The following is a 56,562-nucleotide window of genomic DNA, read 5'->3' as shown; positions in this document are numbered from 1 at the left end:
CAGGTACTGCTGGTTGCAGAACTGGCAGTCGATCTCGATTTTTCCACCGTGTTCAATCACCAGGTTCTGCGCGTCTTCCATACCCAGACTGACCAGGGCATTGGCCGAACGTTCGCGCGAACAGCTGCAACGGAAGCGCAGTCTCTGCACATCGAACAGACGCACCTGCTCTTCATGGTAGAGGCGATGCAGCACGGTTTCGTTGTCCAGACTCAGCAGTTCATCGGCGGTCAGGGTGGTGGCCAGCGCGGTGAGGTGCTGCCAGCTGGCGGCGCGTTCCTCTTCGTCCTTCAAACGGTCGGCGGGCAACTGTTGCAGCAACAGGCCACGCGCGTGGCGGCCATCGGCGCACAGCTTGATGCGGGTGCCAATCTGCTGCGACATGACGAAGTAGTTGGTGAAGCAGTCGGACAACGTTTCGCCATCCAGATCGACGACGCCCTGATAGCGCTGGCCCTGGTTAGGGTCAATGGTCAGGGTCAGCGAGCCATCCGGCATCAAGTCGGCCAGGGTTGCGTCGGGGGCAATCCGGTCCGCCTCGTAACGCGCCAGGCCACGAATGTCGCGCTCACTGGAGCACTCGATCATCAGCAGCGGGATCGGACCTTCGGAACGGGCTTGAAGGATCAGCAACCCATCGAACTTCAATGTGCCGACCAGCAACGCCGCAGCCGCCATCAGCTCGCCGAGCAGTTGCGCGACCGGCTCCGGATAGGCGTGTTTGGCCAAGACTTCAGCGTAGCTGAGCTCTAGCGAAACCATCTCGCCACGGGTGTCGCTGTCATCGAAGATGAAGCGTTGGGTGAAGTCGTTATCCGGTAAGTCGGTCATAAGTCTGGTATCTGAAGTGGTGACAAAAAAGTAGTGGCAGAATTCGAGGTTACGCCCTGGCTATAGCGTATTGCAGCCTGGTATTGGGTTAGAGGGCGCTGTGCGCTTTACGACCAATGGCTCATGTACGGTAGGCCAATTACCTCATATGGCTACACGCAGGCGCAAATACAAGTCTTGGCCTGATTGATGTGATCGGTGGCTTCGGTCAATCAATCGTTGCTGCTGCCACGAAACTTGAACAGATCACGCCGTTGTTTCTTGCTCGGCTTGCCATCAGTACTCACCCCCAAAGCCCCCGCCTTGCGCTGCGCCGCCGCGTTTTCGCGCTTGGCGATACTGGCCTCGGTTTCGGCGTACAGCGTCTGTGCCTCCGGCGCGCCACGGCGCACGATCGACAGCGCCTGGACCACCACGGTGCGCTCCTCGAAACCGGTACGAATCACAAATTCATCGCCAATGCGCGGTTCCTTGCCCGGTTTGCAACGCTCACCCCGGCAATGCACCTTGCCGCTTTCAATCGCGGCCTTGGCCAAGGCACGCGTCTTGTAAAAACGCGCGGCCCATAACCATTTATCGAGGCGGACTTTGTCGTCCTCTTCGTTTTTTTGTGCCATGGGATTTCCTCATACTGAAATATTGGTGAACTGTACTACCGTTTCTGTCGTACCAAGAATTACCTCGTCTCGGATTACAATGCAGGCATTCCAGAACCTCCCTGAAGGGCTGGAAATCCGGGCCGTAGATATCTGTCGCCTTTTAATCATTATTCTGCGTGAATACCGCGAATCGGGCCGTGTGCGGCCCAGCGGTTACTACCGGTTGAGCACCTTTGAAGACATTTGACCATTTGACCGTCGTCGGTCTGCGCGAGTGGGTGGCGCTCCCGGATTTGGGAGTCGCGGGCCTTCGGGCAAAAATCGACACCGGCGCCAGCACCTCCAGCCTGCATGCCACCGACATCGAGACCTTCGAGCGCGACGGTGAGCAGTGGGTGCGTTTCACGGCGCACCTGGGCACGGTGGTGCAATTGCGTCACCGTCGTTGCGAAGCGCCGCTGGTGACGATGAAAACCATTAAAAGCTCTAACGGTCACGCGCAGGTGCGATACGTGATCAGCACCACCCTGGCGCTCGGTGATCGGGTCTGGCGAGTCCAGTTCACGCTCGCTTGTCGCAAATCCATGCGTTATCGCCTGTTACTCGGTTCCAAAGCCCTGATCGATGGCCAGTTGGTGGTCAATCCGGGCATTAAATATGTACAAGACAAGCCGGTGTTCCCGGTATCTACCTCCTCCACAGGTGTTGCATGAAGATCGCTGTGCTGTCGCGGAACCCGCGTCTGTATTCCACCCGCCGCCTGGTCGAAGCCGGTACCGAACGCGGCCATGAAATGGTGGTAGTCGACACCCTGCGCGCCTACATGAACATTGCCAGCCACAAACCGCAGATCCACTACCGCGGCAAACCGCTGGAAGGTTTCGATGCCGTGATCCCTCGCATTGGTGCGTCGGTCACGTTTTACGGTTGCGCAGTGTTGCGCCAGTTCGAAATGATGGGGGTTTTTCCGCTTAACGAATCGGTGGCCATCGCCCGCTCGCGGGACAAACTGCGTTCTCTGCAATTGCTGTCGCGCCGGGGCATCGGTTTGCCGGTGACCGGGTTTGCCCACTCGCCGGACGATATTCCCGACCTGATCGCGATGGTCAACGGCGCACCGCTGGTGATCAAGGTACTGGAAGGCACCCAGGGCATCGGCGTGGTGTTGTGCGAAACCGCCACGGCGGCAGAGTCGGTGATCGAGGCGTTCATGGGCCTCAAGCAAAACATCATGGTTCAGGAATACATCAAGGAGGCCGGCGGCGCCGACATTCGCTGCTTCGTGGTGGGCGACAAGGTGATTGCCGCCATGAAGCGCCAGGCCAAGCCGGGTGAGTTTCGCTCCAACCTGCATCGCGGCGGCAGCGCCAGCCTCATCAAGATCACGCCGGAAGAACGCATGACGGCGTTGCGGGCGGCCAAGGTCATGGGACTGGCGGTGGCGGGTGTGGATATCCTGCGCTCCAATCACGGGCCGCTGGTGATGGAAGTGAACTCATCGCCGGGCCTGGAAGGCATCGAGACCACCACCGGCAAGAACGTGGCGGGGATCATCATCGAGCATCTGGAGAAGAATGGCGGGCCGAATATGACGCGGACCAAAGGGAAAGGCTGATCCTGGAGGCTTGTGGCGGCTGGCAAGCCGCCATAAGCCCCACCGAAGAAATCAGCGCTTAAACCGCATCCCGCGGCAGCATCAACCCCAGCGGCAAGCGCACCCGCGCTTCCAGCCCTCCGCCGGAACGGTTGCGCAATTCAACATTGCCACCATGCATCGAAGCAATCCGCTTCACGATCGCCAATCCCAAACCGGTGCCCTTCCCGCCCCGTGCACGATCGCCACGGGTGAACGGGTTGAAGATCGCTTCCAGTTCCGCAGGATCGATTCCAGCACCACGATCCATCACGCTCAGCACCACATAAGGCGCGGCGGTGTCCCCGGATACGTATGCCGCCACTTCCACGCCGCTGCCGGCGTGATGCAGCGCGTTGCCAATCAGGTTGTTCAGCAGTCGCTTCATTGACACCCGACGCAGCGGGAATGGCTGGATCGGTTCCAGACGCAAGCGCACTTTTTCCTCGGTCTGGTTGTACGGCGCGGCGACTTCGCGGACCAGGTCGCTCAGGTCCACCTCTTCCACCGACTCATCGCGACCATCGCGAATGAACGCCAGGAACTGATCGAGAATCGCGTCCATGTCTTCGATGTCGCGAACCATGTCGTCGGTCAGGTCGCTGCGGTCGCCCATCAACTCCAGGGACAAGCGCAAACGGGTCAGTGGCGTACGCAGGTCGTGGGACACCCCGGCCAGCATCAGCTCGCGCTCGCGACCGGCCTGCTCGACATCTTCGGCCATCTGGTTGAAGGCGCGATACACCTCGGTCATTTCACTGGGCGTATCGCTGATCGGCAGACGCACGCTGCGACCCTGGCCAAGCTGGCGTGCGGCATAGACGAGGCGCTTCAGAGGCTGATTGAGCTGGCTGACAAAAATCCACGCCGCTGCAGTGGACAGCAAGCCAATGGCGAGAAACCAGCCCAGGACGTTCCAGATTTTCTGGCCGCGCAGCGGATGCGGGTACAGCGGTACTTTCAACCAGCCTTCGCCCAGGCTTGGCGCCCGGACCCACAACGCCGGCGGTGAATGCATGCGCAATCGCACCTCGGTGTCCGCCCCCAGTTCGGCCTGCATCTGCCGCTGGTAGATCTCGCTGTAGGGCCAGTGTTGCTCACCTTCCGGCACGCCGGCACCTACCACCCGTATCAGGGGCACGGCATCGGCGATCTTGTCGCGGTTGTTTTCATCGGCGGCCCAATAGGCGCGCAGTGTCAGGGCGACACCGTGGCTGTACTGACGGTCCACCAGCACGTCTTCGTTCATCAACAGATAAACCAGGGTCAGCGCCTTGGAAAACAGGACGACGATGAGCACCAGCCAAAGGGTGCGGGAGAAGAAGCTCTGGGGGAACCAAACCGGGGTTTTCATGGATAACCGCTACATACTTGCAGGAGCGAGCCATGCTCGCATATTGCGGATCGCGAGTCTGCGGGCGGGATCATATGATCCATCGCCCGTACGACCCGCTCCTACAAATCACCGATCACTTGGTGGCGGTGCCATCCGGAACGAACACGTAGCCTACACCCCAGACCGTCTGGATATAACGCGGCTTGGATGGATCCGGCTCGATCATCCGGCGCAGACGGGAGATCTGCACGTCGATGGAACGCTCCAGGGCATCCCATTCGCGGCCACGGGCCAGGTTCATCAGCTTGTCACGGGTCAGCGGCTGACGGGCATTCATCACCAGGGCCTTGAGTACCGCAAACTCACCGGTGGTGAGCATGTGCACTTCTTCACCACGCTTGAGCTCGCGGGTGGCCAGGGACAGTTCGTAGTCGCCGAAGGTCACGCTTTCGTCTTCGCTGCCCGGTGCGCCCGGCACCGGGGCCGATTGACGACGCAATACAGCCTTGACGCGCGCCATCAGCTCGTCCGGGTTGAACGGCTTGGCCAGGTAATCGTCGGCGCCCAGTTCCAGGCCCTTGATACGGCTCAGCTCATCGCCCTTGGCGGTCAGCATGATGATCGGAATCTGATTGTTCGCGCCGCGCAGGCGGCGGCAGGCGGTCAGGCCGTCTTCGCCGGGCAGCATCAGGTCGAGGACGACCAGGTTGAACACTTCGCGCGCCAGCAGGCGATCCATTTGCTCGGTGTTCGGGACGGCACGGGCGCGGTAGCCCTTGCTGACGAAAAAACGCTCCAGCAGGCTGCTGAGGCCCGGATCGTCGTCAACAATAAGAATTTTCTCGCCTTCAGCAATGTTTGCAGTGCTGCTCATTGGATGCTCCTTTGATCTCGGCGCGCATTATGGCGTAGCTGCCGTTATACGCACCGTGTGCATTGTTAGCAGATTTTTCCTCTACCGCCAGAAAACCGGCCGTTACACCTGCACCCCGCGATGCCCCCTAACGGCAGAACGCTGGTTATAATGCGCGGCCATTTGTGTCAGGCAACATCGGACCGGTACTACAGACAGACGCTATTTATTTTCGTAGCGTTGGCAGTATTTGTTCGATTTCACGGGTCAACGGAGTGCCTGTTGACTCAGGTAGCGGCGCAGGCCAGGCCGCTCAACCAGACTCGCCAAGCCCCTATTTCTGCGCCTGCGAGCCTGCTTTCACAATTTGTCAGGTGGTTTTATGGACAGCATCAACAGCCGCATCGCCGAGGAACTCGGCGTACGCCCACAACAGGTCGAAGCGGCCGTCGCGCTACTCGATGAAGGCTCCACGGTTCCCTTCATCGCCCGTTACCGGAAAGAAGTGACCGGCAGCCTCGATGACACCCAGTTGCGTCATCTGGAAGAGCGTCTGCGCTACCTGCGAGAACTCGACGAACGGCGCATCAGCATCCTGGCCAGTATCCAGGAGCAAGGCAAGCTGACCCCGCAACTCGAGCGTGACATCAAGCTCGCCGACACCAAGACCCGCCTCGAAGACTTGTACCTGCCGTACAAGCAGAAGCGCCGCACCAAGGGCCAGATCGCCCTCGAAGCCGGCCTCGGCGACCTGGCCGACGGCCTGTTCAACGACCCGACCCTGACGCCGGATGCCGAAGCCGCCCGCTTCGTCGATGCCGAAAAAGGCGTGGCCGACGTGAAAGCTGCCCTCGAAGGCGCCAAATACATCCTCATGGAGCGCTTCGCCGAGGACGCCGGCCTGCTGGACAAGCTGCGCAATTACCTCAAGCAGGAAGCCACCCTCAGTGCCCGCGTGATCGCCGGCAAGGAAGAGGAAGGCGCCAAGTTCCGCGACTACTTCGAACACGACGAACCGCTCAAAAGCATGCCATCGCACCGCGCGCTGGCGATTTTCCGTGGCCGCAACGAAGGCATTCTCAGCTCCGCGCTGAAAGTCGGCGACGAATTGCCCGGCACCATGCACCCGTGCGAAGGCATGATCGGCCAGCACGTCGGCATCCAGAACCAGAACCGCGCCGCCGATAAATGGCTGGGCGAAGTGGTGCGCTGGACCTGGAAGGTCAAGCTCTACACCCACCTGGAAACCGACCTGCTGGGCGAACTGCGCGATAGCGCGGAAACCGAAGCGATCAACGTGTTCGCCCACAACCTGCACGACCTTCTGCTGTCGGCCCCGGCCGGCCCGCGCGCCACCCTGGGCCTCGACCCGGGCCTGCGCACCGGTTGCAAGGTCGCCGTGGTCGATTCCACCGGCAAGCTGCTGGATCACGCCACGGTTTATCCGCACGTGCCGCACAACAAATGGGACCAGACCATCGCCGTGCTGGCCGCCCTGTGCGCCAAACATTCTGTCGATCTGATCGCCATCGGCAACGGCACCGCCAGCCGTGAAACCGACAAGCTGGCCGCTGAACTGATCAAAAAATACCCGGCCATGAAGATGACCAAAGTCATGGTCTCCGAAGCCGGTGCATCGGTTTACTCGGCGTCGGAACTGGCGTCCAAGGAATTTCCGGACCTGGACGTGTCGATCCGTGGCGCCGTGTCGATTGCCCGCCGCCTGCAAGACCCGCTGGCCGAGCTGGTGAAGATCGATCCGAAATCCATCGGTGTCGGTCAGTACCAGCACGACGTGTCGCAGCTGAAACTGGCGCGCGGCCTGGATGCGGTGGTCGAGGACTGCGTGAACGCCGTGGGTGTGGACGTGAACACCGCTTCCGTGGCGCTGCTGGCGCGCATTTCCGGCCTCAACGCGACCCTGGCGCAGAATATCGTCAGCCACCGCGACGAGCACGGTGCTTTCAAAACCCGCGCCGCGCTGAAGAAAGTCGCGCGCCTGGGCGAAAAAACCTTCGAACAGGCCGCCGGTTTCCTGCGCGTCATGAACGGCGAGAACCCGCTGGATTCGTCCGCCGTGCACCCGGAAGCCTATCCACTGGTGCAGCGTATCGCGGCTGAAACCGACCGCGACATTCGCTCGCTGATTGGCGATGCCGCGTTCCTCAAGCGCCTCGACCCAAAGAAATACACCGACGAAACCTTCGGCCTGCCGACCGTGACCGACATTCTCCAGGAGCTGGAAAAACCGGGGCGCGATCCACGTCCGGAGTTCAAGACCGCCGAATTCCAGGAAGGCGTCGAAGACCTCAAGGACTTGCAACTGGGCATGATCCTCGAAGGCGTGGTGACCAACGTGACCAACTTCGGCGCATTCGTCGACATCGGCGTGCATCAGGACGGTTTGGTGCATATCTCCGCACTATCGGAGAAGTTCATCAAAGATCCGCGGGAAGCGGTGAAAGCCGGTGATGTGGTGAAAGTGAAGGTCATGGAAGTCGACATCCCGCGTAAACGCGTGGGCCTGTCGATGCGCATGAGCGACACCCCGGGCGAGAAAATCGACGGTGCCCGTGGTGCACGTCCGGGATCGGCCCCGCGCCAATCCCAGAACACCGCGCCACGCAAGGAAACCACGGCGGCGGCACCGGCCAACAACGCCATGGCTTCGCTGTTCGCCAACGCCAAGCAGTTGAAGAAACGCTGATGGACATCCCGGCCGGGCTGACCGAAAGCGCGTTTTTCAAGCTGCTGGGCTGTCGCTTGCACAGCCTGGAAACCGGGGTGGCGCAAGTCGCCCTGGCGCTGGAACCACAGTTGCGCAATCGCGGTGGCAAGCTGCACGGTGGGGCCTTGTTCAGTCTGGTGGACATTGCCATGGGGCTGGCCTGTTCCAGCACCCACGGCTTTGACCAGCAGAGCGCGACCATCGAATGCAAGATCAACTACATCCGCGCCGTCGCTGACGGTGAGGTGATGTGCACGGCGCGGGTGATCCACCCGGGCCGGCGCACACTGGTGGTCGAGGCCGATGTGATGCAAGGCGACAAACTCGTCGCAAAAGCACAAGGCACGTTCGCAGTCCTGTAGCTACGCATCACCGATTTGAGTTAATTTCGGCGCAATGAAACCTGTGGGAGCGAGCAACCTCGCTCCCACAGGAATTGTGCGGTTATTGACTGACCGGCATATGGCCTGAGCGGCTCCAAAAACCAGGCGAAAACGCCAGTTTTAACTTCACCCTTGTAGACCGTCTTGCCCACCCCCATATTGGGGCGACTGACGCGTGAAGGAATCCAACTTGAGCGAACTTCTCAACCGCCGCCTGGCCCTGCTCGGCGAGCGCGCTAACCTCTCTCTGCTCGAACAGTGTCTTCACGGCATCGAACGTGAATGCCTGCGCGTGACCGATGAAGGTCGCCTGGCGCAAACGCCGCACCCGGAAGCATTGGGTTCCGCGCTAACCAACGAACAGATCACCACCGATTATTCCGAATCGCTGCTGGAGTTCATCACCCCGGCCCTGCCCGACCCGGCGGACACGCTGGCGAGCCTGGACAAGATTCACCGCTTTGCCTACAGCAAGCTCGGCAACGAGTACTTGTGGAGTCCATCGATGCCGTGCCCGCTGCCGGCCGAGGAAGATATCCCGATCGCCTATTACGGCACGTCCAACATCGGTCAGCTCAAGTACGTCTACCGCAAGGGCCTGGCCCTGCGTTACGGCAAGACCATGCAGTGCATCGCCGGGATTCACTACAACTTTTCCCTGCCGGAGAAACTCTGGCCCCTGCTCAAGCAGGCCGAAGGTTTCGTCGGCACCGACCGCGACTATCAGTCGTCGGCCTACATCGCCCTGATCCGCAACTTCCGCCGCTACAGCTGGCTGCTGATGTACCTGTTCGGCGCATCGCCAGCACTGGACGCCGGCTTCCTGCGCGGTCGCTCGCATCAGTTGGAACAGCTGGATCCGGACACCCTGTACCTGCCTTATGCCACCAGCCTGCGCATGAGTGACCTGGGTTACCAGAGCAACGCCCAGGCCGGCCTGACGCCGTGCTACAACGACCTGAGCAGCTACATCGACAGCCTGCGCAAAGCGGTGGCCACACCCTATGCGCCGTACGTCGAAGTCGGCACCCACAAGGACGGTGAGTGGGTTCAACTCAACACCAACATCCTGCAGATTGAAAACGAGTACTACTCCAACATCCGCCCCAAACGCGTGACCTACACCGGCGAACGGCCGATCCAGGCGCTGATGGCCCGCGGCATCCAGTACGTTGAAGTTCGCTGCCTGGACATCAACCCGTTCCTGCCGACGGGTATCGATCTCACCGAATCGCGCTTCCTCGACGCTTTCCTGCTGTACTGCGCCCTGAACGACAGCCCGCTGCTGACCAACACCAGTTGCGGCAATGCGACCTCGAACTTCCTCAGCGTGGTCAAGGAAGGTCGCCGTCCGGGCCTGCAACTGCAACGCGACGGTCACCCCGTTGACCTGAAAGAGTGGGCCGCACAATTGCTGGAAAACATCGCGCCACTGGCGGCGATGCTCGATCAGAGCCACGGCGGCGATGCTCACAGCAAGGCGCTGGATGCGCAGTTGGCCAAGGTTCAGGACCCCTCCCTGACGCCATCGGCCCAGGTCCTGGCGACCATGGCCGAGCACAAGGAAAGCTTTGCCCAGTTCTCCCTGCGCCAGAGCCGCGCCCACGCCGAGTTTTTCCGCAGCGAACCATTGCCGGCTGAAGAACAGGCCCGGTTTGAAGAACTGGCGCGTACGTCGCTGGCTCAACAAGCGGAGCTGGAACAGAACGAAGTCGGCGATTTCGACGTGTTTGTCGGGTCGTATCAGGCGAGCATCCTGGCGATCAGCAACTGACATCAGAAGGTTCTTCGGACCTTATCGCGAGCAGGCTCGCTCCCACAGTGGACTTTCAGTGTTGCCACAACTGTGTGCACACCCTGTTAGCACTGTGTGAGTGAGCCTGCTCGCGATTGAGCACGCAGCGGCCACGTTTAGGTTTTTCCGCTAATAAGCTAATTCGAAAAAGTTATTTATTTTTGAATTCTTATATCATTTAGTCTCCTTTTCACGCCGACTCTCGGTCGCCTGACAAGGAGCTTCTCGATGAAACTGCATTTCCCTCTTCGCCTGCTGGCGGCCGCTTCTTTGGCGGCAGCGAGCTTCTTTGCCCAGGCGGCTGACGTGACTGTCGCCTACCAGACCACCGTTGACCCGGCGAAAGTCGCCCAGGCCGACGGCGCCTATGAAAAAGCCACCAAGGCCGACATCAGCTGGCGCAAATTCGATAACGGTGCCGACATCATCGCCGCCATCGCCTCCGGCGACGTGCAGATCGGCTACCTCGGTTCCAGCCCCCTGACGGCGGCCATTACCCGCAAAGTCCCGGTGGAAACCTTCCTCATCGCCACCCAGATCGGCGCCGCCGAAGCGCTGGTGGCCCGTGATGGTTCCGGGATCAAGACCCCACAAGACCTGATCGGCAAGAAAATCGCCGTGCCATTCGTTTCCACCGGCCACTACAGCCTGCTGGCCGCGCTGAAGCACTGGAACATCGATCCGTCGAAAGTCACCGTCCTCAACCTCGCGCCGCCAGCCATCATCGCCGCATGGAAACGCGGTGACATCGATGCCACCTACGTGTGGGACCCGGCCCTGGGCGTCGCCAAGGAAAACGGCAAAGTGCTGATCACCTCCGGCGAACTGGCCAAGTTTGGCGCGCCGACCTTCGATGCCTGGATCGTGCGTAAAGACTTCGCCGAGAAGCACCCGGAAATCGTCACCGCATTCGCCAAGGTGACCCTGGACGCCTACGCCGACTACCGCAAAGACCCGAAAGCCTGGCTGGCCAATCAAGGCAACGTCGACAAACTTGTAAAACTGTCTGGCGCCAAGGCCAGCGATATTCCGCTGCTGCTGCAAGGCAACGTTTATCCGCTGGCGGCTGATCAGGTCATCACCCTCGGCGCACCGACCACCAAGGCCATCACCGACACCGCCGCGTTCCTCAAGGAACAAGGCAAGGTCGAGGCTGTGCTGCCTGACTACGCGCCGTACGTCAGCGCCAAGTTCATTACCCACTGATCGGGAGTTCATCGCCATGGCCTTGCTACAGCTGGAGCGTATCAGCGCACAGTACCCAGGCAGCCCGGAACCGGTGCTGTCGGATATTTCCCTGACCCTGGGGCCCCAGCAATTGCTGGTCGCCCTCGGCCCGTCCGGCAGTGGCAAGACCTCGCTGTTGAACCTGATTGCCGGTTTCGTCGAACCCAGCGCCGGGCGCATCACCCTCGATGGCGTCCCGGTCAAAGGCCCGAGCGCCGAACGCGGCGTGGTGTTCCAGGATGACGCCCTGCTGCCCTGGCAGGACGTGCTGGCCAACGTCGGCTTCGGTCTGGAACTGGCCGGCATCTCTCGGGACAAACGCGAAATCCGCGCCCGGGAAATGCTGGCACTAGTGGACCTTTCCGGCTTTGAAAACCGCCGCATCTGGCAACTGTCCGGTGGGCAGAAGCAGCGCGTCGGCCTGGCCCGCGCCCTCGCTGCCGACCCACGCGTTCTATTGATGGACGAACCCTTTGGCGCCCTCGATGCGTTCACCCGCGAGCAGATGCAGGAACTGCTGCTGCAAGTCTGGCGGCGCACGGCCAAACCGGTGTTCCTGATTACCCATGACATCGAGGAAGCGGTGTTCCTCGCCACCGACCTGATTCTGCTGGCGCCCAATCCGGGGCAAATCGTCGAGCGCCTGAGCCTGGACTTCGGTCAGCGTTACGCGGCCGGCGAGTCGGCACGGGCGATCAAATCCGACCCGCGCTTTATCGAAACCCGCGAACACGTGCTCGCCAGAGTCTTCTCCCAACGCAGCGCCGCCCAGCGGCAGGAGCGCGCATGAGCAGCTATGAAATCCCGGCCGTAGCGGTGAAACCTGGCGCTTCGGTGATTCCGGTTCGTCGCACTTTGAGCACTCGCTGGATCAGCGTGCTGACGCTGATTGCCCTGGTGGTGATCTGGTGGGCCGTGACGGCGACCGGTTTGATTGAACCCTTGTTCCTGCCGCCACCGTCCGCTGTCCTTCAAAAAGGCTGGTTGCTGGCCACCAGCGGCTACATGGATTCGACCTTGTGGCAGCACCTGGGCGCGAGCCTCAGCCGCATCGGCCTGGGCCTGGGCTTCGCGGTGCTGACCGCCGTACCCGTTGGCATCGCCATCGGCCACAACCGCATTGCTCGCGGCGTTCTCGATCCGCTGATCGAGTTCTACCGCCCGATTCCACCGCTGGCCTACCTGCCACTGATCGTGATCTGGTGCGGCATCGGCGAGCTGTCGAAAGTGCTGCTGATCTACCTGGCCATTTTCGCCCCGATCGCCATCGCCACCGCCACTGGCGTGCGCACCGTCGACCCGGCGAAATTGCGCGCCGCGCAGTCGTTGGGCGCGACCCGTGCGCAGTTGATTCGCCATGTGATTCTGCCCAGCGCGTTGCCGGACATTTTGACCGGCGTGCGCATTGGCCTGGGTGTGGGCTGGTCGACACTGGTCGCCGCCGAATTGATCGCCGCCACCAGTGGCCTGGGCTTCATGGTGCAGTCGGCCGCGCAGTTCCTGGTCACCGATGTGGTGGTCCTGGGGATTCTGGTGATCGCGCTGATTGCCTTTGCCATGGAGATGGGCCTGCGCGCCCTGCAACGCAAACTGGTGCCATGGCACGGCCAGGCTCACTAAAAATTGCCACGTGAAATACCTGTGGAGCGGGCTTGCTCGCCCCCACAGGAGTCAACACTCAGAATTGAAGAGAACCCTCATGAGCCACCTGACCATCGTCCCCTTAAGCTCCGCCCTCGGCGCACAGATCAGCGGCGTCGACATCAGCCAGCCGCTGAACCTGGAACAGCGTGACGCCATCGAGCAAGCGCTGCTCAAGCATCAGGTGCTGTTCTTCCGCGACCAACCGATCACGCCACAGCAGCAAGCGCGTTTCGCGGCCAATTTCGGTGACCTGCACATTCACCCGATCTACCCGAACGTGCCGGAACAACCAGAAGTTCTGATCCTCGACACCGCCGTCACCGACGTTCGGGATAACGCGATCTGGCACACCGACGTGACCTTCCTGCCCACCCCGGCGATGGGCGCGGTGCTCAGCGCCAAGCTGTTGCCGGAGTTCGGCGGCGACACCCTGTGGGCCAGTGGCATCGCCGCGTACGAGGCCTTGTCCGTGCCGATGAAAACCTTGCTCGAAGGGCTGACCGCCACCCACGACTTCACCCGTTCGTTCCCGATGGAACGCTATGGCAACACACCGCAGACGCTGGTGCAGTGGGAAGAAGCACGACGCAAGAATCCGCCGCTGTCGCATCCGGTGATCCGCACCCACCCGGTGAGCGGACGCCGCTCGCTGTTCGTCAACGAAGGCTTCACGTCGAAGATCAACGAGCTGGCGGAAACCGAGAGCGAAGCGATTTTGAAGTTCCTGTTCGCCCACGCCACCCGGCCGGAATTCACCATTCGCTGGCGCTGGCAGAAAGACGACATCGCGTTCTGGGATAACCGCGTGACACAACATTACGCGGTGGACGATTACCGGCCGGCGCGGCGGGTGATGCAGCGCGCGACGGTGTTGGGGGATGTGCCGTTCTTTAGGTGAGCCCTGATTTTTTCACTGATGTTAATGGCCTCATCGCGGGCAAGCCCGCGATGAGGCCAGAACAGGCACCGAAAAACCTGGCGCCCGAACACTTACTCAGCCGTCGAAGGCTTCTCCCACAAATTGATCCCGCCCTCCTGGGCAAAGCGGTCGATCTCTGCCAGTTCCTGCTCACTGAAACTCAGGTTCTTCAAGGCCCCAACGTTCTCGATAATCTGCTCCGGCCGGCTCGCACCGATCAGCGCCGAGGTCACGCGCGGGTCGCGCAGGGTCCAGGCCAGGGCCAGTTGCGCCAGACTTTGACCGCGACGCTTGGCGATCTCGTTGAGCGCACGCACATGGGCAATGTTGGCTTCCGACAAGTGCGAAGCCTGCAACGAACCACCGCCCGGACGGTTGACCCGCGCATCCTCCGGTACGCCGTTGAGGTACTTGTCGGTCAGCAAACCCTGGGCCAGCGGCGTGAACGCAATCACCCCCGTGCCGAGTTCGTCGGTGGTATCGAGCAGGTCTTTTTCCACCCAGCGATTGAGCAGGTTGTACGCCGGCTGATGGATCAGCAGCGGCACTTTCCACTCTTTGAGCAACGCCGCCATTTCGCGGGTCTTCACCCCGGAATAGGACGAGATGCCGATGTACAGCGCCTTGCCCTGTTGCACCGCGGTGGCGAGCGCACTGGCGGTTTCTTCCAGCGGGGTGTCCGGGTCGAAACGGTGGGAATAGAAAATGTCCACGTAGTCCACGCCCAGGCGTTGCAGGCTCTGGTCGAGGCTGGCCAGCACGTACTTGCGCGAACCGCCGCCCTGGCCGTAAGGCCCCGGCCACATGTCCCAACCGGCCTTGCTGGAGATGATCAACTCATCGCGGTATTGCTTGAAGTCTTCACGCAGCAAACGCCCGAAGTTGATCTCGGCGCTGCCGTAGGGCGGGCCATAGTTGTTGGCCAGGTCGAAATGGTTAATGCCCAGGTCGAACGCGGTGCGCAACAACGCACGCTGGGTATCGATCGGCGTGCTGTCGCCGAAGTTGTGCCACAGGCCCAGGGACAGCGCCGGCAGCACCAGCCCGCTGCGGCCCACGCGGCGGTAAGGAATGGAGTCGTAGCGGTTTTCGGCAGCGGTGTAAGTCATCGAATCCTCTCTTGTCTGTCTTGAAATCTGGTATCGACTGCTTCGCCAGTCGCACAGCATACGCTCAGACAAACGCCAAAAAACTCAAGATTCGATTAACTGCTGAAACGTTTCAAATTTCTTTCGTCGAACCTTATGCCGACAATTCGCGCAATGCTGCCGCCGCCAAAAAACCGGAACGCGAACTGTAGCGTTGGTCGCGCCTGACAGTCTGATCAATACGCTCAAGCAATTGCTCGGGCAGCGTTGCATTGAAACGCACCGACTTTCCGAAATAAGGCGTGATATCGAACTCCACCACCGCCCACACCCCACCGGCGTACTCTGGGTTATCAAGGTGAGCGTCGATCTCGCGAACCTGCGGCAATGGATCACCATCGGCAACCAGTCCTTCGTAATGCAGAGAAAGCGCCTCTTTCACGCTCTCGAGCGCTTGCGCCACCGTGCTACCGGCCGAGAAACAACCCGGCACATCCGGGACAATCACTCCGTAGTCCGAGTCGGCATCCTTGTGCAGAACAACCGGGAATTTCATCTTGATGAGTCCTTCATATGATGTGTCCCAGCAGGGACTTTCGTATCCAGTGACGGGCATCATTTCAGCCCCGCCTGTTTCAATATGCTGTTGATCGTTCCTTTCGGAAGATCCGAATCAGGATGTTTGACCGTCACTCTTCCGGCCTTGCAGGGATGCTTGTACTGATGATGGCTGCCCCTTACCGCAACCAGATACCAACCATCGCCCTCGATCATCCTGATCATTTCCCGACTTCGCATTTCCTTCGCCTTTTTCGACAGCAATCGCTGCGTACTTTAGGCAGAGTGAAACGATAACAATACACACAATACACACTCTGAAAGATAATAGTCAGTCCGACGGAGTCGACTTTGCTCTCGGACCGGCGGCTATCCCGCCCCCGCAAACACCTCCCCCAACCAATCCACAAACACACGAACCCGTGGCGACATGTGGCGGTTGTGGGGATAAAGCACTGACACCGGCATCGGCGGCGGTGGTGTCTCGGTGAGGACTTCCTTCACCAGGCCCTGGGCGATTTGCGTTTCCATCCGGTAGTGCGGGCACTGGATAAGCCCCAGCCCCGCAATCGCCGAGGCGGCGTAGATTTCTGCGCCAAACACCGAAATGGCGCCCTCGATGGCCACTTCCTTGAGCTCGCCCTCGACCATGAATTCGAACGGGAACAACTTGGCGGTGCTGCGGGAAACGTAGTTCACCGCCCGATGGTTTTTCAGGTCATCGAGGCTCTGCGGTTCGCCGTATTGGCGCAGGTAGGCCGGGCTGGCACAGGTGATCTGGCGCAGGCTGGCGACGCGTTTGCCGATCAGGGTCGAGTCGCTCAACGAGCCGGCGCGCAGCACGCAGTCGACGCCTTCGGCGATCAGGTCGACAAAACGGTCGGCCTCGCTGATCGACAGTTCGATGTCCGGGTATCGCGCCATGAATGGCGGCAGGGCCGGGATCACGAAGTGCCTGGCCAAAGTGCCGTGCAGGTCGACCCGCAAGCGGCCTTTCGGCGCCACGCCACGAAACGCCAGCTCAGCCTCTTCCAGCTCCGCCAGCAACTGCACGCAACGCGGGTAGTAGGCCTCGCCATCCAGCGTCGGCCGCACCTTGCGCGTGCTGCGCTCCAGCAAACGCGTGCCCAACCAGGCTTCGAATTGGTTCAGCGTGTGGGTCAGGGTTGCGCGCGGCAGGTTCAGGTCATCCGCCGCCAGGGTGAAGCTGCTGCGCTCATAAATACGCACGAACACCTTCATCGCTTTGACTTGATCCACACTGAACTCCTGACGCTCGATTGTTGGCGATTATTGAACAGTCAAGGCAACTCTCGTGCATTTATCGGCCTGAGTAAACATGTGAAATTGGCGCCACTCCCCCATCAACAGGAACCCTCGCCATGACTACCCAGACTTCGAAAGTTGCCATCGTGACCGGCGCCTCCCGCGGCATCGGCGCGGTCATCGCCAAACAGCTGGCCGGTGAGGGTTTTGCCGTCGCCATTAACTACGCCAACAGCGCCACCGAAGCGTCAAAACGGGTGGTGGAATTGCGTCAGGCCGGCCATCAGGCCATCGCGATCAAGGCGGATGTCGCCAACGCCGAGGACGTGCGCCGGATGTTCGATGAAACCGAAGCACAGCTGGGCAAGGTTGATGTGCTGGTCAACAACGCCGGCATTCTCAAGGTCATGCCGTTGGCGCAACACAGTGATGAACTGTTCGAGCAGACCTTCAACATCCACGCGCGCGGCACCTTCAACACCCTGCGTGAGGCGGCCACGCGCCTGAACGACGGCGGGCGGATCATCAACTTCTCCAGCAGTACCGTCGGCCTGAACCTGCCGGGTTACGCCGTGTACATCGCCAGCAAAGCGGCGGTGGAATCCCTGACCCAGGTGTTCGCCAAGGAAATGCGCGGTCGCAACATCACCGTCAATGCGGTGGCACCGGGCCCGGTGGCGACTGACCTGTTCCTGCACGGCAAGAGCGAAGAGCAGATCCAGACCTTCGCCAAAATGGCGCCACTGGAGCGCCTGGGTCAGCCGGAAGACATTGCCCGAGTGGTGTCGTTTCTGGTCGGGCCGGATTCGTCTTGGGTCAATGGGCAGATACTGCGGGTCAATGGTGGGTTGGTTTAAGCTGCTGTGGAGGCAGGCTAGACGCCTTCGCTGGCAAGCCAGCGAAGGCGGCCTCAAAAGCAGCACACCACTGGAGGAAACACCCGATGCACACCACCATCATCATCACCTTCGGCCTGATCCTCCTGGCGCTGATGCTGTTCATCGGCGAGAAAATCGGCTTCACCCGCCAGACCCTGGCCTACGGCTTTGTCGCGCTGTGGCTGGCGCTCACACTGATCAATTCCGCGGTCGGCATGGTTCACGCCGGCCAGCCATTGAGCACCGAAGTGGTGGTCGGCACCGTGGTATTCAGCGTCCCGGTGGCGGCGCTGGTGTTGTTCATGGTGCTGAGCAGCGAACCCTGAGCCCCCGATCAACGCACCAGATGCAGGAACTGCATGTGCCGTTCGTACTGATCAAGGATGTCGTTGATGATCTGCTCCTTGGTGTAGCCCACCAGATCGTAGTTCTGACTGCCCTCGCTCAAATGCACTTCGGCCCGGTAATAACGACGGTTGTTGAGCTCCTTGGAGCCCATGCCGCCCCGGGCAAATGACGGCGTGAAGTAGCCACGCATCTGCACCTGATAGATAAAGGGATGCTCGTCACCGTGACCGATTTCCAGGCTGACGTTGTCATTGGCCGGGTCCGGCTGCGTGACGACCTTCAGGCCCTTTTCGACGAACACCGCCGAGACTTCTTCAATGGCCGGGCGCACCGTCGAATCGAGGAAGCGATAGACCTCGTCCCGTGACGGGAAATGCACCGCCTGGCTCAAGCGCTGACGCCAGCCGCCACGCCGCGAGCCGGACACTGGCGCCAGGGAATGCAACTGTGCGATCTGCTTTTGCGATTCGAGATAAAACGCTTTGTGCAGCCCCCACATCATCAACAGCAAAATCAGCGAGAACGGCAGCGAAGTCAGCACCACCGCCGACTTCAGCGCATCGATGCTGCCGGAGAACAGCAGCGCACTGGTCACCAGCGCGGTCATCGCGCCCCAAAACACCCGCAGCCATTTCGGCCCGTCTTCGTCCGGGTTACCGCCCTTGGCGGAGAGCGTCGACAACACCACCGTGCCGGAGTCAGCGGAAGTCACGAAGAACACGAAGCTGATGAACACCGTGACCGCAATCACGGTTTTGCTCCACGGGTAGGTTTCCAGCAGCAGGTAAAGGGTCATCGACGGGTTATCGATGGCTGACATGCCCAGCGCACTCATGCCGTGGTTGAGCACCTGATCGATGGCGCTGTTGCCGAAGATCGACATCCACGCTAGGGTAAAACCGAGCGGGATCAACAGTACACCGAAGACGAATTCGCGGATGGTGCGGCCACGGGAAATCCGCGCGATGAACAAGCCCACGAATGGCGACCACGCAATCCACCAGGCCCAATAGAACACCGTCCAGCCGCCGAGCCAGTCACTGGGTTTGTCGTAGGCGTACAGATCGAAACTCTTCATCGGCAACGCGCCGAGGTAGTCGCCGATATTCTGGATCAAGGTATTGAGCAGGTGCTGCGTCGGGCCGGCGAACAACACGAACAGCAGCAACGCGCAGGCCAGCAGCATGTTGATGTCGGACATGACCCGCACGCCCTTGTCGACGCCGGAGACGGCAACGATGATCGCCGCCCCCATCATCAGGGTGATCAGGCCGACCTGAATCCACTGGGTGTGGGCGATGCCGAACAGGTAGTCCAGGCCCGAGTTGAGGTGCAGTACCCCAAAGCCCATGTCCGCACCGAGCCCGAACACCGTGGCGATGATGCCGAAGCCATCCACCGCGTAGCCGATCGGCCCGTTGATGCGCTTGCCAATCAGCGGATACAGCGCCGAACGCAGCGCCAGCGGCAGGTTATGGCGGTAGGCGAAATAGGCCAGCGCCATGCCGACGAAAGCGAACACACCCCAGCCGTGCAGGCCCCAGTGCAGGAACAGAATCTGCATCGCCTGACGCGCCGCATCCGCCGTGCCGGCCTCGCCTTGGGGTGGCTGCAGCATGTGGGTCAGCGGTTCGGACACACAGAAGAAAAACAGGGTGATGCTGATGCCGGCGGCGAACAACATGCCGGCCCAGGACAGGTAGCTGAACTCGGGCTCGTCGTGGTCGGCACCGAGCTTGATCTTGCCGTAGCCGGACAAGGCGGTGACCACCACGAAGACCAGATACAGCGTCATCGCCAGCATGTAGTACCAGCCGACCGTATTGGCCGCCCAGTTTTGCGCCGCCAGCAACCAGGCACCGGCCTGTTCAGGCAGGGCAATGACCACGACGCCGAACAGCAGAATGAAACTCGCCGCGAAGTAGAACACCGGCGGATTCATGCGGACCAGGCCGCTTGGAGGGAGGGACGATGCACTCATGAACGGTGCACCTCGAGGGGGTAAAACGTGGCTGTAGAAATCGGACTCAGCAAAGGCAAGCCTCCTGTTGTGAGCGGGCGGCGAACCACCGGTTTAACTTGAATGAGCGTTCAATTTAAACATGGATAGGGTGCTAAGGACTAATCACAGGGCTCGGCGGTCGTTTTCCTGTGCCCGTTCAAGGGAGGGTTTGAGGCAGGATTAAATCAAAGCCGTTAGCTCGATTTGGCATGAAATCCAATCGCGAACCAGCTCGCTTCCACCGTGGATATTCAGTGAACACCATGACCGTGAACACCCGAGAATCCTGTGGGAGCGAGCTGGCTCGCGATGAGGGCCTGTCAGTCAGCCAGGCTTTCTGGAATTACTTCTGCGCCCCATCGTCATGCTGCAGATTCGCCTGAGTCACGTTGCTGCCCGCCGGCACGCTGCGGGTCAGCCAGACGTTGCCGCCAATGGTCGACCCCTTGCCGATGGTGATCCGCCCCAGAATCGTCGCGCCGGCATAGATCACCACGTCATCCTCGACAATCGGGTGACGCGGCTGGCCCTTCTGCAACTGACCGTCTTCGTCCGCCGGGAAGCGCTTGGCGCCCAGGGTCACGGCCTGATAAATCCGCACGCGCTCGCCAATGATGGCGGTCTCGCCGATGACTACGCCTGTCCCGTGGTCGATGAAAAAACTGCGACCGATTTGCGCGCCGGGGTGAATGTCGATGCCGGTGGCCGAGTGGGCGATTTCCGCACTGATCCGCGCCAGCAACGGCAACCCGGCGCGATACAAATGGTGGGCCAGGCGATGGTGAATCACCGCCAGAATCCCCGGATAGCACAGCAATACTTCATCGACGCTGCGCGCCGCCGGGTCACCGTGATAGGCGGCCAGAACGTCGGTGTCCAGCAGGCTGCGCAACCCCGGCAATGCGAGGGCGAAGTCCTGGATGATCTGGAGGGTCCTGGCCTCGACCTCGGTGTCGACCTGGGCGCTGTGGCGCGCGGCATAGCGCAATTCGAGCCGTGCCTGAGCCAGCAAGGCGTTCAAGGCGACGTCGAGGGTATGGCCGACGTAGAAGTCTTCACTTTCCTCGCGCAGGTCCACCGGCCCCAGGCGCATCGGAAACAGCGCGCCGCACAGGGCTTCGAGAATCTCCGCCATGGCGGCGCGGGACGGCAACTCGCGCCCTCCCTGCTCGGTGCTGGCACGGCCGTTTTGCGCGCGCCACTGCTCACGTGCCGTGCGCAGCTGGCTGACGATGCTCTGCAATTGCCAATGGCTGGAACGCTCACTCACGGTAAAAACTCCTCTCGGGCGGCCGGACAGTCTGGCCGCGTCACCGGCAATTACTGTAAGGCAAGGTCTGCGAGCCAAATTAAGAACCAATTGTGCTGTGTTAAGCACTGTTGGCTATAAGCGATTGGAGGCTGGCGGTTGCCCCTTCAAATAGGCGTGCCTATAGTCCACACATCTCCCACCGCCAGTACGGAACCATGTTCAATCAAGAGCCGTTCAATCAAGCGCCGATCAAACAACAGCTTGCTCGCTTTAACCGTCTCGACCTGCTCGGTCAGCCCACCGCCCTGGAAAAACTCGAACGCCTGTCGACCTGGCTAGGGCGCGACGTCTATGTCAAACGCGATGACCTGACACCCCTGGCCATGGGCGGCAACAAGCTGCGCAAACTCGAGTACCTGGCCGCCGATGCCCTGGCGCAAGGTGCCGACACCTTGATCACCGCAGGCGCGATTCAGTCCAACCATGTGCGCCAGACCGCCGCCATTGCCGCCAAACTGGGCCTGGGCTGTGTAGCGCTGTTGGAAAATCCCCTCGGCACCGACGACGCCAACTACCTCGGCAATGGCAATCGGCTGTTGCTGGACCTGTTCGATGCCAAGGTCGAGCTGGTGGAAAACCTCGACAATGCCGACGAGCAATTGCACGCCCTGGCCGCTCGCTTGCGCAGCAATGGCAAAAAACCGTATCTGGTGCCGATTGGCGGCTCCAATGCGCTGGGTGCCCTGGGTTATGTGCGTGCCGGGTTGGAACTGGCGGAACAGATCAAGGACACCGGCCTGAATTTCGCCGCCGTCGTCCTGGCCTCCGGCAGCGCCGGAACCCACAGCGGCCTGGCATTGGCCCTGAGTGAAGCACTGCCGGATTTGCCAGTTATTGGCGTCACGGTCTCCCGTAGCGATGAGGACCAGCGACCGAAGGTACAGGGCCTGGCCGAGCGCACCGCCGAGTTGCTCGGCGTGAGCCTGCCGAAGAGCTTCAAGGTCGAGTTGTGGGACGAGTATTTCGCGCCGCGCTACGGCGAACCGAATGCCGGGACACTGGCCGCAGTGAAGCTGGTGGCGAGTCAGGAAGGCCTGCTGCTCGACCCGGTCTATACCGGAAAAGCCATGGCCGGGTTACTGGATGGCATCGGTCGTCAACGCTTCGATGAAGGCCCGATCATCTTCCTGCACACCGGTGGGGCGCCGGCGTTGTTTGCCTATAAGGACTTTCTGTAACCGTGAAGAGCAAAAGATTGCAGCCGCAGGCTGTGATCTTTTTCACGACGCGCAAATATTCCTTTAGGGAATAACAAAAATATTATTGATTATTTTCTAATCTAATAACGCCATCATATAGTCATACCCCAGGCGAATTTGCAGCAAGACGCATACGCTGCTTTAGGGCAGGATATCGCAGTCGTTCAAATCCCGAATTCGCCAACTTTCCTGAAGCGTCTTCCATAAGAAACCATAGGGGCTTGTCATGAATTTTTCCGCACTACGTCGAAATCTGCTGGTGGGTTCACTGGGCCTGGCGCTGGGCGTCGGCCTGCTGGGACAAGCGGTTGCCGGTGAGCAACTGCAAAAAATCAAGGACGCTGGCGTGATCAACGTCGGTCTGGAAGGCACCTACCCGCCGTTCAGTTTCGTCGACGCCGACGGCAAATTGACCGGCTTCGAAGTCGAGTTCTCCGAAGCCCTGGCCAAAGAGCTGGGCGTCAAGGTCAAACTGCAACCGACCAAATGGGACGGCATCCTCGCGGCGCTGGAATCCAAGCGTCTGGACGCCGTGATCAACCAGGTGACCATCTCCGAAGAACGCAAGAAGAAGTATGACTTCTCCGAGCCTTACACCGTTTCCGGGATTCAGGCGCTGACCCTGACCAAGAACAAGGACACCATCAAGACCGCCGCCGACCTGGCCGGCAAGAAAGTCGGCGTAGGCCTGGGCACCAACTACGAAGCGTGGGTGAAAGAGAATGTGCCCAAGGCTGACGTCCGTACCTACGAAGATGACCCGACCAAGTTCCAGGACCTGCGTGTCGGCCGTATCGACGCCATCCTGATCGACCGCCTCGCCGCGCTGGAATACGCCAAGAAAGCCAAGGACACTTCTGCCGCCGGCGAAGCCTTCTCCCGCCAGGAAGCCGGCATTGCCCTGCGCAAAGGCGAGCCTGAACTGTTGGCCGCCGTGAACAAAGCCATCGACAAGCTGCGCGCCGACGGTACGCTGAAAAAGCTTTCGGAAAAATACTTCAGCGCTGACGTCACTCAATAATGGAAGAAGCTTTTCAACTCGCACTGGACTCCCTGCCCTTCCTGCTCAAGGGGGCCTACTACACGGTCGTCTTGAGCCTGGGCGGGATGTTCTTCGGCCTGGTGATGGGCTTCGGCCTGGCACTGATGCGCCTGTCGCGCTTCAAACTGGTGAGCTGGATCGCCCGCATCTACGTGTCGTTCTTTCGCGGCACGCCGTTGCTGGTGCAACTGTTCGTGATCTATTACGGCTTGCCGCAATTGGGCATGGAACTCGATCCGCTGCCGGCGGCCATGATCGGCTTCTCGCTGAACATGGCCGCCTACGCCTGTGAAATCCTGCGTGCCGCGATCAGCTCCATCGAGCGCGGCCAGTGGGAAGCGGCTGCCAGTATCGGCATGACCCGTGCGCAGACCCTGCGCCGGGCCATCCTGCCGCAGGCGATGCGCACCGCATTGCCGCCGCTGGGCAACAGCTTCATTTCACTGGTCAAGGACACCGCCCTGGCAGCCACCATTCAGGTGCCGGAGCTGTTCCGTCAGGCGCAACTGATCACCGCCCGTACCTTCGAAGTGTTCACCATGTATCTGGCCGCCGCGCTGATCTACTGGATTCTGGCCACGGTGCTGTCGCACCTGCAGAACCAGCTGGAAGCCCGGGTCAATCGGCACGACCAGGAGTCCTGACCCCATGATTGTCGTGGAAAAACTGACAAAGCAGTTCAAGGGTCAAGTCGTGCTCAACGGCATCGATTTGCAAGTGAAGGAAGGTGAGGTCGTGGCGATCATCGGGCCGAGCGGCTCGGGCAAGACCACGTTCCTGCGTTGCCTGAACTTCCTGGAAGAACCCACCAGCGGCCGGATCAAGGTCGGCGATATCGAGATCGATACCAGCCGCCCGTTGAACCAGCAACAAGGCCTGGTGCGCCGTCTGCGCCAGCATGTGGGCTTCGTGTTCCAGAACTTCAACCTGTTCCCCCATCGCACCGCCCTGGAAAACGTCATCGAAGGCCCGATCATCGTCAAGAAGGTCCCGCACGCCGACGCCGTGGCCCTGGGTAAAAAGCTGTTGGCCAGGGTCGGCCTGGCGGGCAAGGAAGACGCCTACCCGCGCCGCCTTTCGGGCGGTCAGCAACAGCGCGTGGCGATTGCCCGTGCGCTGGCGATGGAACCTGAAGTGATCCTGTTCGACGAACCGACCTCGGCGCTCGACCCGGAGCTGGTAGGCGAAGTGCTCTCGACCATTCGCAGCCTGGCCGAGGAAAAACGCACCATGGTCATCGTCACCCACGAAATGGGCTTCGCCCGCGACGTGGCCAATCGCGTGGTGTTTTTCGACAAGGGCGTGATCGTCGAACAAGGCGAAGCAAAGGCGCTGTTTGCCCACCCTAAAGAAGAACGCACGAAACAATTTCTCAGCAAGTTTCTGAATAACTCACACAACTAAAAATCCTCGCAACAATCGCCAACTTCCAAGGAAGGAAGTTGCACCCCTCAATCAGCACCCCATTCACACACAAATAAACCGCACAAACAATAGACCGATTTTTGTCAGCGCGCGGGGTACATATATATATCCCGAAACAGACTCAATACGTCTGCAACCCAGGAACGACCAGGCCACCAACCACCTTACCCCCATGGCCTTAAGCCGCGTAAACTCTGGCCTTCATAGTCAATTTCGACGCACCAATAGCGTTTATTAACTGCACTGCGTAGGAACTTTCTGAATAACAGATGATTTTGTATTTAACCAACTAACTCTATTGACACTTATTCAAGCGAACTCGTATCTAGTCTCCCACCGGCGTCACTCATCACGCTCACTCATTATTTCAACTCAAAAGTAATGAACGGTTTTGCTGTTCGAAATTCACTTTCCCGATTTTTAAGAAATGGACTTCGCTGCAAGACTTCAAGGAGACTTAAATGGCAACTACCTCGAACACAACCGAGCTGGCGGCACCGACCCTGGCGCAATCCCACAAGACCGGCATCAACATCACCTCGGCCGCGCATCTGCTGATCCAGGTGCCGTCCTACACCGCAATGGACGAAGGCGACCTGATCGAACTGTTCTGGAATCACTGCTACGTCACTTCCCGGGTGCTGACATCCGCCGATATCGGCCACCCCGTTCAGCTGCGCGTGCCCGAGAGCTTCATCGCCAATGGCAGTTCGGGCATCCACTACCGGGTCATGCAGGTGGGCCGAAGTCCGGTCATGTCGGCCACCCGCCACGTGCAGATCAAACTCGACTGCCCCGGTGGCCAGCCCTGCGCCTTGTATGGCGACGAAATACAGAGCCTGGCACCCGTGAGCATTCCCGAGACGATTCGCCGTCAGGGGGTCAATCCTAGCCAGGTCAAACGGGGTGTACCGCTCACCATCGAGCCGTACATGAACATGGCGGTCGACGACGAAATCACCCTGCGCTGGGGCGATGTACGCATGGACCTGCCCCGGCTGAAAGCCAGCGACGTGGGTCAACCGATCCAGGTCTGGGTGCCGCCGGCGATCATCCTCGAAGCCGGCGAAGACCTGCGCCTGGAAGTGACGTACTGCATCCTCGACCGCGTGGGCAACAACTCGCGCTGGGCGCCGGCGCGAACGCTGAAGATTGGTTGCGCCAACCCTTACCTCAAAGTCCCGAAGAAAGAACCCCTCAAAGCAGCCGAACCCCGCAGGCGATGAGCAATTTGCTCCTTGCGCGGCGCTTTTCTGTAGAAGCAAGGCTTGCCCGCGATAGCGATCTGGCGGGCGCTATCGCGGGCAAGCCTTGCGCCTGGAAAAAGCCAAATTCAGCCTTGAACTGTTGCCCCAGAAACAACTGTTGCCCCATGAACAGTGCGTGATGACACACTTCTATATATATTCCTAAAAGTTAGTTCAAAACTTATTTATAAACGCTTAGGGTATATACACCGGACCACCGGACATTCTTGTTTTCGTTCGCCGCACACCGCGGCGTTTCCATGAGATGCGAGGTAGGTATGGTCCGGAACACAATCACCCCAGTGCAGATCGCCAGGGCATTGCGTGCAGCCAAGGAGTGGCGCTGATGTCCAGTCTGGCAGATGCAATTGTCCAGAGTGATCTGGACGTCGCCCCCCGTTTGTTGCCCGCGCAGGTGTTGCACAACGACGCACAAGCGATCGAGGCCGCCCATGAGTTGGCGCAAGTCGCCCGCCTGCAGGCCGCCAAACGCGACCAGCAGCGCAAGCTGCCATGGTCGGAAATCGAACAGTTCACCCGCAGCGGCCTGGGCAGCATTGCCATCCCGCGCGAGTACGGTGGCCCGCAGGTTTCGTTCGTCACATTAGCCGAGGTGTTCGCGATCATTTCCGCGGCAGACCCGGCCCTCGGACAGATTCCGCAGAACCAGTTCGGCATCCTCAACCTGGTGTTGGGCAGCGCCACCGAAGCGCAGAAAAAACAGATCTTCAAAAGCGTGCTCGACGGCTCGCGCATCGGCAATGCCGGCCCTGAACGCGGCAGCAAAAACACCCTGGAACTCAAGGCGCGCATCACCGCCGACGGCGATGGTTATGTCCTCAACGGGCAGAAGTTTTACTCCACCGGCGCGCTGTTCGCGCATTGGGTCGCGGTCAAGGCGCTCAATGACGACGGCAAGCAAGTGCTGGCCTTCGTGCGTCGCGGCACACCGGGGCTGCGCATCGTCGATGACTGGTCCGGTTTCGGCCAGCGCACCACCGCCAGCGGCACCATTTTGCTCAACAACATGCGGGTCGATGCCGAGCAGGTGGTGGACAACTGGAAGATCAATGAAAAGCCCAATACCCAGGGCGCCGTCTCGCAGCTGATTCAAGCCGCCATCGACGCCGGTATCGCCCGTGGCGCCCTCGACGACGCCATCGAATTCGTGAAAACCCGTGCCCGGCCATGGATCGACGCCCAGGTCGACCGGGCCAGCGATGACCTGTACGTGATCGCCGACATCGGCAAACTGAAAATCGAACTGCACGCCGCCGAAGCCCTGCTGCGCAAGGCCGGGCAGGTGCTCGATCAGGTCAGCGCCGCGCCGCTCACCGCCGAGTCCGCCGCCCGCGCCTCGATCGCCGTGGCCGAAGCCAAAGTGCTGACCACCGAAATTTCGCTGCAGGCCAGCGAAAAGCTGTTCGAACTGGCCGGCAGCCGCGCCACCCTCGCCGAGTTCAACCTCGACCGCCACTGGCGCAACGCCCGGGTGCACACGCTGCATGACCCGGTGCGCTGGAAATACCACGCCGTTGGCAGCTACCACCTGAACGGCACCTTGCCGGCTCGCCATTCCTGGATTTAACGACCAGACATCTGGAGAAACACATGACCCTTTCTCAACACGTCGCGGTCATCACCAGCGATGAGCAAGCCCTGATTGTCGCCAGCGACCTGGCCGAAGACTTCAAACGCGACAGCGCCCTGCGTGATCGTGAACGCCGTTTGCCACACCCGGAACTGGAAGTATTTTCCCGCTCGGGCCTGTGGGGCATCAGCGTGCCCAAAGAATACGGCGGCGCCGGGGTTTCCAACGTCACCCTGGCCAAAGTCATCGCCCTGATCGCCCAAGCGGACAGCTCGCTGGGGCAGATCCCGCAGAACCATTTCTACGCCCTCGAAGTGCTGCGTGTGAACGGCAGCCCCGAGCAGAAAAAACGCCTGTACGCCGAAGTGCTGGCCGGTCAGCGCTTCGGCAATGCCCTCGCCGAACTGGGCACCAAAACCGCCCACGACCGCGTCACCCGCCTGACCCCTGATTTACAGGGAGAGCGCGACGGCTATCGCATCAACGGCCGCAAGTTCTACGCCACCGGGGCCATCTACGCACAACGCATTCCGACGTCCGTTGTGGATGAAAACGGCGTGCAACAACTGGCGTTCGTCCCGCGCAACAGCAAAGGCCTGACCGTGATCGACGACTGGAGCGGCTTCGGTCAGCGCACCACCGGCAGCGGCTCGGTGGTGTTCGAAGACGTGTTTGTCGCCGCCGAAGACGTGATCCCGTTCCAGAGCGCTTTCGAGCGCCCGACCCCGGTCGGCCCGCTGGCGCAGATTCTCCACGCCGCCATCGACACGGGCATCGCCCGCGCGGCCTATGAAGATGCGCTGCACTTCGTGCGCACCAAAACCCGGCCGTGGATCGACGCCACCCACGAAAAAGCCACCGACGACCCGCTGACGATCAAAAGCTTCGGCCACTTGAGCATTCGTCTGCACGCCGCCGAAGCCCTGCTGGAACGTGCCGGTGAATTTCTCGACCAGGCCCAGGCCGACACCCACGCCGAGACCGTCGCTGCCGCGTCGATTGCCGTCGCCGAAGCCCGCGCCCTCAGCACCGAAATTTCCCTGGCCGCTGGCAGCACCCTGTTCGAACTGGCCGGCAGCCAGGCAACCCTGGCCGAACACGGTCTGGATCGCCACTGGCGCAACGCGCGCGTGCACACCCTGCACGACCCGGTGCGCTGGAAGTACCACGCGGTGGGCAACTACTACCTCAACGATGAAAACCCGCCGCTACGGGGGACCATCTGATGGCCAGGAAAAAGATCCTGCTCAACGCGTTCAACATGAATTGCATCGGGCACATCAACCACGGTTTGTGGACCCATCCGCGGGACACCTCGACCCAATACAAAACCATCGAATACTGGACCGAACTGGCGCAGTTGCTGGAACGCGGGCTCTTCGACGGCTTGTTCATCGCCGACATCGTCGGCGTCTACGACGTCTACCAGCAGTCAGTGGACGTCACGCTCAAAGAGTCGATCCAGTTGCCGGTCAACGACCCGTTGCTGCTCGTCTCGGCCATGGCCGCCGTGACCAGAAACCTCGGCTTCGGCCTCACCGCCAACCTCACCTACGAACCGCCGTACCTGTTCGCCCGGCGCATGTCGACCCTGGATCACCTGAGCCGTGGCCGGGTGGGCTGGAACATCGTCACCGGCTACCTCGACAGCGCCGCCAAGGCCATGGGCCTGAGCGAACAGGTCGAACATGACCGCCGCTACGACCAGGCCGACGAATACCTGGAGGTGCTCTACAAACTCTGGGAAGGCAGCTGGGAAAACGGCGCCGTACTCAACGATCCCCGGCAACGGATCTACGCGCAGCCCGAGAAAGTGCACAAGGTCGAGCACAAGGGCGAGTTCTATCAGGTCGAGGGTTACCACCTCTGCGAGCCGTCGCCGCAACGCACGCCGGTGCTGTTCCAGGCGGGCAGTTCCGATCGCGGCTTGCTGTTCGCCGGGCGCCATGCCGAGTGCGTGTTCATCAGCGGCCAGAACAAACCGTCGACCAAAGTGCAGGTGGACAAAGTCCGCGCCAGCGCCGTCGAAGCCGGGCGCAACCCCGAGGACATCAAGGTGTTCATGGGGTTGAACGTGATTGTCGGCGAAACCGAAGAACTGGCCTGGAACAAGCACGCCGAGTACCTGAGCTACGCCAGCGCCGAAGCGGGCGTGGCGCATTTTTCCGCGTCCACCGGGATCGATTTTTCCGAGTACGCCATCGACGAACCGATCCAGTACGTGAAAAGCAACGCGATCCAGTCGGCCACCAAAAACCTGCAAAACAACGACTGGACCCGACGCAAATTGCTCGAACAACACGCCCTCGGCGGCCGCTACATCACCGTGGTCGGTTCACCGCAGCAAGTGGCCGATGAGCTGGAATCGTGGATCGCCGAAACGGGGCTGGACGGCTTCAACCTGACGCGGATCGTCACGCCGGAAAGCTACGTGGACTTCATCGATCTGGTGATCCCCGAGCTGCAACGCCGAGGCTCGTACAAGACCGCCTACGACAACGGCAGCCTGCGCGAAAAGCTGTTTCACGCAGAGGCGCATTTGCCTGAGCAGCACACGGGCTCAGCCTACCGACGCTAAAAGCATCGCTGGCAAGCCAGCTCCCACAGGGTTTTGTGAACGCCACAGACCCACTGTGGGAGCTGGCTTGCCAGCGATGAGGCCCGACCAAACACCAAAAATTCATGCACTGACTGGAAAAACCATCATGACCAAGAACCACCTCTCTAACCCAGTCAAAGCACTGGCCCTGGCCCTCGGCCTGTTCAGCTGCGCGGTATTCGCCGCCGACGCACCGCTGAAAATCGGCACCACCGCCGCCTTCGCCATTCCCCTGGAAGCCGCCGTGGAAGAAGCCGGCAAACAAGGCCTGAAAGTCGAGCTGGTGGAATTCACCGACTGGATCGCCCCCAACGTCAGCCTCGCCGCCGGCGACATCGACGTGAACTACTTCCAGCACATCCCGTTCCTGGAAAACGCCAAGGCCGCCTCCGGTTTTGACCTGGTGCCTTTCGCGCCGGGAATCATCAACAACGTCGGCCTGTACTCGAAAAAATACAAAAGCTTCGATGAGCTGCCCGAAGGCGCCAGCGTGGCCATCGCCAACGACCCGATCAACAGCGGTCGTGGCTTGCAGCTGCTGGCCAAGGCCGGATTGATCACCCTCAAGCCGGGTGTCGGCTACAAGGCCACCGAAGAAGACATCATCGCCAACCCGAAGAAAATCAAGATCCTACAAGTCGAAGCCGTGCAACTGGTGCGCGCCTATGACGACGCCGACCTGGTCCAGGGCTATCCGGCCTACATTCGCCTGGCGAAGACCTTTGATGCCGGCTCTGCCCTGTTGTTCGACGGCCTCGATCACAAGGAATACGTGATCCAGTTCGTGATCCAGCCTAAAAGCAAAACCGATCCGCGCCTGATCAAGTTCGTCGACATTTACCAGCACTCGCCAGCCGTGCGCGCCGCCCTGGATAAGGCCCACGGCAAGCTCTACCAAGCCGGTTGGGAGAGCTGAGCATGACGGCAGCGACCCAACGGCGACTGGAGATTCCAGAGCCCCGCCCTCTACAAGAACAGGCACAACAGACCGAGCTGCACCCGCAGCTCAATCGTGCCCACGTGCGCTTTGTCGGCCTGGGCAAAACCTACGAAGGCAAGCAAGGCCCGGTGGCCGCCCTGCAAGGCATCGACCTGGCGATCCAGCGCGGTGAAGTGTTCGGCATCATCGGCCGCAGCGGCGCCGGCAAGTCGTCGCTGATCCGCACCATCAACCGCCTCGAACAACCGACGTCGGGGCGTGTATTGATCGATCAGGTAGACATTGGCGAGTTCGATGAAGACCGCCTGGTGGCCCTGCGTCGGCGCATCGGCATGATCTTCCAGCACTTCAACCTGATGTCGGCCAAGACCGTTTGGCAGAACGTCGAGCTGCCGCTGAAAGTCGCCGGGGTGCCCAAGGAACAACGCGATCAAAAGGTCCGCGAACTCCTGGAACTGGTGGGCCTGCAAGCCAAACACAAGGCGTACCCGGCGCAGCTGTCCGGTGGCCAGAAACAGCGCGTCGGCATCGCCCGCGCCCTGGTGCACGACCCGGCCATTTTGCTCTGCGACGAGGCCACCTCGGCGCTCGACCCGGAGACCACCCAATCGATCCTCGGCCTGCTGCGCGAGATCAATCAGCGCCTGGGCCTGACCATCATTTTGATCACCCACGAAATGGCGGTGATCCGCGAGATTTGTGATCGCGTGGTCGTGCTCGAACACGGGCGCATCGTTGAGCAGGGGCCGGTGTGGGAAGTGTTCGGCAACCCGCAGCACGAGGTCAGCAAGACCTTGCTCGCGCCGTTGCAACATGCGCTGCCGGCAGAACTGCAAAGCCGTTTGCAGGCGCAACCACAGGCTTCGGATGACGCGGTCGTTCTGCGTCTGCAATTCACCGGCACGGCCCAGGACGAACCGGACATCGCCGCCCTGTTCGCGGCCCTCGGCGGGCGCGTGCGCTTGCTGCAAGGTGGCGTGGAGCGGATTCAGGGCCATGCCCTGGGGCAATTGCTGCTGGCCGTGACCGGTTCGGCATTCGGTGCCGAGGAACTGCGCCAGCGTGCGAGCCAGTGGGCGCAACAGGTTGAGGTATTGGGCTATGTGGTTTGATCGATTGCTGCAAGGCTTCATCGACACGTTTTTGATGGTCGGCGTGTCGTCCTTGATCGCACTGCTGGCGGGCATTCCGCTGGCGGTGATCCTGGTCACCAGTTCCAAGGGCGGCATCTACGAGGCACCGGGCATCAACCGTGCGCTGGGCGCGTTCGTGAACCTGTTCCGCTCAATTCCGTTCCTGATTTTGATGGTCGCGCTGATCCCGTTCACCCGCTTGATCGTCGGCACCACCTACGGCGTATGGGCGGCGGTAGTGCCGTTGACCATCGCCGCGACGCCGTTCTTTGCGCGCATCGCCGAAGTCAGCCTGCGCGAGGTCGATCACGGTTTAATCGAAGCGGCGCAAGCCATGGGCTGCCGGCGCGGGCACATCGTTTGGCACGTGCTGTTGCCCGAGGCACTGCCGGGCATCGTCGGGGGCTTCACCATTACGTTGGTGACCATGATCAACTCCTCGGCCATGGCCGGCGCGATTGGCGCAGGTGGCTTGGGGGACATCGCCTATCGATACGGGTATCAGCGCTTTGACAGCCAGATCATGCTGACGGTGATTGTGTTGCTGGTGGCGTTGGTGGCGGTGATTCAGCTGGGCGGGGATCGCTTGGCGCGGGGTCTCAACAAACGCTGAAGGGGCCCGGCTGACGCTCGGCCTCAACACACATTAAAGGAGCCCTTTGTAGGAGCGAGCCTGCTCGCGATGAGCGCAAGAGCGCCGCGTTCATCCAGGCAGCCCTCGTTATCGTTGACGTCCATCGCGAGCAGGCTCGCGCCTACAAAAAGCGGATTTTTCCTACAGGAATAACAGGCCTCCTACAGCCCCATTCCCTTTCCTTTGCAGGACATTTCCTAGATTATTCCGCTCGCTTGCGCCTGCCAATTTGGGTGACTAGTCTCGGCCCGTCACTGCTCATCAGTGACCGGGTTTAGTAGCCCGGAACAATAGGCGCATAGCGATTCCATGCTCATGTTCGGCACTTTTTGCCGCATGCAGAATATGGTGGCTGTGCGCGGGGCATCTTCGGATGCACGGTTTTCCTATTGACCGGCCTACTAACCTGCGTACAGCCGCCACCCAATCGTTTAGTAGGCGAGAAGTGACGGCTCCCATGAAGCAATAGGAGCAACACTCATGGACAGATCTGTTCCCGATCCACCCCCCGAAACACCCTCCAACGAAGCCATCACCGACGACCTGCTCAGAGACCGCTCGGCGCTCTATCGCGCCATCGATTTCTACCTCACCGGCGATCAACCCTCACCCCCCGACGAACTGCGTTTCTACAACGTCAGCAAAGACGTGAGCTTCGAAGACACCCAGCTCTACATCGCCGATCTGCTGCGCTGTGCTTCGGTGACTGCCTATCAGTGCGGCGACCACCTCAAGGGCGCCGACCGGGCCATGGTGTTCTCGGTCTGGCATTTGCTGGAGATCGCCAAGGCGATGGTTGATCGATCGATTGAGTGTTTGGGGATGAAACACGGTTGAGCCATTAAAACCGCCATCGCGAGCAGGCTCGCTCCCACAGGGAAACGCGATCCAAATGTGGGAGCGAGCCTGCTCGCGATGGGCTGCGCAGCAGCCCCCTACCTGATGGCGTATATTCGACCCATTCCAATTACCTGCGCAGCCCACCATGAAGCAGACCCCCGACGACCTCCAGCAAATCACCGCCACCACCCTGGGCCATTACAACTCGGTGGCCGAAGGTTTTCGTGAAGGCACCCGCGATCACGATGTCAGCCAGAACATTGATGCCCTGCTGCGGCATATCCAGGGCGAGGCGCCGTTCGACATTCTGGACTTTGGTTGCGGGCCGGGTCGTGATTTGCAGACGTTCACCCGCATGGGGCACAAGGCGATCGGCCTCGACGGTTCAGAAAAATTCGCCCAGATGGCGCGCGAGGACAGCGGTTGCGAAGTCTGGCAGCAGGACTTTTTAAAACTCGATCTGCCGGCCGAACGCTTCGACGGGATCTTCGCCAACGCCGTGCTGTTTCACATCCCGCGCCAGGAATTGCCCCGGGTGTTGAAGCAATTGCGCGAAACCCTGAAACCCGGCGGCGTGCTGTTCAGCTCCAACCCCCGTGGCGAGAACCAGGAAGGCTGGAACGGCCCTCGCTATGGCGCCTATCACGACCTTCAGGCGTGGCAGCAATTGCTGACCGAAGCAGGGTTCGTGGAGCTGGAGCATTACTACCGGCCCGCAGGGCTGCCACGGGAGCAACAGCCCTGGTTGGCGAGTGTCTGGCGCAAGCCGGCGTAAGCCATTTTGACGCCTTCGCGCAGGCCTTCGGCCCCCGGAAATTTGAGTCCGTGGCCAGCCATCCCGTCTGCATGGCCGGGCTCCCGTGTCAGACAGATCGCGAGCAAGCTCGCTCCCTCATTTGCCGAGGCATCGGAAGACGTCTATTTTCCCTTGCACCGTAGGAAGGATCTTTTTTTCAAATTGCCCCTCCAAGGACGGACCACTATTGGCCAGACTCCCCGGCCCACTACTCACAAGGAAGAGAAAATGGCAGACGCAAAAGTGCTCAAGCCGATGAATCCCCAGGACATCGTGAAATTATTGGTGGCGTTGCGCAGGGCTTTGAAGGCCAGAGCAGCCTGAGGGATCCTGGGTTCGTTCCCACATGAAATGTTCGCAGGCAAAAAAAACGCCGACGCAGTATCAGCCGTCGGCGTTTTCAAACCTAGAAGGGGTTTACTGCGTCGATCAGAACGCCGGCAGTACCGCGCCGTTGTACTTCTTCTCGATGAACGCTTTCACTTCAGGGCTGGTCAGGGCTTTGGCCAGTTTCTGGATGGCTACGCTGTCCTTGTTGTCCGGACGAGCCACCAGGAAGTTCACGTAAGGCGAATCGGAGCCTTCGATCACCAGGGCGTCTTTAGCCGGGTTCAGGCCCGCTTCCAGCGCGTAGTTGGTGTTGATCATGTCCAGGTCGACCTGATCCAGCACGCGCGGCAACATCGCGGACTCAAGCTCCTTGAACTTGAAGTTGTGCGGGTTCTTGGCGATGTCCTTCGGGGTAGCCACGGCGTTTTTCGGGTCTTTCAACTCGATCAGACCTGCCTTCTGCAGCAGGATCAGGGCGCGGCCGCTATTGCTGCCTTCGTTCGGGATGGCAATGGTCGCGCCGTCCTTCAGTTCAGCCAGGGTTTTGACTTTCTTCGAGTAGCCACCGAACGGTTCGACGTGAACGCCGATCACGGTTTCCAGGTGAGTCCCTTTACCTTCGTTGAAGTTCTTCAGGTACGGCAGGGTCTGGAAGTAGTTGGCGTCCAGACGCTTCTGGTCGACCTGCACGTTCGGCTGAACGTAGTCGGTGAAGACTTTGATTTCCAGGTCCACGCCTTCTTTGGCGAGGGTGGGCTTGATCAGTTCCAGAATCTCGGCGTGTGGAACCGGGGTCGCCGCGACCACCAGTTTCTCGCCCGCCTGGGCCAGGCCGGCAGTCAGGGCAGCCGCCAATGCGGTGAACAACAGAACCTTTTTCATGCAGTGTCCTTATCGACAATCACAGTCGCTTGTGGCGACGGCTAACTATTGAGGTGCCAGTGAAGTGCTATCGCTGGCGTGAAGCGGACAATACCGACATTTTTTATTCCCGAACAATATCTTTTATTCACTTTCATATTCCATTTTGTTCATACAGCTCTAGCCCACACCTTCCCTTGTAGGAGCGAGCCGGCTCGCGATGGTCGTCAACGATAATGTTGGGCACCTGACACCCCTGCGGCGCTCTCAGGTTCATCGCGAGCAGGCTCGCTCCTACAGGAGGCCGGCTTGCTTAAGTATTTGTTTCAGAGCGTCTTTTTCGGTGGCCGAACCCTCGGCGAGAATCTGCTTGAGTTGCAGCTCGATCTGCTGCAACGACGCCGGCACCTCCGGCAAATTCAGATGCTCGGGCAAAATTTCGTCGCCGGTACTCACCAACAGCGCAAAGTGGATGACGTTTTCCAGCTCTCGGGTATTGCCGGGCCAGGAATGGCGTTCCAGCACCGCTTGCGCGGCCTCGCTGATCAGCGGCACGGGCAGCTCCAGGCGTTGGCTGTAGATGCCGAGGAAGTATTCGGCCAGCGACAGAATATCGCCCACCCGCTCGCGCAAGGCCGGCAGTTCGAGCTGGCCTTCGCTGAGGTAGTGATAGAGCCGTTCATGGAATTTGCCGGCGGCGACCGCCTGGGCCAAATCGATGCTGGTGGCGGCCACCAGGCGCACGTCCACCGGGCTCGGCTGGTGCGCGCCGACACGGGTCACTTCGTGGTTTTCCAGGGCAGCGAGCAATTTGATCTGAATCGGCAGCGGCAGATCGCCAATCTCGTCCAGGTACAAGGTGCCGCCATTGGCCGAGCCGAACCAGCCGGCGCGACTGCTGGCCGAGCCGCTGTAACTGCCTGCGGCGTAGCCGAACAATTCGGCGTCAGCGTTGGTCGGGCTGATGGCGCCGCAGTTGACCGAAACAAACAACCCGCCGCGATCGCTGGCGCGATGGATGTGCCGCGCCAGCAATTCCTTGCCGCTGCCGGTTTCACCACGGATCAGCACCGAGATCGAACGCGGCGCCAGTTGTTCGAGATCCTGACGCAGTTGCCGGGAACGCGGATCGACGAACACCAACGCTTTGGCGCGGATGCTCAGGGGACTTTTTTCAGCATCGGGAAAGGTCAGCAGCGGCTGACCGAAGGTTTCAAAGCTCATGGCAGACTCCCGCCCAAAACCGCCGGGAGACGGGGGCGCTATTTAAAAAAGAAAAAGATAAAGGCTCAGGCGCGACGCAGGGCGTGATGTTCCATGCGGTTTTGCAGACGGTAGAGATAGGCAAACCCCTGTTCCCACCGCTGGTGACCCGACTTCACATTGATGTGCCCGGCCCCCGCCAGAATCCCCGCTTCAGCGCCCCAGTTGCGCGCCATCTCCAGCGCCCGTGGCGCACTGACGGCGGCGTCGTTGTCGGAGCTGACGACCTGGCTGGGAAACGGCAGAAGATCGCCAGGAATCGGCGCGAAATTACGCAGGGCCGGCGCGCAGGCCGGACGTTCGACATCCGCCGGCGCGACCAGCAAGGCGCCGCGAACCTGACGCAGAAACTGCACGGGCGCGGTCGCTGCCCAATGCGCGACGGTGATGCAACCCAGGCTGTGGGCGATCAGGATCACCGGCGTGCTGTCGGCGGCAATTGCCTCGGCCAGCGCCGCGACCCAGTCTTCACGACGTGGCGTCAGCCAGTCGGCCTGCTCCACCCGTGCGCTATTCGGCAAACTGTTCTGCCAGTGGCTTTGCCAATGATCTTCTGGCGATCCTTGCCAGCCCGGCACAATCAGATAGCGAATGGATTCGTTGCGCATGGGGGAGCCCTCCTGCTGCGTGTCTGTTCCTGATCGAGTATAGGGACGGGATTTATATTCGTTAAGGAATAAGAAGCTATTTATTAAGACCCATATCGAATATGCAAGCGCTCCCACAGGGACTTGTGTGTTTTTGCGGAATAAAAAAGGGGCCGCACCCTGCCAAGGAGACGGCCCCGGAAAATCGTAAATCTGTCAGCGCGCGGTGATCACCGACAACGTGGTGATGCCTGCCCGCTCAATGGACGCCATCATCGGCCTGGAACTGCACCCGCACCTCCGGGTCCTTGGCCTTGGCTGCCTGAAGCTGGAATGCAGAGGAGATGCCAATGACGTCATGGTGTACGCCTCGTGTAACCATTTCGCGCGAAACAGGTTTCGGTTTCATGAATCTCGATGTCAGCCGTCCCGGGAGACGTCACCCCTCGACGCTTCGCGGCGCCCAGGGCGCCTCCAGAATGCCCATTGATTAACTCCCTGCGGTCTCTTTGCGAATCACCCGATACGCCGAGCCAAACGCCCCCGAACGACGTATCGGTGGGTGAATCATTGACCTTGACGCTTATTTCTTAAAGTAATTTTTAACGCTAAAACCAGATCAAAATCGCATATGAAATTGCAAGGATTGCAACGTACAAATGGCAGGCCTGAGCAATTTCTCGTCAACCGCGTGGGGTGGTGGTGCCGCGTCCCGGACGGATCAAGCAAGTGTTCGACATAGCCCTGCCCCATCCACCATCGTCTGCGCCCATTCCCACTCCCACCCATGGTTAGGGCCAGGCTGGGTGCAAGTAGCAAGGCGTTGTGGCTTTCGGGAAGTAACCATGAGAGCGGCTAGACGATGAGCATCTGTGGCGAGGGAGCTTGTCGGATTGCCGCACCGTCCCGCAGGCCTGCGAAGCGGCCCCAGCATTTCCTCAGCAGTACCCTGCCTTCAAGCATGACGATGGCTGCGCCGGTGCAGCAATCCAACAAGCCCCCTCACCCCAGGCAATCACCACCCCCCCAAAAAAATCCTACAGCCCCGGCACATCAAGTTACGGAAGCCTCCTACACCACCCTCGGAAACCTCCTATTTCAACCCTTTTCACCTTCGTGAAAGCTGTCTCGCACTTGAACGAGGGCGGAAAAATCCTCCCCATGCACCTCAAACAGGCCAGGGAGGTCTGAATTTTGCAAATCGCCCCGCGTATTTTCTTCGACCACAGCCGCCACAAACTCCAGGTCCGCAACCTCGACGCCACCCTCGACGTGCTCGCCTTCGAAGGCCAGGAACGCCTGAGCGAGCCCTTCCTCTACACCATCGAATTCACCAGCCGCGACCTCGACCTCGGCCCGCAACAACTGCTCGGCCAGGACGCGCGTTTCAGCCTGCACGCGCCGCCCGTCAAGCCCTTGCCGGGGCTGAAATTGCCCGAGGTCAAGCCGTTGCGCACCCTGTTCGGTGTGGTCAGCGCCTTCAAGCGTTTGTCTGCGTCGGTGGATGAAGCGCGCTACGAAATCACCCTGCAACCACGCCTGGCGCTGCTCGATCGCGGCCGGCAGTCGCGCATCTACCAGCAGCAATCGGTGCCGGAAATCGTCGAGAGCATCCTGCGCAGCCGCCACGGGTTTCGGGGTCAGGATTTCTTCTTTCGCCTGGTGCGCGAGTACCCCAGGCGCGAGCAGGTGATGCAGTACAACGAGAGCGACCTGATGTTCATCAGCCGCTTGTTGGCCGACGTCGGCATCTGGTATCGCTTCACCAGCGACGAGCGCCTGCGCATCGATGTGGTGGAGTTCTGCGACGACCAGCGCGGCTACCAGTTCGACGTGCGCCTGCCGCAACACCCGCCCGCCGGCCTGAGCAGCAGCGACGAAGACGGCGTCTGGGACCTGCAAACCCGCCATCAGGTGGTGGAACGGCAGGTCAACGTCCGCGCCTATCACCACCGCGATGCTCATGCTTACCTCGACGGCGAGGTCGACCAGACCCGTGGCGCCACCACCACTTATGGCGAGGCCTACCACTACGCCGAAGGCTACCGCGAGCTCGGCAACGCCTACCTCCAGGACGAAGACCTGCAAAGCGAAAGCGGCTACTTCTACGCGCGCCTGCGCCACGAACGCTACCTCAACGACCAGACCCGGCTCAGCGGCGTCAGCAGCAGCGCCACCCTGGCGCCCGGCCAGGTCCTGAAAATCGCCGGCGGCGCGCCCCAGGCCTTCGCCCCCGGCGCGGTCATCACCGGGCTGGTCACCCAGGCCGCCCGCGACCGCAGCTTCGAAGCCCGCTTCGAGGCCATGCCCTACGCCGAAACCATCTGCTTTCGGCCGCCGCTGCGGGCCAAACCGCAAATCGCCGGCACCGTCCCGGCGCGCGTCACCAACCCCCAGGCCAACGACCCCTACGCCGAAATCGACCTCGAAGGGCGCTACCGGGTCAACTTCCTGTTCGACCGCGACACCTGGAAACCCGGCCAGGAAAGCATGTGGCTGCGCCTGGCCCGCGCCTACGCCGGCGACACCCACGGCCTGCACCTGCCGCTGCTGGCCGGTACCGAAGTGGCCATCGCCTTCGAACAAGGCGACCCCGACCGCCCCTACATCGCCCACGCGTTGCACGACAACCAGCACCCCGATCACGTCACCCTGGCCAAACGCGACTACACCCGCAACGTGCTGCGCACCCCGGCCAACAACAAACTGCGCCTGGAAGACCGACGCGGCCAGGAGCACGTCAAGCTCAGCACCGAGTACGGCGGCAAGAGCCAGCTGAACCTCGGGCATCTGGTGGATGCGCAGAAGCACAAGCGCGGGGAAGGGTTTGAGCTGAGGACGGATGATTGGGGTTCGATTCGCGGTGGCAAGGGCATTTTTATCAGCGCCGATGGACAGCCCAAGGCGCAGGGCCAAGCGCTCGAAATGGCCAGCGCCATCGACCGTCTGCAACAGGCCGGCGAACAACTGCAACAACTCTCGGTCGACGCCCAGGCCGCCAGTGCCGAACCGGCGGACGTCGCCGCGCAAATACAACTGCTGCGGCAAGATCTCGAACAGCTCAAGTCCCAAGTGCTGCTGCTCAGCGCCCCCAAAGGCATCGCCCTCACCAGCGGCCAGCACCTGCAACTGGCGGCACAACACAACCTGATGCTCAACGCCGGCGGCGAAGCGGACCTCAGCGTGGTCAAGCGCCTGTTCATCGGCGTAGGCCAGGGCTTGAGCCTGTTCGTGCGCAAGCTCGGCATCAAGCTGATCGCGAACCAGGGCACGGTGCAGATCCAGGCGCAAAACGATCGCCTGGAACTGACGGCGCGGCATGGTCTGGACATCACCAGCACCGAGGACGAAATCCGCATCACGGCGAAGAAGAAAATCGTCCTGAATGGCGGGGGCAGTTACATCAGCCTGGATGAGTGCCGCATCGAATCCGGCACGGCGGGGGATTACAAGGTCAAGGCGGCGCATTACCAATATGTGCCAAGCAAGGCCACTCAGGCGGCAGTCATACCGACGCTGACACCGCTCATCAACCCGCCACTGATGTTCGACGAGCAATTCCGGATATTCGCCAGCAATGGCGAACAACCCTGGGCCAACGTGCCGTACAAAATCACCAGCGCCTCCGGCAAGGTCTGGAAAGGCACCACCGACAGCCAGGGCTTCACCGAAAGGGTTTACACCGCCAAGCCCGAAGAGCTGTCACTGATCTACGACATGGAAGAGGAGGAAGAGGAAGAAGAACTCGAAGGCATCACCCTGCGCCTGGGGCTGTTCTTTGACGGGACGGGGAATAACCTGGCCAACGTTGCGGCCACGGAACAATGTCGACGTGAGGATCTGGCGCTGTTCGATGAAGGCGAGCTGGCGAGCATCATCGATCATTGCAAGGGGTATGGGTTTGGTGAGTTCGATGGCGAGGCCTTTAACGGCGCGCCGGACAACAGTTATGGGAATGCGCCGAGTAATGTGGTGCATCTGTGGGACCTGTATCCAGATCATGCTACTGATGCCCTGCCATCGGGTGCTCATATTGGCTATGTGAAGGTCTATCTGGAGGGTATTGGTACCCGTAGTACCGGGAAGGATTCACTTTATGGCATGGGTATGGGGCTGGGGCAAACCGGAGTCGTGGCGCGGGTAAAGCAGGCCCTGGTGGAAATAGAGAAACAATGGGACCGCTTTCAGCAAACCAACCCCCATACCTATATTCACCATGTTGAATTCGATATTTTCGGCTTCAGTCGCGGTGGCGCGGCGGCGCGGCATTGCGCCAACGAACTGCTCAAACCCGGTCGAGGTCTGTTCAACGACCTGCTGCGGGCCGGTCGTTTCACGCTATTGACCACGTTCGACCCGACGGTGGACGTCAGCCTCAACTTCATTGGCCTGTTCGACACTGTCGCCGCCATCGGGGGCCTTGACCTCAACGTTTCGGATGACCGCAACCCGGGTGTCAACCTGTACTTGCCGCCCGGTTGTGCACGCCAAGTCGTCCAGTTGCAGGCCCGCGATGAGTGTCGGAACAATTTTGCGCTTAACAGCGTGCTAAAGGGCCACCGGCAAATCAGCCTGCCCGGGGTGCATTCGAACATCGGCGGTGGCTATTTGCCGCGCATCCGTGAGCGGCTTTGGTTGACCAGGCCGAGCCGCTTCACCCTGCGCCACAATCAACCCGTGCAATCCACAGCGGAGTGGATGAAAAACCTGCCTAAAGTCCAGGCCCTCCGAGAAAGCGGCATCGCCGGTGACGGCCGCATCGACATCAAAAGTTGGCATGTTCCGACAGCGGCCCGTGGCGGGCCGGAGCCTCAACATCAGCTTCATATGTTGACCATTGAACTCGACCGGACCGTGCGTGGTGAGTTGGCGCTTGTTTATTTGCGTCTGATGCGTGAACTGGGTGTACGCCATGGTGTGCCGTTCAAAGGGGTGGAATCACGGCCCGACTTGGCACTGCCAGGGGATTTGCAGCCCATTGCCGCCCGGATTATCGAGCAGGCATTGGCGGGCGCCGAGGTCAGCCTCGATCCCGAGCAGGAGCGCTTGCTGCGTCAGCGATATATCCATCAGTCCGCCCATTGGGTCCCCAGTAAGGGCCTTCTTATCAGCAAGCCGGCGGAAAACAACAAACGTAACGTCTACGACAACCTGCCACAGAAGGGCTATCCGCAATGAAGCGCCTGACCCTGCTCGTCGGCCTGTTGTCAGCCTGTGCGCCTGTGCCAGTGGTCCCAAGCCTTATCCGCCGCCCAAACTTCCGTACAACAGTTGGTATGTCGGCTTGGCCGCACCCCGTTTCATGGAGGTCTGGGTCGAGACCGTGGATGTGCTCGATCAGCGTGGCTTGCCATTTTTCCGTGTCTCTGCTGGCGTGGCTGGCTACACCAGCAAGCCGGAAGGTTGGCACAAAGGTGGGGGGGCAATGAAGCCGGTAAACAACGTCGATCTGCCCCAACGGATCTTCCTGCGCTGGCAATCGCTGGTCGAGCCTCAGGCCTACAAAATTCGCATTCCGATCTCGCAGTGGGTACGCGATGAAATGGTCAAGCCAGAGAAGGTGTATTGCCCCGGTTCCCAAAAGTGGAAGGTCGACTACCGGGACTCCATTACTCTTGGCATGGCCCCTGGCGGCATCGTCAAGGTCTGGGTCGGCGGAGCCTGTCTGGACTACAAGGAAGTCGGGCGCTTTCAGGCTGAGGTGGAGCCACTAGGGCCTCACCGGAATGGCAACGGTATCTATTACCGAGCACCGAACCCTGAAGCACAGGCTTACATCGATAAGCACGGGATTCCCTATGGCACTTGGTAAGGGGCAATCCCCAATGAAGCGCTTGCCCTTGCTCGTCGGCCTGTTGTTCAGCCTGTGCGCCTGTGCCAGTGGTCCCCAACCACCCGCGCCACCCAAGCTGCCCTACCACAGCTGGTATGTCGGCTTGGCCGCACCCCGTTTCATGGAGGTCTGGGTCGAGACCGTGGATGTGCTCGATCAGCGTGGCTTGCCATTTTTCCGTGTCTCTGCTGGCGTGGCTGGCTACACCAGCAAGCCGGAAGGTTGGCACAAAGGTGGGGGGGCAATGAAGCCGGTAAACAACGTCGATCTGCCCCAACGGATCTTCCTGCGCTGGCAATCGCTGGTCGAGCCTCAGGCCTACAAAATTCGCATTCCGATCTCGCAGTGGGTACGCGATGAAATGGTCAAGCCAGAGAAGGTGTATTGCCCCGGTTCCCAAAAGTGGAAGGTCGACTACCGGGACTCCATTACTCTTGGCATGGCCCCTGGCGGCATCGTCAAGGTCTGGGTCGGCGGAGCCTGTCTGGACTACAAGGAAGTCGGGCGCTTTCAGGCCGAAGTGGAGCCGTTAGGCCCCTACAGAGGCAAAAGCGAAGGTCAATACATCCCGCTCGAGCCTGAGAACAAGGCTTACATCGATAAGCACGGGATTCCCTATGGCACTTGGTAAGGGGCAATCCCCAATGAAGCGCCTGCCCCTGCTCGTCGGCCTGTTGTTCAGCCTGTGCGCCTGTGCCAGTGGTCCCAAGCCTTATCCGCCGCCCAAACTTCCGTACAACAGTTGGTATGTCGGCTTGGCCGCACCTCGTTTCATGGAGGTTTGGGTCGAGACTGTGGATGTACTCGATCAGCGTGGCTTGCCATTTTTCCGCGTCTCTGCCGGCGTGGCTGGCTACACCAGCAAGCCAGAAGGCTGGCACAAAGGCGGGGGGAAAATGAAACCTGTGAATAACGTCGACCTGCCCCAACGGATCTTCCTGCGCTGGCAATCGCTGGTGGAGCCGCAGGCCTACAAAATTCGCATTCCGATCCCGCAGTGGGTACGCGATGAAATGGTTAAGCGAGAGCGTGGATTTTGTCACTGGTCCAAAACGTGGGAGGACGACTATCGGGACTCCATCACTCTTGGCATGGCCCCCGGCGGCATCGTCAAGGTCTGGGTCGGCGGAGCCTGTCTGGACTTCAAGGAAGTCGGCCGCTTTCAGGCTGAGGTAGAACCACTAGGGCCTCACCGGAATGGCAACGGTATCTATTACCGAGCGCCGAACCCTGAAGCACAGGCTTACATCGATAAGCACGGGATTCCCTATGGCACTTGGTAAGGGGCAATCCCCAATGAAGCGCTTGCCCCTGCTTGTCGGCCTGTTGTTCAGCCTGTGCGCCTGTGCCAGTGGTCCCAAGCCTTACCCGCCGCCCAAGCTGCCCTACCACAGTTGGTATGTCGGCTTGGCCGCACCCCGTTTCATGGAGGTCTGGGTCGAAACCGTGGATGTGCTCGATCAGCGTGGGTTGCCGTTTTTCCGCGTGCATGCGGGCGTAGCCAGTTACACCGGCCAGCCTGATGGTTGGCACAAAGGCGGGGGGAAGATGAAACCTGTGAATAACGTCGATCTACCCGAGCGAATCTTCCTGCGCTGGCAATCATTGGTCGAGCCGCAGGCCTACAAGATCAGAATTCCGATCCCGCAATGGGTTCGCGATGAGATGGTTCGGCCGGAGCGAGTGTTCTGCAAAGGTTCCAAAGAGTGGAGGAACGACTATCGGAAAATGATCACCTTGGGCATGGCCCCCGGCGGCATCGTCAAGGTGTGGGTCGGAGGGGCATGCCTGGGCTTCAAGGAAGTCGGGCGCTTTCAGGCTGATCCGCCTGCTGGAACAGGCGCGAATCACCGCCCTGAACGACAGCGACAGCCACTACCAGGTGCAGCTCAAGGCACCGGACGGCATCGACCTGACCTGGCACCTGCGCACCGAACTGGGCGCAGGGCCGATGGCGCTGCTCAAGCTGAGGGGGTTTGAATTGCCGACGCAGGTGTTTGTGGTGGAGGGCACCAAAGTGCAGCGCAATACGAAGAATAAGAAGTCCGGATGAGTGGGCGTGAAATCGCCGACAAGCCGGCACCTACAGTTGGTTCGGTGTTGAACACAAATCTCGTGTTCAACACCGAACCTTGGAGCCGGCTTGCCAGCGAAAAACCCCTCAGACGCGCGCACCCTCCACAGCCTGCCCCTGAACTTCGTCCTTGCGCACAAACCGGTTCGCCCGCGCAAACGTGCCGAAATCATTGAAGCGCACACCCATTTCCCGCATCACCTTATGCCCCACGGGCACGGTCAGCTGGCGAATGTAGAAGGGTTCCTTCACCGCAAAGTGATGGATGCCGTGACTGCTGCCGAAGTTGAAGCAGAACGCCTGCAACGGCCACAGCCACCAGGCGTTCAGTACCTGGCATTGCTGCATCACGTTCCCGGGCTCGATGTCGCCGTAGTAGTGCATGTTCGAGCTGATGAAGTGCAGGCAGAACGTGCGCAGCACGTTCGGGCCGATGATGACGACGGCCGCGATGTCGATCACGTTCATCACCGACAGCGTGGTCGCGGACCATTCAATCGGGGCGCCCAGCAGGTGCGCGATGCCGTTCGCGGCGTGGAAGCCGAGAAACACATACCACGCACCCCAATGCACCAGCGCCAGCGGCGCATAGACCTTCAGCGAGCGTTTGATGATGCTGAACTTGTGAGCCCAGGTCTTGGCTCGCAGCATGCGAATAAACGCCGACATGACGTTGTCGCCAACCATCAGCAACCGCGCCAAACCCCAAGGCTCGCCGTTGGTGATGGCGCGTTCTTCCATGTCGGTCTCGGAACCGGAGACCTTGTGGTGGTTAAGGTGCAGGTGACGGCGAATCCATGGATTGATCGTACTCGGACGCGCCAGCCAGACCAGGCCCATCATCAGGTTGTGCGGCACCCGCTGTTTGCGGAAGTACATGCTGTGGATCAGGTCATGCTCAAGTTCGTGGGTCAACGAGGCGAAGAACGCATTGAGCAGCAGGCACGCCCACCAGGCCATGTGCCCGGTGATGTAGAGCGCTGCGCAGCCGATCATGCCGGCCAGTGCGAAGACCAGGATACCCGCGCCCAGTGCGTCCTGATGCTTGAGTATCGGGTAGCGCTGACGCAGCTCGACGCCCTTGGCCAGCACCACTTCACGAATATGTGCTGATCGCTGCGCTGCATTCAGTCGCTGGGGACTTGCAGAAGTACCGTGCATGCTTCCATCCTCTGGTTATTGATGTTCGCATGCTGCCTTGTGATCCTGCACAACGCGGTAGCCGTGAACGCCAACCTGTTGACCGGAAGCGCCAATCAGCATGACTGAACCGACCTCCCTCGCCAGCTGGACCCGCGCCCTGCGCAAGCAACTCGACGCCTTGGGCCTCGACAGCACCACCCTGTGCCACCAGGCCGGGCTCGATCCGCAGTTGATGGACGACCCGAACGCCCGATACCCGTTGTCCGGCACCACGCGACTGTGGGAGCTGGCGGTGCAGGCCAGCGGCGACCCGGCGATCGGCCTGCGCGTCTCACGCTTCGTCAGCCCCACCACCTTTCACGCGCTCGGTTATGCGCTGGTGGCCAGCGGCAGTTTGCGCGAAGTGTTCGAGCGTATCGTGCGTTATCACCAGGTGGTCAGTGATGCCCTGGAACTGGAACTGACACGCACGGAGGATCGCTACCGCTTCCGCCTGAAAATTCCGACAGGTAATCCGGCCCCGGCCTACGAGGCCATCGATGCGTTCATGGCGATTTACGTGCGTACCTGTCGCAATCGCCTGGGCCGCGATTACGCCCCGCTGGCGGTTTACCTGCGTCGGCCGGAACCTGAAGACTCGCATCAATGGCACAAAGTCTTCCGCTCGCCCGTGCACTTCGGCGCCGACGAAGACCGACTGGAATTCGCCCTGGTTGACTTCGACAGTCACCTGGACGACGCCAACCCGGAGCTGGCCGAACACAATGAAACCGTACTCAAACGCACCCTGGCGCAACTCAAGCCGTTGACCTGGGAGCGCAAGGTCCGCGATGCCATAGAAGAGCAATTGCCGGAAGGTGAACCCAGCGCCGAACACATCGCCAAGGCCCTGCACCTGAGCTTGCGCAGCCTGCAACGGCATCTGGCGGATGAAGGTTGTCGGTTCGACACGCTGCTCAATGAAAGCCGCGAGAATCTGGCGTTGTTGCACCTGCGTGATCCCCAGGTTTCGCTGAGCGAGATCAGTTATTTACTGGGGTTTGCCGATACCAGCAGTTTCAGCCGCGCATTCAAGCGCTGGACCGGGATGACACCGGGGCAGTTTCGGGATGGGTTGCGGTAGGTTTTTCACCGGACATACCGGCCTCTTCGCTGGCAAGCCAGCTCTCACAGGGTATTCGGTTGACCAGCCATTCAGGATTCACACAAGCCACTGTAGGAGCTGGCTTGCCAGCGAATTCGATTGTTCAGGCAACACAGAAACCACTACCGCCCCTGACCCCGCCGCAACAACTTGCGCACCCGCGCCACCAGCTCACTCACCGCGAACGGCTTGAGCAGGTAGTCATCTTCATGCAGCTCCAACCCGCGCAGGCGATCCTCGATGCCATCCCTGGTGGTGAGGAGCAGCACCGGCGTTTCACCGAGCTTGCGGATCTGTTGCAGCAACTGCCAGCCATTGAGCCCCGGCAGCATGACGTCAAGGATGATCAGCTCGTATTCGCCGGACTCGATGAAACGCCGGCCGTCCATCCCGTTGACCGCCACATCCACCGCATAACTGGCCTCGCTCAGGCCATTGGCCAGGAGCTTGGCGGTCTCGGGTTCGTCTTCCACTAACAGCACACGCATGGCACACCTCGATTGTCGTCCTCACAGGCTAGGCGTGTTCGGGGATAAAGCCCACCTTTAAAAGATCGCCAACGCCCGCAACCGTTCGACATCGAGGATTTCGATCTCGCCGTAGCCCAGACTCAAAATCCCCTGCCCCTGCAGATCCTTGAGCAGTTGATTGGTGGTCTGGCGCGACAACGACAACATTGACGCAAGCTGCTCCTGCGGCAGTTGCAGGAGCCGGCGCGGCGAGTCGATCTCGCCATAGCCGTGGGCGATCATCAGCAAGCGATGGGCCAGCCGTGTCGGGGCCGGCATCAGGCTCAGCTGTTCGAGGTGGATAAAGGTCAGGCGCAGTTTCTGGCTCATGAGCAAGGCCAGTTGCCGCCAGTGCTCCGGTTGTTCGTCGAGCAATGTCAGCAGCGCCGTTTGCGGGATGTGCAACAGGGTGCAGTTGCCCAGGCCGTACGCATCGTGGGTGCGCGCCTGGCCATCGAACAGACAGATCTCGCCGAACCAATGCGGCGCCTCCACCAGACTGAGCAACGCTTCCTTGCCTTGCTCGCTGACCGCGCCAATGCGCACGGCACCTTCGAGCACCGCGTACAGACCACAGGGCGGGTCACCCCGCTTGAACAAGCGCTGGCCCGGCGTCAGGCGCCGAACCCTGGCGGCGGCAAGCAGACTATCCTGCAAGGAAACAGGCAGATGGCTGAACCACTGACCGTGCATCAAGCGCGGACGCCAGACCTGCATATCCATGAAAACTCCTAAAGATTGTCGCCTGGCTGACAGAGTAAGAAATGGCCCCGGGGCAAGATCAATCACCCTACAGGAGGAATAACAATGAAAAGCCTCGTTGACCATCTCAGTCAATACGCCACCTACCACCGTGACCCGCGAAACATCGCTACACACTTCATTGGCATTCCGCTGATTGTGGTGGCGGTGGCGGTCCTGCTGTCTCGTCCGCAATGGGCCGGGGGCTGGCTTTCTCCGGCGATACTGGTGTCGTTGGCTTCGGCGTGGTTTTACCTGCGCCTGGAATTGCGCCTTGGCGCGCTGATGACGGTGTTGCTGGGGCTGTGTGCCTGGGCCGGTCATGCGCTGGCACAGCAAAGCACAGGGGTCTGGCTCGTCGCCGGCATCGGAATGTTTGTGGTGGGTTGGGCGATTCAGTTTGTTGGCCATCACTACGAAGGGCGCAAACCGGCGTTCGTCGATGACGTCACGGGGTTGATTGTCGGGCCGTTGTTTGTGGTGGCGGAACTGGCGTTCCTGCTGGGGATGCGCCATGAGCTGAAAGAGCAGATCGAAGTGCGGGCGGGGGGTGTGCGGCTGAATCCGAATCGCGCGGCTGTCTAGTCCGCAATCGCCAGCAGGCTGGCTCCCACAAGGGATTTGTGTCGATCACAGATCCAGAGTGGGAGCCAGCCTGCTGGCGATGCTTTTGCTTCAGAAGTTGGCGACTTTCTGCCAGACCTTCGGCTTGAAGAACAACGTCTCGCCCTTCGTCAGACCGATCAGGCTGTCGTGGTCCTTCACCACTTCAGCTTCGATCAGATCGCTCTGCCCCTCAACCTTCAACGTCACCCGCGTCGTCGCACCCAATGGGCGGATATCGCGCACCTCGGCCGCATGGTGATCTTCCAGTTCATGCCGTGACAGCGACACTTCATGCGGACGGAACAGCACGTGATTGTCTTCACCCAGATGCAGGCGGTTCGAATCGCCGAGGAAGTGATAAACGAAATCGCTGGCCGGGTTTTCGTAGACGTCGCCCGGTGAGCCGATCTGCTCGATCACGCCTTTGTTCATCACCACGATACGGTCGGCGACTTCCATCGCTTCTTCCTGGTCGTGGGTCACGAACACCGAGGTCAGGTTGATGTCTTCGTGCAGCCGCGCCAGCCAGCGGCGCAGCTCTTTGCGGACCTTGGCGTCGAGGGCACCGAACGGCTCGTCGAGCAGCAGTACTTTCGGCTCTACCGCCAGGGCGCGGGCCAGGGCGATCCGCTGGCGCTGGCCACCGGACAGTTGTTCCGGGTAGCGATCCGCCAGCCAATCCAGCTGCACCATGTTCAACAGTTCGTGGACCTTGGTCGCGATCTGGCTTTCGCTCGGGCGCTGGTTCTTGGGCTTCATGCGCAGGCCGAACGCGACGTTGTCGAACACCGTCATGTGGCGGAACAAGGCGTAGTGCTGGAACACGAATCCGACGTTGCGATCACGCACGTCATGACCGGAAACGTCTTCGCCGTGGAACACGATGTTGCCCTGGTCCGGGGTTTCCAGGCCGGCGATGATCCGCAGCAGCGTGGTCTTGCCGCAGCCGGACGGGCCGAGCAGCGCCACCAGTTCACCGCTGTGGATGTCCAGGCTGATGTTGTCCAGCGCCTTGAACGCATTGAAATTCTTGCTGACGTTACGCACTTCGATCGACATGAATTATTCCTCCGCGGCGCTGGCGCGCAGGCGGTTAATACGGTTTTCGCTCCACTGCTTGAGCAGCAGGATGAAGAGCGCCAGGATCAGCAACAGGCTCGCCACGGCGAACGCGGCCACGTGGTTGTATTCGTTGTAGAGGATCTCGACGTGCAGCGGCAACGTGTTGGTCACCCCGCGAATGTGCCCGGAAACCACCGACACCGCACCGAATTCACCCATGGCCCGCGCCGTACACAACACCACGCCGTAGATCAGGCCCCATTTGATGTTGGGCACCGTGACGTGCCAGAACATCTGCCAGCCATTGGCCCCGAGCAAACGTGCGGCCTCTTCTTCCTGGGTGCCCTGCTCCTGCATCAGCGGGATCAGCTCGCGCGCCACGAACGGCACGGTGACGAAAATCGTCGCCAGCACGATGCCCGGCAAGGCGAAGACAATCTGGATGTCGTGATCCTGCAACCACGGGCCGAACAGCCCTTGGGCGCCGAACATCAGTACGTAGACCAGACCGGCGATCACCGGCGACACCGAGAACGGCAGGTCGATCAGGGTGACCAGCATGCTTTTGCCACGGAACGAGTATTTACTCACGCACCAGGCCGCGCTCACACCGAACACCAGGTTCAGCGGCACCGAAATTAGCACGGCGATCACCGTGAGTTTTAGCGCGGACAGCGCGTCCGGTTCAAAAATCGCGGTGAAGAACGCACCCAGGCCATTCTTCAGGCCCTGGGACACCACGATGAACAGCGGCAGTAGCAGGAACAGCGTAAAAACCAGCCAGCCAAGGCCGATCAGGATTCGCCGCGAAGTCGCACTGCCACGACGGGCAGCGTTCGAGGAAGCGGCAGCAATGGACGATTGGGACATGTGTGCGCCTCCTTATGGGGTTTCGATGCGGCGCTGCAGCAAGTTGATCAGCAGCAACAGGACGAAGGAAACCACCAGCATCAATACGCCAATGGAGGTAGCGCCGGTGTAATCGTACTGGTCGAGCTTGACCATGATCAGCAGCGGCAGGATTTCGGTTTTCATCGGCATGTTGCCGGCGATGAAAATCACCGAACCGTACTCGCCGACCCCACGGGCAAAGGCCAGGGCAAAACCGGTGAGCCAGGCAGGAAGCAGTGCCGGCAACAGGATATGGCGGAAAACCTGTAACGGTTTTGCTCCCAGGCACGCCGCCGCTTCTTCCACTTCACGAGGGATATCAGCCAGTACAGGTTGTACGGTACGTACTACGAATGGAAGTGTCACAAAAGTGAGGGCAAGGGTGATGCCGAGGGGGGTGTAGGCGATCTTGACCCCCAGATCCGCTGCGAACTGACCCACCAGACCGGTGGGGGTGTACAACGCGGTCAACGCAATACCGGCCACGGCCGTGGGCAATGCAAACGGCAAGTCGATCATTGCATCGATGACTTTGCGTCCGGGGAAGGTATAGCGCACCAGCACCCAGGCCAGCAGCGTGCCGATGATGCCGTTGATAATCGCGGCGTACAGCGCGGTGCCGAAGCTGAGCTTCAACGCCGACAGCACCCGTGGCGCCGAGATGATTGCCCAGAACTGATCCCAGGTGAGTTGAGCGGCGTGAACGAACATCGCCGCCAGTGGTATGAGCACAATCAGGCTGAGGTACACCAAGGTGTAGCCCAGCGTCAGCCCGAAGCCGGGTATGACGGGGGAGATACGACGCGACATAAAAGTCCTTGGTTAAAAACGCATCAATGTGGGAGCGAGCCTGCTCGCGAAGAGGCCATATCAGTCAACATCCAAATCGCCTGATACACCGCCTTCGCGAGCGAGCTCGCCCTCACATGTTTCGTGCCCAGACATCAGGCTCGTTGTCAGTCAGATTACTGCGCCTGGTAAATCTGGTCGAACACGCCACCGTCGTTGAAGAATTTCGGTTGCGCGGTTTTCCAGCCGCCGAAGTCTTTATCGATGGTGACCAGCTCCAGTTTCGGGAACTGATTGGCGTACTTGGCGGCGACATCCTTGTCCCGTGGACGATAGAAGTTTTTCGCCGCGATTTCCTGACCCGCCGGGCTGTACAGGTGCTTGAGGTAGGCTTCGGCGATCTGCTCGTTGCCCTTTTTCTCGGCGTTCTTGTCGACTACGGCGACCGGAGGCTCGGCGAGGATCGACAGCGAAGGCACGACGATGTCGAATTTGTCGGCGCCGCCATCTTCTTTCAGCGCCAGGAAGGCTTCGTTTTCCCAGGCCAGCAACACGTCACCCTGACCGTTGTTGACGAAGGTGATGGTCGAACCGCGAGCACCGGTGTCCAGCACAGGCACGTGCTTGAACAGGGTTTGCACGTATTCCTTGGCTTTGGCTTCGTCGCCGCCGTTGGCTTTCAGGCCGTAGGCCCAGGCCGCGAGGAAGTTCCAGCGTGCACCGCCGGAGGTTTTCGGGTTCGGCGTGATCACCGATACGTCGTTCTTGACCAGGTCGCCCCAGTCCTTGATGCCTTTAGGGTTGCCCTTGCGCACCAGGAACACGATGGTCGAGGTGTAAGGCGTGCTCGCCTCCGGCAGGCGTTTTTGCCAGTCGACGGGCAGTGTCTTGCCAAGCTTGGCGATTTCATCGATATCACCGGCCAGGGCCAGGGTCACGACGTCGGCGCGCAAACCGTCGATCACCGCCCTACCCTGCTTGCCCGAACCACCGTGGGACTGCTGGATCTTCACGGTGTCGCCAGCATGGTCCTTCTGCCAGAACTTGATGAACTCGGCGTTGTAGTCCTGATACAGCTCACGGGTCGGGTCGTACGACACGTTGAGCAACTCGTAATCCTTGGCAACCGCAGAACCCGCAAAAAGGGCACTGGCCAGGGCGGCCAAAGCGAACTGACGAATCGACGACATGGTGAAAGCTCCTGGAATTCTTGGATATTGGCTTTTTTTATGATCTGGAATCGGATGCTTGCTCAAAGATCGCAGCCTGCGGCAGCTCCCGCACAATCCCCCGCTAGAACTGCCGCAGGCTGTGATCTTTTGATTTTTCGCTTCAGCCCGGTTTGTTTCCCGGGTTCTGCAGGCGGAATTTTTCTTTGCGTTCGATCTGAACCACCTGGGCGTTGTGGACGGTGATTTCCACTGCGCCAAAACGCAGATCGCGCAGGGCGCTCTGGATTTCACGCAGGATGGTTGCTTCGTCCTGGCCGTCAACGCTACGTAGAGATGCGCTCATGGTGCTGCTCCTTCGACTGAGAGGTTGCCTGGCAGTGGCGGCACTGCTTGCGGCGTGAGGCCAATAGTAGAGAGGCGCAGATATTCTTAAAAAGACTATTTAAGAATGTTTATATAACCAAAAGACATTATTTGATGGGGCAAGGGCTTGCGGGGGAAGGGAATTCCGTAGGAGCGAGCTTGCTCGCGATGGACGCGAATGAAAACCAGGACGGCCTGGATGAACGCGGCGCTCCTGCCACCATCGCGAGCAAGCTCGCTCCTACAGGTTTTGCGCAACAGACGCTTAACCGATTGCCGGTGCATGCGCCCAATTCAGTTGTCCGGGAGGCACCGGCCGCCCGAACCAATACCCCTGGCCCAGATGGCTGCCAAGCTCAAGCAGGAGCGCCGCCTGTTCGACCTGCTCGATCCCCTCGGCCTGCACCTGCATTCCCATGCTGTGCGCCAGGGCAATGATCACCCGCACAATGGCTCCGTCGTCTTCGTCCCCCGGCAGCCCGGCGACAAAACCCTGATCGATCTTGAGCTTCTGCACCGGCAGGCGCTTGAGTCGCAGCAGCGACGAATAACCGGTGCCGAAGTCATCGATGGCCAGGCGCACCCCCAATTCGCGCAATCGGTGCATTTGCTCAAGCGCGACCTCCGGGTCTTCCATCACCGCGCTCTCGGTGACCTCCAGTTCCAGATAGGCCGGGTCCAGCCCGGTGTCGCGCAACACCTGAGCCACTTGCTGATACAGCTCACGGCGGGCGAACAGGCGCGATGAGACATTCACCGCGACGAACGACAAGGCCACGCCAGCTTGTTGCCACTGGCACATTTGCTGACATGCTTGCCGCATGACCCAGGCGTCGATTTCGGCAATCAGCCCGGTGCGCTCGGCAACGGGAATGAACTCTGCCGGCGACACTAATCCGCGCTCCGGATGCTCCCAACGCACCAGCGCCTCGACACCGATCATACGGCTGGTTGGCATGTCATGGACCGGCTGGTAGTAAACCCGCAATTGCTGCTGCTCCAGCGCGCGGCGCAGCTCGAATGCAAGCTCGACCCGTTGTTGCGCGTGGGCGGTCAGCTCTTCGGTGTAGAGGGCATAGCCATTGCGGCCGGCGCTCTTGGCCTTGAACAGCGCCGAGTCAGCGTTGCGCAACAATTGCTCAGCGCTCAAGGCATCGCCGGGAAACAGGCTGATACCGATGCTGGTGTTGATGAACAGCTGGTGCTCGTCGATAAGGAACGGCTCTTTGAGGCCATCGATGATCCGCTGCGCCAGCGCCGCAGCCTGGACCAATTGCGGACAGCTCTCGGCCAGCACCGCAAACTCATCACCCCCCAGCCGTGCCAGCGTAATGCCCGGCCCGAACATCGCCGCAAGACGCTCCGCCACCGCTTTGAGCATGTGATCGCCGATGGTGTGCCCGAGGCTGTCGTTGATCATCTTGAAGTGATCCAGATCGACCATCAGCAGTGCACAGCCGCGCTTTTGAGCCTGCGCCGAAGTCAATGCCTGCTGGGTGCGATCGGTGAACAGCAAGCGGTTGGGCAGATCGGTCAATGGATCGTGGTGCGCCAGGCGAATCAGTTCGTGTTCAGAGTTCTTGATCGCGCTGATGTCGGAAAACACTGCCACGAAATGGCTTAGCCGCCCCTGATCATCATGAATGAGACGAATCGTCTGCCATTGCGGATAGATTTCGCCGCTTTTGCGACGGTTCCAGATTTCCCCGCTCCACTCGCCTTTGCTCTGGAGTGTCGCGAACATCGCCTGGTAGAAAGCGGCCGGATGGCGCCCGGACTTGAACAGGTTGGGCCTTTGCCCCAGCACTTCCTCACTCTGATAACCGGTGATTTGGATGAAAGCCCGGTTCACATGGACAATCAATCCATCGTGATTGGTGACCAACACCCCTTCGCGGGTGCAATCGAATACGGCGGCGGCTTGACGCAATCGCTCCCGATCTTCGCTGCGCTCACGCAATTTGGCGCCGATGCCGAGACAACGAAGCAATCGCGCCCGGGCAATGAAGATAAACCCGGCGCTGATCACCACCCAAACATAACCGTTGATCAGTTGCCATCGCGAAAGCTCGGCAGAACTATCGAAGAAGCTGTTCAATAAATGGCTACTGAACTGCAGCCAGATCATAGAAAGCAAGAGGTAAAGCAGCGCTGCACGCACGGCATAGCGATAGCTGGCAGACATTAGGCTTTCCATATCCCTGCAAAAAACCGGGATTATAGGGCAAAGTCACATCCAGCCACTCATATCCGAAAGAGCGACTGGTTTTCTCCGCGGGCTTAGTGATAATGCAACGGCTGTTTTTTCTATATCGAGGGCCCTATAGCCTATGTGGTACGAAGGTTTT

At 60.4% G+C, this 56,562-nt stretch carries 54 protein-coding genes and 2 pseudogenes (2 of these 56 running past the window's edge); 33 read left to right on the top strand and 23 right to left on the bottom strand.

Features of this window, described 5'->3' with window-relative positions; genetic code table 11:
• Window positions 1–831, bottom strand: partial view of an Hsp33 family molecular chaperone HslO gene (gene hslO / locus AC1Q6D_RS28240; protein ID WP_047536240.1) — the 5' portion only. It extends 72 nt beyond the left edge of the window; the window shows 831 of its 903 coding nt (coding positions 1–831); it begins with the start codon at window positions 829–831; its stop codon lies beyond the left edge, outside the window.
• A 212-nt stretch (window positions 832–1,043) separates the two neighbouring features.
• Window positions 1,044–1,448, bottom strand: coding sequence for an RNA-binding S4 domain-containing protein (locus tag AC1Q6D_RS28235; protein WP_047536239.1), 405 nt, complete (start codon window positions 1,446–1,448; stop codon window positions 1,044–1,046).
• 215 nt (window positions 1,449–1,663) lie between these two features.
• Here AC1Q6D_RS28235 and rimB point away from each other — a divergent pair, with 215 nt between their 5' ends.
• Window positions 1,664–2,143 carry a retropepsin-like aspartic endopeptidase RimB gene (rimB, locus tag AC1Q6D_RS28230; protein ID WP_047536237.1) on the top strand — a complete coding sequence of 160 codons (480 nt, stop codon included), beginning with the start codon at window positions 1,664–1,666 and terminating at the stop codon, window positions 2,141–2,143.
• Window positions 2,140–3,045: a 30S ribosomal protein S6--L-glutamate ligase gene (gene rimK, locus AC1Q6D_RS28225; RefSeq protein WP_034148478.1), complete on the top strand. Its 906-nt coding sequence runs from the start codon at window positions 2,140–2,142 to the stop codon at window positions 3,043–3,045. The genes rimB and rimK overlap by 4 nt, the downstream gene beginning before the upstream one ends.
• A 58-nt stretch (window positions 3,046–3,103) precedes the next feature.
• Here rimK and AC1Q6D_RS28220 read toward each other — a convergent pair whose 3' ends face one another.
• Complete coding sequence (locus AC1Q6D_RS28220) at window positions 3,104–4,417, bottom strand: ATP-binding protein (protein WP_103406042.1); 1,314 nt, start codon at window positions 4,415–4,417, stop codon at window positions 3,104–3,106.
• A 115-nt stretch (window positions 4,418–4,532) separates the two neighbouring features.
• The gene (ompR, locus tag AC1Q6D_RS28215; protein WP_047536233.1) at window positions 4,533–5,273 is read right to left on the bottom strand and encodes an osmolarity response regulator transcription factor OmpR; all 741 of its coding nucleotides are present in this window, start codon (window positions 5,271–5,273) and stop codon (window positions 4,533–4,535) included.
• A 361-nt stretch (window positions 5,274–5,634) separates the two neighbouring features.
• On the opposite strand from ompR, the gene AC1Q6D_RS28210 reads away from it, so the two are divergent.
• The 7 genes from AC1Q6D_RS28210 (at window position 5,635) to tauD (ending at window position 13,927) form a co-directional block, all read left to right on the top strand.
• A complete protein-coding gene (locus AC1Q6D_RS28210) occupies window positions 5,635–7,959 on the top strand; it encodes a Tex family protein (RefSeq protein ID WP_103406043.1) in 2,325 nt (774 codons plus the stop codon).
• Complete coding sequence (locus AC1Q6D_RS28205; RefSeq protein WP_052193636.1) at window positions 7,959–8,342, top strand: PaaI family thioesterase; 384 nt, start codon at window positions 7,959–7,961, stop codon at window positions 8,340–8,342. The genes AC1Q6D_RS28210 and AC1Q6D_RS28205 overlap by 1 nt, the downstream gene beginning before the upstream one ends.
• Window positions 8,343–8,553: 211 nt before the next feature.
• A complete protein-coding gene (gene gshA / locus AC1Q6D_RS28200; RefSeq protein ID WP_103406044.1) occupies window positions 8,554–10,137 on the top strand; it encodes a glutamate--cysteine ligase in 1,584 nt (527 codons plus the stop codon).
• Window positions 10,138–10,386: 249 nt separating this feature from the next.
• The gene (gene tauA / locus AC1Q6D_RS28195) at window positions 10,387–11,364 is read left to right on the top strand and encodes a taurine ABC transporter substrate-binding protein (RefSeq protein WP_103406045.1); all 978 of its coding nucleotides are present in this window, start codon (window positions 10,387–10,389) and stop codon (window positions 11,362–11,364) included.
• A 16-nt stretch (window positions 11,365–11,380) separates the two neighbouring features.
• Window positions 11,381–12,175 carry a taurine ABC transporter ATP-binding subunit gene (gene tauB / locus AC1Q6D_RS28190; RefSeq protein WP_103406046.1) on the top strand — a complete coding sequence of 265 codons (795 nt, stop codon included), beginning with the start codon at window positions 11,381–11,383 and terminating at the stop codon, window positions 12,173–12,175.
• Window positions 12,172–13,005, top strand: a complete 834-nt coding sequence (gene tauC / locus AC1Q6D_RS28185) for a taurine ABC transporter permease TauC (RefSeq protein WP_103406047.1) — start codon at window positions 12,172–12,174, stop codon at window positions 13,003–13,005. Before tauB ends, tauC begins: the two co-directional genes overlap by 4 nt.
• 79 nt (window positions 13,006–13,084) lie before the next feature.
• Complete coding sequence (gene tauD, locus AC1Q6D_RS28180) at window positions 13,085–13,927, top strand: taurine dioxygenase (RefSeq protein ID WP_103406048.1); 843 nt, start codon at window positions 13,085–13,087, stop codon at window positions 13,925–13,927.
• A 92-nt stretch (window positions 13,928–14,019) separates the two neighbouring features.
• Here the strand turns inward: tauD and mgrA are convergent, their stop codons facing one another.
• From mgrA to AC1Q6D_RS28160, 4 genes are all read right to left on the bottom strand, one after another.
• Entirely contained in the window at window positions 14,020–15,057 is a 1,038-nt protein-coding gene (gene mgrA, locus AC1Q6D_RS28175) for an L-glyceraldehyde 3-phosphate reductase (protein WP_103406049.1), read from the bottom strand.
• Between the two features lie 133 nt (window positions 15,058–15,190).
• Window positions 15,191–15,655, bottom strand: coding sequence for a type II toxin-antitoxin system HicB family antitoxin (locus AC1Q6D_RS28170; protein WP_371919935.1), 465 nt, complete (start codon window positions 15,653–15,655; stop codon window positions 15,191–15,193).
• Window positions 15,652–15,834 (bottom strand): type II toxin-antitoxin system HicA family toxin, encoded by a 183-nt coding sequence (locus AC1Q6D_RS28165; protein WP_103406051.1) that lies wholly within the window; start codon window positions 15,832–15,834, stop codon window positions 15,652–15,654. The genes AC1Q6D_RS28170 and AC1Q6D_RS28165 overlap by 4 nt, the downstream gene beginning before the upstream one ends.
• 129 nt (window positions 15,835–15,963) lie before the next feature.
• Complete coding sequence (locus tag AC1Q6D_RS28160; protein ID WP_103406052.1) at window positions 15,964–16,854, bottom strand: LysR family transcriptional regulator; 891 nt, start codon at window positions 16,852–16,854, stop codon at window positions 15,964–15,966.
• Window positions 16,855–16,976: 122 nt separating this feature from the next.
• On the opposite strand from AC1Q6D_RS28160, the gene AC1Q6D_RS28155 reads away from it, so the two are divergent.
• On the top strand, window positions 16,977–17,717 hold the full coding sequence (locus tag AC1Q6D_RS28155) for an SDR family oxidoreductase (RefSeq protein WP_103406053.1): 741 nt from the start codon (window positions 16,977–16,979) through the stop codon (window positions 17,715–17,717).
• Window positions 17,718–17,803: 86 nt separating this feature from the next.
• On the top strand, window positions 17,804–18,064 hold the full coding sequence (locus tag AC1Q6D_RS28150; protein WP_047536197.1) for a hypothetical protein: 261 nt from the start codon (window positions 17,804–17,806) through the stop codon (window positions 18,062–18,064).
• A gap of 8 nt (window positions 18,065–18,072) precedes the next feature.
• Here AC1Q6D_RS28150 and betT read toward each other — a convergent pair whose 3' ends face one another.
• Entirely contained in the window at window positions 18,073–20,028 is a 1,956-nt protein-coding gene (gene betT / locus AC1Q6D_RS28145; RefSeq protein ID WP_167361840.1) for a choline transporter BetT, read from the bottom strand.
• A gap of 403 nt (window positions 20,029–20,431) precedes the next feature.
• Window positions 20,432–21,358: a serine O-acetyltransferase EpsC gene (gene epsC / locus AC1Q6D_RS28140; RefSeq protein WP_103406054.1), complete on the bottom strand. Its 927-nt coding sequence runs from the start codon at window positions 21,356–21,358 to the stop codon at window positions 20,432–20,434.
• A 197-nt stretch (window positions 21,359–21,555) separates the two neighbouring features.
• Here epsC and AC1Q6D_RS28135 point away from each other — a divergent pair, with 197 nt between their 5' ends.
• The 13 genes from AC1Q6D_RS28135 (at window position 21,556) to AC1Q6D_RS28075 (ending at window position 34,825) form a co-directional block, all read left to right on the top strand.
• Window positions 21,556–22,578 (top strand): D-cysteine desulfhydrase, encoded by a 1,023-nt coding sequence (locus tag AC1Q6D_RS28135; protein WP_103406055.1) that lies wholly within the window; start codon window positions 21,556–21,558, stop codon window positions 22,576–22,578.
• 247 nt (window positions 22,579–22,825) lie between these two features.
• Entirely contained in the window at window positions 22,826–23,620 is a 795-nt protein-coding gene (gene tcyJ, locus AC1Q6D_RS28130) for a cystine ABC transporter substrate-binding protein (protein WP_090327831.1), read from the top strand.
• A complete protein-coding gene (gene tcyL / locus AC1Q6D_RS28125; RefSeq protein ID WP_103406056.1) occupies window positions 23,620–24,285 on the top strand; it encodes a cystine ABC transporter permease in 666 nt (221 codons plus the stop codon). Before tcyJ ends, tcyL begins: the two co-directional genes overlap by 1 nt.
• Window positions 24,286–24,289: 4 nt before the next feature.
• Entirely contained in the window at window positions 24,290–25,045 is a 756-nt protein-coding gene (gene tcyN / locus AC1Q6D_RS28120; RefSeq protein WP_103406057.1) for an L-cystine ABC transporter ATP-binding protein TcyN, read from the top strand.
• Between the two features lie 482 nt (window positions 25,046–25,527).
• Window positions 25,528–26,292: a hypothetical protein gene (locus tag AC1Q6D_RS28115; protein ID WP_103406058.1), complete on the top strand. Its 765-nt coding sequence runs from the start codon at window positions 25,528–25,530 to the stop codon at window positions 26,290–26,292.
• Between the two features lie 367 nt (window positions 26,293–26,659).
• Window positions 26,660–27,901 (top strand): SfnB family sulfur acquisition oxidoreductase, encoded by a 1,242-nt coding sequence (locus tag AC1Q6D_RS28110; protein WP_103406059.1) that lies wholly within the window; start codon window positions 26,660–26,662, stop codon window positions 27,899–27,901.
• A gap of 23 nt (window positions 27,902–27,924) precedes the next feature.
• On the top strand, window positions 27,925–29,130 hold the full coding sequence (locus tag AC1Q6D_RS28105; protein ID WP_047536172.1) for an SfnB family sulfur acquisition oxidoreductase: 1,206 nt from the start codon (window positions 27,925–27,927) through the stop codon (window positions 29,128–29,130).
• Window positions 29,130–30,482 carry an LLM class flavin-dependent oxidoreductase gene (locus AC1Q6D_RS28100; RefSeq protein WP_103406060.1) on the top strand — a complete coding sequence of 451 codons (1,353 nt, stop codon included), beginning with the start codon at window positions 29,130–29,132 and terminating at the stop codon, window positions 30,480–30,482. The genes AC1Q6D_RS28105 and AC1Q6D_RS28100 overlap by 1 nt, the downstream gene beginning before the upstream one ends.
• Before the next feature lie 127 nt (window positions 30,483–30,609).
• A complete protein-coding gene (locus AC1Q6D_RS28095) occupies window positions 30,610–31,419 on the top strand; it encodes a MetQ/NlpA family ABC transporter substrate-binding protein (RefSeq protein WP_103406061.1) in 810 nt (269 codons plus the stop codon).
• Window positions 31,420–31,421: 2 nt separating this feature from the next.
• Window positions 31,422–32,555, top strand: coding sequence for a methionine ABC transporter ATP-binding protein (locus AC1Q6D_RS28090; protein ID WP_103406062.1), 1,134 nt, complete (start codon window positions 31,422–31,424; stop codon window positions 32,553–32,555).
• Entirely contained in the window at window positions 32,545–33,189 is a 645-nt protein-coding gene (locus AC1Q6D_RS28085) for a methionine ABC transporter permease (RefSeq protein ID WP_047536163.1), read from the top strand. Before AC1Q6D_RS28090 ends, AC1Q6D_RS28085 begins: the two co-directional genes overlap by 11 nt.
• Before the next feature lie 501 nt (window positions 33,190–33,690).
• Window positions 33,691–34,047, top strand: coding sequence for a DUF6124 family protein (locus AC1Q6D_RS28080; protein WP_103406063.1), 357 nt, complete (start codon window positions 33,691–33,693; stop codon window positions 34,045–34,047).
• A gap of 148 nt (window positions 34,048–34,195) precedes the next feature.
• Window positions 34,196–34,825 carry a class I SAM-dependent methyltransferase gene (locus AC1Q6D_RS28075; protein WP_103406064.1) on the top strand — a complete coding sequence of 210 codons (630 nt, stop codon included), beginning with the start codon at window positions 34,196–34,198 and terminating at the stop codon, window positions 34,823–34,825.
• Window positions 34,826–35,275: 450 nt separating this feature from the next.
• Here AC1Q6D_RS28075 and AC1Q6D_RS28070 read toward each other — a convergent pair whose 3' ends face one another.
• From AC1Q6D_RS28070 to AC1Q6D_RS28055, 4 genes and pseudogenes are all read right to left on the bottom strand, one after another.
• Window positions 35,276–36,058 (bottom strand): MetQ/NlpA family ABC transporter substrate-binding protein, encoded by a 783-nt coding sequence (locus AC1Q6D_RS28070; protein WP_103406065.1) that lies wholly within the window; start codon window positions 36,056–36,058, stop codon window positions 35,276–35,278.
• A gap of 273 nt (window positions 36,059–36,331) precedes the next feature.
• Window positions 36,332–37,261 (bottom strand): sigma 54-interacting transcriptional regulator, encoded by a 930-nt coding sequence (locus AC1Q6D_RS28065; protein ID WP_103406066.1) that lies wholly within the window; start codon window positions 37,259–37,261, stop codon window positions 36,332–36,334.
• Window positions 37,262–37,326: 65 nt separating this feature from the next.
• Window positions 37,327–37,908 carry an alpha/beta hydrolase gene (locus AC1Q6D_RS28060; RefSeq protein ID WP_103406067.1) on the bottom strand — a complete coding sequence of 194 codons (582 nt, stop codon included), beginning with the start codon at window positions 37,906–37,908 and terminating at the stop codon, window positions 37,327–37,329.
• A 195-nt stretch (window positions 37,909–38,103) separates the two neighbouring features.
• Window positions 38,104–38,215 (bottom strand): annotated as a pseudogene (locus AC1Q6D_RS28055) (ExbD/TolR family protein); the annotation flags it as partial.
• A gap of 866 nt (window positions 38,216–39,081) precedes the next feature.
• Here AC1Q6D_RS28055 and AC1Q6D_RS28050 point away from each other — a divergent pair.
• The 6 genes and pseudogenes from AC1Q6D_RS28050 to AC1Q6D_RS28025 form a co-directional block, all read left to right on the top strand.
• Window positions 39,082–41,364, top strand: a pseudogene (locus AC1Q6D_RS28050) (type VI secretion system Vgr family protein); the annotation flags it as partial.
• A 66-nt stretch (window positions 41,365–41,430) separates the two neighbouring features.
• On the top strand, window positions 41,431–43,065 hold the full coding sequence (locus AC1Q6D_RS28045; protein WP_492574008.1) for a phospholipase effector Tle1 domain-containing protein: 1,635 nt from the start codon (window positions 41,431–41,433) through the stop codon (window positions 43,063–43,065).
• 106 nt (window positions 43,066–43,171) lie between these two features.
• The gene (locus tag AC1Q6D_RS28040) at window positions 43,172–43,699 is read left to right on the top strand and encodes a DUF2931 family protein (protein ID WP_492618491.1); all 528 of its coding nucleotides are present in this window, start codon (window positions 43,172–43,174) and stop codon (window positions 43,697–43,699) included.
• 13 nt (window positions 43,700–43,712) lie between these two features.
• Window positions 43,713–44,351 carry a DUF2931 family protein gene (locus AC1Q6D_RS28035; RefSeq protein WP_492618490.1) on the top strand — a complete coding sequence of 213 codons (639 nt, stop codon included), beginning with the start codon at window positions 43,713–43,715 and terminating at the stop codon, window positions 44,349–44,351.
• 13 nt (window positions 44,352–44,364) lie between these two features.
• Window positions 44,365–45,003, top strand: a complete 639-nt coding sequence (locus AC1Q6D_RS28030) for a DUF2931 family protein (protein ID WP_103406548.1) — start codon at window positions 44,365–44,367, stop codon at window positions 45,001–45,003.
• Window positions 45,004–45,016: 13 nt separating this feature from the next.
• Window positions 45,017–45,700, top strand: a complete 684-nt coding sequence (locus AC1Q6D_RS28025) for a DUF2931 family protein (protein WP_103406549.1) — start codon at window positions 45,017–45,019, stop codon at window positions 45,698–45,700.
• 181 nt (window positions 45,701–45,881) lie between these two features.
• Here AC1Q6D_RS28025 and AC1Q6D_RS28020 read toward each other — a convergent pair whose 3' ends face one another.
• The gene (locus AC1Q6D_RS28020) at window positions 45,882–46,955 is read right to left on the bottom strand and encodes a fatty acid desaturase (protein ID WP_103406550.1); all 1,074 of its coding nucleotides are present in this window, start codon (window positions 46,953–46,955) and stop codon (window positions 45,882–45,884) included.
• A 100-nt stretch (window positions 46,956–47,055) separates the two neighbouring features.
• On the opposite strand from AC1Q6D_RS28020, the gene AC1Q6D_RS28015 reads away from it, so the two are divergent.
• Complete coding sequence (locus AC1Q6D_RS28015) at window positions 47,056–48,060, top strand: AraC family transcriptional regulator (protein WP_103406551.1); 1,005 nt, start codon at window positions 47,056–47,058, stop codon at window positions 48,058–48,060.
• A 143-nt stretch (window positions 48,061–48,203) separates the two neighbouring features.
• On the opposite strand, the gene AC1Q6D_RS28010 is transcribed toward AC1Q6D_RS28015, so the two are convergent.
• Together AC1Q6D_RS28010 and AC1Q6D_RS28005 are read right to left on the bottom strand one after the other, a co-directional pair.
• Window positions 48,204–48,569 (bottom strand): response regulator, encoded by a 366-nt coding sequence (locus tag AC1Q6D_RS28010; RefSeq protein ID WP_103406552.1) that lies wholly within the window; start codon window positions 48,567–48,569, stop codon window positions 48,204–48,206.
• 57 nt (window positions 48,570–48,626) lie between these two features.
• Entirely contained in the window at window positions 48,627–49,313 is a 687-nt protein-coding gene (locus AC1Q6D_RS28005) for a Crp/Fnr family transcriptional regulator (RefSeq protein ID WP_103406553.1), read from the bottom strand.
• Between the two features lie 84 nt (window positions 49,314–49,397).
• Between AC1Q6D_RS28005 and AC1Q6D_RS28000 the strand changes: the two genes are divergently transcribed.
• Complete coding sequence (locus AC1Q6D_RS28000) at window positions 49,398–49,916, top strand: Mpo1 family 2-hydroxy fatty acid dioxygenase (RefSeq protein ID WP_103406554.1); 519 nt, start codon at window positions 49,398–49,400, stop codon at window positions 49,914–49,916.
• 90 nt (window positions 49,917–50,006) lie between these two features.
• Here AC1Q6D_RS28000 and AC1Q6D_RS27995 read toward each other — a convergent pair whose 3' ends face one another.
• The 6 genes from AC1Q6D_RS27995 to dibA form a co-directional block, all read right to left on the bottom strand.
• A complete protein-coding gene (locus AC1Q6D_RS27995; protein WP_103406555.1) occupies window positions 50,007–50,996 on the bottom strand; it encodes a sulfate/molybdate ABC transporter ATP-binding protein in 990 nt (329 codons plus the stop codon).
• A gap of 3 nt (window positions 50,997–50,999) precedes the next feature.
• Window positions 51,000–51,869, bottom strand: coding sequence for a sulfate ABC transporter permease subunit CysW (cysW, locus tag AC1Q6D_RS27990; protein ID WP_047536084.1), 870 nt, complete (start codon window positions 51,867–51,869; stop codon window positions 51,000–51,002).
• Between the two features lie 12 nt (window positions 51,870–51,881).
• The gene (gene cysT, locus AC1Q6D_RS27985; RefSeq protein ID WP_103406556.1) at window positions 51,882–52,700 is read right to left on the bottom strand and encodes a sulfate ABC transporter permease subunit CysT; all 819 of its coding nucleotides are present in this window, start codon (window positions 52,698–52,700) and stop codon (window positions 51,882–51,884) included.
• Between the two features lie 155 nt (window positions 52,701–52,855).
• Entirely contained in the window at window positions 52,856–53,869 is a 1,014-nt protein-coding gene (locus tag AC1Q6D_RS27980; protein WP_103406557.1) for a sulfate ABC transporter substrate-binding protein, read from the bottom strand.
• 142 nt (window positions 53,870–54,011) lie between these two features.
• Complete coding sequence (gene oscA, locus AC1Q6D_RS27975; RefSeq protein WP_028943833.1) at window positions 54,012–54,194, bottom strand: sulfur starvation response protein OscA; 183 nt, start codon at window positions 54,192–54,194, stop codon at window positions 54,012–54,014.
• Window positions 54,195–54,479: 285 nt separating this feature from the next.
• On the bottom strand, window positions 54,480–56,399 hold the full coding sequence (dibA, locus tag AC1Q6D_RS27970; RefSeq protein WP_103406558.1) for a phosphodiesterase DibA: 1,920 nt from the start codon (window positions 56,397–56,399) through the stop codon (window positions 54,480–54,482).
• Between the two features lie 145 nt (window positions 56,400–56,544).
• On the opposite strand from dibA, the gene desA reads away from it, so the two are divergent.
• Window positions 56,545–56,562, top strand: partial view of a delta-9 fatty acid desaturase DesA gene (desA, locus tag AC1Q6D_RS27965; protein ID WP_103406559.1) — the 5' end (the start) only. 1,167 nt of this gene lie beyond the right edge of the window; 18 of the gene's 1,185 nt are visible here — the first part of the coding sequence; the start codon lies at window positions 56,545–56,547; the stop codon falls past the right edge of the window.

The organism is Pseudomonas sp. MT92 (assembly GCF_058792515.1).
Note: the sequence above shows the minus strand (reverse complement) of the source record. Positions and strands in the feature narration are given on the sequence as shown.

Bases quoted from the DNA above. Each gene is read 5' to 3' on its own strand.
- AC1Q6D_RS28065 (WP_103406066.1), bottom strand. From the start codon at position 37,261: ATGAGCTTTGAAACCTTCGGTCAGCCGCTGCTGACCTTTCCCGATGCT.
- AC1Q6D_RS28210 (WP_103406043.1), top strand. From the start codon at position 5,635: ATGGACAGCATCAACAGCCGCATCGCCGAGGAACTCGGCGTACGCCCA.
- tcyN (WP_103406057.1), top strand. From the start codon at position 24,290: ATGATTGTCGTGGAAAAACTGACAAAGCAGTTCAAGGGTCAAGTCGTG.
- AC1Q6D_RS28025 (WP_103406549.1), top strand. From the start codon at position 45,017: ATGAAGCGCTTGCCCCTGCTTGTCGGCCTGTTGTTCAGCCTGTGCGCC.
- cysT (WP_103406556.1), bottom strand. From the start codon at position 52,700: ATGTCGCGTCGTATCTCCCCCGTCATACCCGGCTTCGGGCTGACGCTG.
- AC1Q6D_RS28095 (WP_103406061.1), top strand. From the start codon at position 30,610: ATGACCAAGAACCACCTCTCTAACCCAGTCAAAGCACTGGCCCTGGCC.
- AC1Q6D_RS28105 (WP_047536172.1), top strand. From the start codon at position 27,925: ATGACCCTTTCTCAACACGTCGCGGTCATCACCAGCGATGAGCAAGCC.
- mgrA (WP_103406049.1), bottom strand. From the start codon at position 15,057: ATGACTTACACCGCTGCCGAAAACCGCTACGACTCCATTCCTTACCGC.
- tauB (WP_103406046.1), top strand. From the start codon at position 11,381: ATGGCCTTGCTACAGCTGGAGCGTATCAGCGCACAGTACCCAGGCAGC.
- AC1Q6D_RS28150 (WP_047536197.1), top strand. From the start codon at position 17,804: ATGCACACCACCATCATCATCACCTTCGGCCTGATCCTCCTGGCGCTG.
- AC1Q6D_RS28170 (WP_371919935.1), bottom strand. From the start codon at position 15,655: ATGATGCCCGTCACTGGATACGAAAGTCCCTGCTGGGACACATCATAT.
- AC1Q6D_RS28165 (WP_103406051.1), bottom strand. From the start codon at position 15,834: ATGCGAAGTCGGGAAATGATCAGGATGATCGAGGGCGATGGTTGGTAT.
- cysW (WP_047536084.1), bottom strand. From the start codon at position 51,869: ATGTCCCAATCGTCCATTGCTGCCGCTTCCTCGAACGCTGCCCGTCGT.
- rimK (WP_034148478.1), top strand. From the start codon at position 2,140: ATGAAGATCGCTGTGCTGTCGCGGAACCCGCGTCTGTATTCCACCCGC.
- AC1Q6D_RS28005 (WP_103406553.1), bottom strand. From the start codon at position 49,313: ATGGATATGCAGGTCTGGCGTCCGCGCTTGATGCACGGTCAGTGGTTC.
- AC1Q6D_RS28020 (WP_103406550.1), bottom strand. From the start codon at position 46,955: ATGCACGGTACTTCTGCAAGTCCCCAGCGACTGAATGCAGCGCAGCGA.
- oscA (WP_028943833.1), bottom strand. From the start codon at position 54,194: ATGAGCGCATCTCTACGTAGCGTTGACGGCCAGGACGAAGCAACCATC.
- AC1Q6D_RS28220 (WP_103406042.1), bottom strand. From the start codon at position 4,417: ATGAAAACCCCGGTTTGGTTCCCCCAGAGCTTCTTCTCCCGCACCCTT.
- tauD (WP_103406048.1), top strand. From the start codon at position 13,085: ATGAGCCACCTGACCATCGTCCCCTTAAGCTCCGCCCTCGGCGCACAG.
- AC1Q6D_RS28085 (WP_047536163.1), top strand. From the start codon at position 32,545: ATGTGGTTTGATCGATTGCTGCAAGGCTTCATCGACACGTTTTTGATG.
- dibA (WP_103406558.1), bottom strand. From the start codon at position 56,399: ATGTCTGCCAGCTATCGCTATGCCGTGCGTGCAGCGCTGCTTTACCTC.
- AC1Q6D_RS28015 (WP_103406551.1), top strand. From the start codon at position 47,056: ATGACTGAACCGACCTCCCTCGCCAGCTGGACCCGCGCCCTGCGCAAG.
- AC1Q6D_RS28075 (WP_103406064.1), top strand. From the start codon at position 34,196: ATGAAGCAGACCCCCGACGACCTCCAGCAAATCACCGCCACCACCCTG.
- AC1Q6D_RS28110 (WP_103406059.1), top strand. From the start codon at position 26,660: ATGTCCAGTCTGGCAGATGCAATTGTCCAGAGTGATCTGGACGTCGCC.
- AC1Q6D_RS28070 (WP_103406065.1), bottom strand. From the start codon at position 36,058: ATGAAAAAGGTTCTGTTGTTCACCGCATTGGCGGCTGCCCTGACTGCC.
- ompR (WP_047536233.1), bottom strand. From the start codon at position 5,273: ATGAGCAGCACTGCAAACATTGCTGAAGGCGAGAAAATTCTTATTGTT.
- AC1Q6D_RS28060 (WP_103406067.1), bottom strand. From the start codon at position 37,908: ATGCGCAACGAATCCATTCGCTATCTGATTGTGCCGGGCTGGCAAGGA.
- AC1Q6D_RS28235 (WP_047536239.1), bottom strand. From the start codon at position 1,448: ATGGCACAAAAAAACGAAGAGGACGACAAAGTCCGCCTCGATAAATGG.
- tcyL (WP_103406056.1), top strand. From the start codon at position 23,620: ATGGAAGAAGCTTTTCAACTCGCACTGGACTCCCTGCCCTTCCTGCTC.
- AC1Q6D_RS28115 (WP_103406058.1), top strand. From the start codon at position 25,528: ATGGCAACTACCTCGAACACAACCGAGCTGGCGGCACCGACCCTGGCG.
- AC1Q6D_RS28000 (WP_103406554.1), top strand. From the start codon at position 49,398: ATGAAAAGCCTCGTTGACCATCTCAGTCAATACGCCACCTACCACCGT.
- AC1Q6D_RS28135 (WP_103406055.1), top strand. From the start codon at position 21,556: ATGTTCAATCAAGAGCCGTTCAATCAAGCGCCGATCAAACAACAGCTT.
- AC1Q6D_RS28030 (WP_103406548.1), top strand. From the start codon at position 44,365: ATGAAGCGCCTGCCCCTGCTCGTCGGCCTGTTGTTCAGCCTGTGCGCC.
- betT (WP_167361840.1), bottom strand. From the start codon at position 20,028: ATGAATCCGCCGGTGTTCTACTTCGCGGCGAGTTTCATTCTGCTGTTC.
- AC1Q6D_RS27980 (WP_103406557.1), bottom strand. From the start codon at position 53,869: ATGTCGTCGATTCGTCAGTTCGCTTTGGCCGCCCTGGCCAGTGCCCTT.
- AC1Q6D_RS28010 (WP_103406552.1), bottom strand. From the start codon at position 48,569: ATGCGTGTGCTGTTAGTGGAAGACGAACCCGAGACCGCCAAGCTCCTG.
- AC1Q6D_RS28080 (WP_103406063.1), top strand. From the start codon at position 33,691: ATGGACAGATCTGTTCCCGATCCACCCCCCGAAACACCCTCCAACGAA.
- tauC (WP_103406047.1), top strand. From the start codon at position 12,172: ATGAGCAGCTATGAAATCCCGGCCGTAGCGGTGAAACCTGGCGCTTCG.
- AC1Q6D_RS28205 (WP_052193636.1), top strand. From the start codon at position 7,959: ATGGACATCCCGGCCGGGCTGACCGAAAGCGCGTTTTTCAAGCTGCTG.
- AC1Q6D_RS28090 (WP_103406062.1), top strand. From the start codon at position 31,422: ATGACGGCAGCGACCCAACGGCGACTGGAGATTCCAGAGCCCCGCCCT.
- AC1Q6D_RS28100 (WP_103406060.1), top strand. From the start codon at position 29,130: ATGGCCAGGAAAAAGATCCTGCTCAACGCGTTCAACATGAATTGCATC.
- tauA (WP_103406045.1), top strand. From the start codon at position 10,387: ATGAAACTGCATTTCCCTCTTCGCCTGCTGGCGGCCGCTTCTTTGGCG.
- tcyJ (WP_090327831.1), top strand. From the start codon at position 22,826: ATGAATTTTTCCGCACTACGTCGAAATCTGCTGGTGGGTTCACTGGGC.
- AC1Q6D_RS28045 (WP_492574008.1), top strand. From the start codon at position 41,431: ATGTTCGACGAGCAATTCCGGATATTCGCCAGCAATGGCGAACAACCC.
- AC1Q6D_RS28155 (WP_103406053.1), top strand. From the start codon at position 16,977: ATGACTACCCAGACTTCGAAAGTTGCCATCGTGACCGGCGCCTCCCGC.
- AC1Q6D_RS28035 (WP_492618490.1), top strand. From the start codon at position 43,713: ATGAAGCGCTTGCCCTTGCTCGTCGGCCTGTTGTTCAGCCTGTGCGCC.
- AC1Q6D_RS27995 (WP_103406555.1), bottom strand. From the start codon at position 50,996: ATGTCGATCGAAGTGCGTAACGTCAGCAAGAATTTCAATGCGTTCAAG.